At 59.2% G+C, this 56381-nt stretch carries 56 protein-coding genes (1 of these 56 only partly in view); 22 read left to right on the top strand and 34 right to left on the bottom strand.

The window, feature by feature from the left end; all coding sequences use genetic code 11:
• The first annotated feature begins 76 nt into the window (after positions 1 to 76).
• Positions 77 to 1123 carry a porin gene (locus tag J5276_RS09670; RefSeq protein WP_013635791.1) on the top strand — a complete coding sequence of 349 codons (1047 nt, stop codon included), beginning with the start codon at positions 77 to 79 and terminating at the stop codon, positions 1121 to 1123.
• Positions 1124 to 1268: 145 nt separating this feature from the next.
• On the opposite strand, the gene J5276_RS09665 is transcribed toward J5276_RS09670, so the two are convergent.
• The gene (locus J5276_RS09665; RefSeq protein WP_174005623.1) at positions 1269 to 3341 is read right to left on the bottom strand and encodes a lytic transglycosylase domain-containing protein; all 2073 of its coding nucleotides are present in this window, start codon (positions 3339 to 3341) and stop codon (positions 1269 to 1271) included.
• 387 nt (positions 3342 to 3728) lie between these two features.
• Between J5276_RS09665 and dapA the strand changes: the two genes are divergently transcribed.
• Together dapA and smpB are read left to right on the top strand one after the other, a co-directional pair.
• Positions 3729 to 4613: a 4-hydroxy-tetrahydrodipicolinate synthase gene (gene dapA, locus J5276_RS09660; protein WP_003512226.1), complete on the top strand. Its 885-nt coding sequence runs from the start codon at positions 3729 to 3731 to the stop codon at positions 4611 to 4613.
• 162 nt (positions 4614 to 4775) lie between these two features.
• Positions 4776 to 5258, top strand: coding sequence for an SsrA-binding protein SmpB (gene smpB, locus J5276_RS09655; RefSeq protein WP_003512228.1), 483 nt, complete (start codon positions 4776 to 4778; stop codon positions 5256 to 5258).
• A 159-nt stretch (positions 5259 to 5417) separates the two neighbouring features.
• On the opposite strand, the gene J5276_RS09650 is transcribed toward smpB, so the two are convergent.
• Positions 5418 to 6917: a globin-coupled sensor protein gene (locus J5276_RS09650; protein ID WP_112178797.1), complete on the bottom strand. Its 1500-nt coding sequence runs from the start codon at positions 6915 to 6917 to the stop codon at positions 5418 to 5420.
• 224 nt (positions 6918 to 7141) lie between these two features.
• Complete coding sequence (locus J5276_RS09645; protein ID WP_112155705.1) at positions 7142 to 7711, bottom strand: NYN domain-containing protein; 570 nt, start codon at positions 7709 to 7711, stop codon at positions 7142 to 7144.
• 391 nt (positions 7712 to 8102) lie between these two features.
• On the opposite strand from J5276_RS09645, the gene rpoZ reads away from it, so the two are divergent.
• From rpoZ to recO, 11 genes are all read left to right on the top strand, one after another.
• A complete protein-coding gene (gene rpoZ, locus J5276_RS09640; RefSeq protein ID WP_003512234.1) occupies positions 8103 to 8495 on the top strand; it encodes a DNA-directed RNA polymerase subunit omega in 393 nt (130 codons plus the stop codon).
• Positions 8496 to 8627: 132 nt separating this feature from the next.
• Complete coding sequence (locus J5276_RS09635) at positions 8628 to 10862, top strand: bifunctional (p)ppGpp synthetase/guanosine-3',5'-bis(diphosphate) 3'-pyrophosphohydrolase (protein ID WP_003512236.1); 2235 nt, start codon at positions 8628 to 8630, stop codon at positions 10860 to 10862.
• Positions 10863 to 11058: 196 nt separating this feature from the next.
• Positions 11059 to 11205 carry a hypothetical protein gene (locus J5276_RS09630; protein ID WP_003496944.1) on the top strand — a complete coding sequence of 49 codons (147 nt, stop codon included), beginning with the start codon at positions 11059 to 11061 and terminating at the stop codon, positions 11203 to 11205.
• Positions 11206 to 11651: 446 nt separating this feature from the next.
• Positions 11652 to 12230: a DUF2062 domain-containing protein gene (locus J5276_RS09625; RefSeq protein WP_003512239.1), complete on the top strand. Its 579-nt coding sequence runs from the start codon at positions 11652 to 11654 to the stop codon at positions 12228 to 12230.
• Positions 12227 to 12631, top strand: coding sequence for a holo-ACP synthase (acpS, locus tag J5276_RS09620; RefSeq protein WP_003512241.1), 405 nt, complete (start codon positions 12227 to 12229; stop codon positions 12629 to 12631). Before J5276_RS09625 ends, acpS begins: the two co-directional genes overlap by 4 nt.
• 211 nt (positions 12632 to 12842) lie before the next feature.
• Positions 12843 to 13589, top strand: coding sequence for a signal peptidase I (gene lepB, locus J5276_RS09615; protein ID WP_003512243.1), 747 nt, complete (start codon positions 12843 to 12845; stop codon positions 13587 to 13589).
• Complete coding sequence (rnc, locus tag J5276_RS09610) at positions 13586 to 14299, top strand: ribonuclease III (protein ID WP_003512245.1); 714 nt, start codon at positions 13586 to 13588, stop codon at positions 14297 to 14299. The genes lepB and rnc overlap by 4 nt, the downstream gene beginning before the upstream one ends.
• Before the next feature lie 83 nt (positions 14300 to 14382).
• A complete protein-coding gene (gene era / locus J5276_RS09605) occupies positions 14383 to 15333 on the top strand; it encodes a GTPase Era (protein ID WP_013635798.1) in 951 nt (316 codons plus the stop codon).
• Positions 15334 to 15515: 182 nt separating this feature from the next.
• Positions 15516 to 16268 carry a Crp/Fnr family transcriptional regulator gene (locus J5276_RS09600; protein WP_003512249.1) on the top strand — a complete coding sequence of 251 codons (753 nt, stop codon included), beginning with the start codon at positions 15516 to 15518 and terminating at the stop codon, positions 16266 to 16268.
• A 136-nt stretch (positions 16269 to 16404) separates the two neighbouring features.
• Positions 16405 to 16782 (top strand): response regulator, encoded by a 378-nt coding sequence (locus tag J5276_RS09595; protein WP_025592901.1) that lies wholly within the window; start codon positions 16405 to 16407, stop codon positions 16780 to 16782.
• A gap of 56 nt (positions 16783 to 16838) precedes the next feature.
• The gene (gene recO, locus J5276_RS09590; RefSeq protein ID WP_112155700.1) at positions 16839 to 17603 is read left to right on the top strand and encodes a DNA repair protein RecO; all 765 of its coding nucleotides are present in this window, start codon (positions 16839 to 16841) and stop codon (positions 17601 to 17603) included.
• A 2-nt stretch (positions 17604 to 17605) separates the two neighbouring features.
• On the opposite strand, the gene J5276_RS09585 is transcribed toward recO, so the two are convergent.
• Entirely contained in the window at positions 17606 to 18820 is a 1215-nt protein-coding gene (locus J5276_RS09585; RefSeq protein ID WP_112155699.1) for an MFS transporter, read from the bottom strand.
• Between the two features lie 176 nt (positions 18821 to 18996).
• Between J5276_RS09585 and J5276_RS09580 the strand changes: the two genes are divergently transcribed.
• Positions 18997 to 19731 (top strand): class I SAM-dependent methyltransferase, encoded by a 735-nt coding sequence (locus J5276_RS09580; protein ID WP_111803596.1) that lies wholly within the window; start codon positions 18997 to 18999, stop codon positions 19729 to 19731.
• Positions 19732 to 19762: 31 nt separating this feature from the next.
• Here the strand turns inward: J5276_RS09580 and J5276_RS09575 are convergent, their stop codons facing one another.
• From J5276_RS09575 to J5276_RS09560, 4 genes are all read right to left on the bottom strand, one after another.
• A complete protein-coding gene (locus tag J5276_RS09575; RefSeq protein WP_112178799.1) occupies positions 19763 to 20605 on the bottom strand; it encodes an MOSC domain-containing protein in 843 nt (280 codons plus the stop codon).
• A gap of 10 nt (positions 20606 to 20615) precedes the next feature.
• Positions 20616 to 21260 carry an HD domain-containing protein gene (locus J5276_RS09570; RefSeq protein ID WP_097102068.1) on the bottom strand — a complete coding sequence of 215 codons (645 nt, stop codon included), beginning with the start codon at positions 21258 to 21260 and terminating at the stop codon, positions 20616 to 20618.
• Positions 21257 to 24028 (bottom strand): DUF2339 domain-containing protein, encoded by a 2772-nt coding sequence (locus J5276_RS09565; RefSeq protein WP_112155697.1) that lies wholly within the window; start codon positions 24026 to 24028, stop codon positions 21257 to 21259. The genes J5276_RS09570 and J5276_RS09565 overlap by 4 nt, the downstream gene beginning before the upstream one ends.
• 241 nt (positions 24029 to 24269) lie before the next feature.
• A complete protein-coding gene (locus tag J5276_RS09560; protein WP_112178811.1) occupies positions 24270 to 25823 on the bottom strand; it encodes a VOC family protein in 1554 nt (517 codons plus the stop codon).
• A 292-nt stretch (positions 25824 to 26115) separates the two neighbouring features.
• Here J5276_RS09560 and J5276_RS09555 point away from each other — a divergent pair, with 292 nt between their 5' ends.
• The 3 genes from J5276_RS09555 to J5276_RS09545 all read left to right on the top strand — a co-directional run bounded on the left by J5276_RS09555 (position 26116) and on the right by J5276_RS09545 (position 28850).
• Positions 26116 to 27159 carry an ABC transporter substrate-binding protein gene (locus J5276_RS09555; RefSeq protein ID WP_065661179.1) on the top strand — a complete coding sequence of 348 codons (1044 nt, stop codon included), beginning with the start codon at positions 26116 to 26118 and terminating at the stop codon, positions 27157 to 27159.
• 87 nt (positions 27160 to 27246) lie between these two features.
• On the top strand, positions 27247 to 28035 hold the full coding sequence (locus tag J5276_RS09550; protein ID WP_003512279.1) for an ABC transporter ATP-binding protein: 789 nt from the start codon (positions 27247 to 27249) through the stop codon (positions 28033 to 28035).
• Positions 28032 to 28850: an ABC transporter permease gene (locus tag J5276_RS09545; RefSeq protein WP_003512280.1), complete on the top strand. Its 819-nt coding sequence runs from the start codon at positions 28032 to 28034 to the stop codon at positions 28848 to 28850. Before J5276_RS09550 ends, J5276_RS09545 begins: the two co-directional genes overlap by 4 nt.
• Positions 28851 to 28967: 117 nt before the next feature.
• Here J5276_RS09545 and J5276_RS09540 read toward each other — a convergent pair whose 3' ends face one another.
• The 9 genes from J5276_RS09540 to J5276_RS09500 form a co-directional block, all read right to left on the bottom strand.
• On the bottom strand, positions 28968 to 29651 hold the full coding sequence (locus tag J5276_RS09540) for a metal-binding protein ZinT (protein ID WP_112154976.1): 684 nt from the start codon (positions 29649 to 29651) through the stop codon (positions 28968 to 28970).
• A gap of 200 nt (positions 29652 to 29851) precedes the next feature.
• Positions 29852 to 30673 (bottom strand): mechanosensitive ion channel family protein, encoded by an 822-nt coding sequence (locus J5276_RS09535; RefSeq protein ID WP_025592915.1) that lies wholly within the window; start codon positions 30671 to 30673, stop codon positions 29852 to 29854.
• A gap of 79 nt (positions 30674 to 30752) precedes the next feature.
• On the bottom strand, positions 30753 to 31271 hold the full coding sequence (locus J5276_RS09530) for a tyrosine phosphatase family protein (RefSeq protein ID WP_019565367.1): 519 nt from the start codon (positions 31269 to 31271) through the stop codon (positions 30753 to 30755).
• Positions 31268 to 31903 carry a YfbR-like 5'-deoxynucleotidase gene (locus J5276_RS09525; protein ID WP_162632955.1) on the bottom strand — a complete coding sequence of 212 codons (636 nt, stop codon included), beginning with the start codon at positions 31901 to 31903 and terminating at the stop codon, positions 31268 to 31270. Before J5276_RS09525 ends, J5276_RS09530 begins: the two co-directional genes overlap by 4 nt.
• 2 nt (positions 31904 to 31905) lie before the next feature.
• The gene (locus J5276_RS09520; RefSeq protein WP_112154983.1) at positions 31906 to 32754 is read right to left on the bottom strand and encodes a folate-binding protein YgfZ; all 849 of its coding nucleotides are present in this window, start codon (positions 32752 to 32754) and stop codon (positions 31906 to 31908) included.
• Between the two features lie 190 nt (positions 32755 to 32944).
• Positions 32945 to 33712, bottom strand: coding sequence for a hypothetical protein (locus J5276_RS09515; protein ID WP_026330794.1), 768 nt, complete (start codon positions 33710 to 33712; stop codon positions 32945 to 32947).
• Between the two features lie 14 nt (positions 33713 to 33726).
• Positions 33727 to 33984, bottom strand: coding sequence for a hypothetical protein (locus tag J5276_RS09510; RefSeq protein ID WP_003496894.1), 258 nt, complete (start codon positions 33982 to 33984; stop codon positions 33727 to 33729).
• A 105-nt stretch (positions 33985 to 34089) separates the two neighbouring features.
• On the bottom strand, positions 34090 to 34530 hold the full coding sequence (locus J5276_RS09505; protein WP_112154975.1) for a TIGR02301 family protein: 441 nt from the start codon (positions 34528 to 34530) through the stop codon (positions 34090 to 34092).
• Positions 34531 to 34708: 178 nt separating this feature from the next.
• Entirely contained in the window at positions 34709 to 35125 is a 417-nt protein-coding gene (locus tag J5276_RS09500; protein WP_003512297.1) for an NUDIX hydrolase, read from the bottom strand.
• Positions 35126 to 35231: 106 nt separating this feature from the next.
• Between J5276_RS09500 and J5276_RS09495 the strand changes: the two genes are divergently transcribed.
• The gene (locus J5276_RS09495) at positions 35232 to 35555 is read left to right on the top strand and encodes a YnfA family protein (RefSeq protein ID WP_026330795.1); all 324 of its coding nucleotides are present in this window, start codon (positions 35232 to 35234) and stop codon (positions 35553 to 35555) included.
• 10 nt (positions 35556 to 35565) lie between these two features.
• The gene (locus J5276_RS09490; RefSeq protein WP_013635816.1) at positions 35566 to 36327 is read left to right on the top strand and encodes an SOS response-associated peptidase; all 762 of its coding nucleotides are present in this window, start codon (positions 35566 to 35568) and stop codon (positions 36325 to 36327) included.
• Between the two features lie 75 nt (positions 36328 to 36402).
• On the opposite strand, the gene J5276_RS09485 is transcribed toward J5276_RS09490, so the two are convergent.
• The 6 genes from J5276_RS09485 to J5276_RS09465 form a co-directional block, all read right to left on the bottom strand.
• A complete protein-coding gene (locus J5276_RS09485) occupies positions 36403 to 37695 on the bottom strand; it encodes a PleD family two-component system response regulator (RefSeq protein ID WP_174011307.1) in 1293 nt (430 codons plus the stop codon).
• A gap of 402 nt (positions 37696 to 38097) precedes the next feature.
• A complete protein-coding gene (locus J5276_RS30355; RefSeq protein WP_003496883.1) occupies positions 38098 to 38229 on the bottom strand; it encodes a hypothetical protein in 132 nt (43 codons plus the stop codon).
• Positions 38230 to 38401: 172 nt separating this feature from the next.
• Positions 38402 to 39271: a CDP-diacylglycerol--serine O-phosphatidyltransferase gene (gene pssA, locus J5276_RS09480; RefSeq protein WP_003512304.1), complete on the bottom strand. Its 870-nt coding sequence runs from the start codon at positions 39269 to 39271 to the stop codon at positions 38402 to 38404.
• Between the two features lie 23 nt (positions 39272 to 39294).
• Positions 39295 to 39993: a phosphatidylserine decarboxylase gene (locus J5276_RS09475; protein ID WP_003512305.1), complete on the bottom strand. Its 699-nt coding sequence runs from the start codon at positions 39991 to 39993 to the stop codon at positions 39295 to 39297.
• Positions 39994 to 40157: 164 nt separating this feature from the next.
• Complete coding sequence (locus J5276_RS09470) at positions 40158 to 42044, bottom strand: ABC transporter ATP-binding protein/permease (protein ID WP_112154974.1); 1887 nt, start codon at positions 42042 to 42044, stop codon at positions 40158 to 40160.
• 109 nt (positions 42045 to 42153) lie between these two features.
• Positions 42154 to 44157, bottom strand: a complete 2004-nt coding sequence (locus J5276_RS09465) for a LysM peptidoglycan-binding domain-containing protein (protein WP_111789335.1) — start codon at positions 44155 to 44157, stop codon at positions 42154 to 42156.
• Positions 44158 to 44313: 156 nt separating this feature from the next.
• On the opposite strand from J5276_RS09465, the gene J5276_RS09460 reads away from it, so the two are divergent.
• Both J5276_RS09460 and J5276_RS09455 read left to right on the top strand, forming a co-directional pair.
• Positions 44314 to 44934 (top strand): TIGR00730 family Rossman fold protein, encoded by a 621-nt coding sequence (locus J5276_RS09460; protein ID WP_065688176.1) that lies wholly within the window; start codon positions 44314 to 44316, stop codon positions 44932 to 44934.
• 194 nt (positions 44935 to 45128) lie between these two features.
• Positions 45129 to 46889, top strand: a complete 1761-nt coding sequence (locus J5276_RS09455; protein WP_112154973.1) for a penicillin-binding protein 2 — start codon at positions 45129 to 45131, stop codon at positions 46887 to 46889.
• Between the two features lie 57 nt (positions 46890 to 46946).
• Here the strand turns inward: J5276_RS09455 and rarD are convergent, their stop codons facing one another.
• The 11 genes from rarD to radA all read right to left on the bottom strand — a co-directional run.
• Positions 46947 to 47855, bottom strand: a complete 909-nt coding sequence (gene rarD, locus J5276_RS09450) for an EamA family transporter RarD (RefSeq protein WP_003512314.1) — start codon at positions 47853 to 47855, stop codon at positions 46947 to 46949.
• A gap of 215 nt (positions 47856 to 48070) precedes the next feature.
• Positions 48071 to 49027 (bottom strand): prolyl aminopeptidase, encoded by a 957-nt coding sequence (gene pip / locus J5276_RS09445; protein WP_065661173.1) that lies wholly within the window; start codon positions 49025 to 49027, stop codon positions 48071 to 48073.
• 3 nt (positions 49028 to 49030) lie between these two features.
• Positions 49031 to 49510 (bottom strand): GFA family protein, encoded by a 480-nt coding sequence (locus J5276_RS09440; RefSeq protein WP_112154971.1) that lies wholly within the window; start codon positions 49508 to 49510, stop codon positions 49031 to 49033.
• Positions 49507 to 49971: a GFA family protein gene (locus J5276_RS09435; protein WP_112154970.1), complete on the bottom strand. Its 465-nt coding sequence runs from the start codon at positions 49969 to 49971 to the stop codon at positions 49507 to 49509. The genes J5276_RS09440 and J5276_RS09435 overlap by 4 nt, the downstream gene beginning before the upstream one ends.
• Complete coding sequence (locus J5276_RS09430) at positions 49968 to 50444, bottom strand: GFA family protein (RefSeq protein ID WP_112154969.1); 477 nt, start codon at positions 50442 to 50444, stop codon at positions 49968 to 49970. Before J5276_RS09430 ends, J5276_RS09435 begins: the two co-directional genes overlap by 4 nt.
• Positions 50441 to 50749: an endonuclease domain-containing protein gene (locus J5276_RS09425; RefSeq protein WP_236761486.1), complete on the bottom strand. Its 309-nt coding sequence runs from the start codon at positions 50747 to 50749 to the stop codon at positions 50441 to 50443. Before J5276_RS09425 ends, J5276_RS09430 begins: the two co-directional genes overlap by 4 nt.
• A gap of 311 nt (positions 50750 to 51060) precedes the next feature.
• Positions 51061 to 52446: a cysteine--tRNA ligase gene (cysS, locus tag J5276_RS09420; RefSeq protein ID WP_013635827.1), complete on the bottom strand. Its 1386-nt coding sequence runs from the start codon at positions 52444 to 52446 to the stop codon at positions 51061 to 51063.
• A 225-nt stretch (positions 52447 to 52671) separates the two neighbouring features.
• The gene (locus tag J5276_RS09415) at positions 52672 to 53412 is read right to left on the bottom strand and encodes an SDR family NAD(P)-dependent oxidoreductase (RefSeq protein WP_019565381.1); all 741 of its coding nucleotides are present in this window, start codon (positions 53410 to 53412) and stop codon (positions 52672 to 52674) included.
• Between the two features lie 152 nt (positions 53413 to 53564).
• Positions 53565 to 55058 (bottom strand): amidophosphoribosyltransferase, encoded by a 1494-nt coding sequence (gene purF, locus J5276_RS09410; protein WP_003512343.1) that lies wholly within the window; start codon positions 55056 to 55058, stop codon positions 53565 to 53567.
• 138 nt (positions 55059 to 55196) lie between these two features.
• Positions 55197 to 55784: a CvpA family protein gene (locus J5276_RS09405; RefSeq protein ID WP_003512345.1), complete on the bottom strand. Its 588-nt coding sequence runs from the start codon at positions 55782 to 55784 to the stop codon at positions 55197 to 55199.
• 95 nt (positions 55785 to 55879) lie between these two features.
• Positions 55880 to 56381 carry the final stretch of a DNA repair protein RadA gene (gene radA / locus J5276_RS09400; protein ID WP_003512347.1) on the bottom strand. It continues 899 nt past the right edge of the window, so 502 of the gene's 1401 nt are visible here — the last part of the coding sequence; its start codon lies beyond the right edge, outside the window; its stop codon occupies positions 55880 to 55882.

Below are 56381 nucleotides of genomic sequence, written 5' to 3'. Positions count from 1 at the left end.
TCCATAAGCGGCACGCATTTAGTTGTGTTTCCCCACCCGCTGCTTAGAAATTTAAGCGTTTGACTGGAGGTCAACCATGAACATCAAGAGCCTTTTGATCGGCTCCGCTGCGGCTCTCGCAGCAGTATCCGGCGCTCACGCTGCCGACGCTATCGTCGCTGCTGAGCCTGAGCCCCTGGAATACGTTCGCGTTTGCGACGCTTTCGGCACGGGCTTCTTCTACATCCCCGGCACCGAAACCTGCCTGAAGTTCGACGGTTACATCCGTTTCCAGACGGACTTCGGTCGTAACCAGTCCGGTACGTCTGACTGGAACTCGTTCACGCGCGCCCAGTTCAACATCGACACCCGCACCGACACCGAACTCGGCGCTCTGCGTGGTTACATCGGTCTTCGTGGCCAGGCCAACAACGACAGCGACCGTGGCGTCAACGTCGACCAGGCTTTCATCGAACTCGGCGGCCTGAAGGTCGGTTACATGTACACCTGGTGGGATGACGATCTCTCCGGCGAGACCGATATCCTTTCTTCGAACTCCACCCGTAGCAACGCTCTGCGTTACACCTACGATGCTGGTTCGTTCTATGCTGGTATCAGCGTTGAAGAACTCGACTCGGTACGTGACGGCAACTCCAACCTCGGCGTTGCCAAGGGTGGCGTCTTTGAAGGCCCGAACAACGTCGGCGTCAGCGGCATCATCGGCGCGAAGTTCGGCGCAGTTTCTGCCAACCTGCTCGGCTCCTATGACACCGACCAGGAAAATGGTGCAATCCGCGCTATCCTGACGGCTGACATCGGTCCCGGCACCTTCGGTCTCTCTGGCGTTTGGGCTTCTGGCGCAAACTACTACTACGAAGAGTCCGAGTGGGCAGTTGCTGCTGAATACGCAATCAAGGCAACTGACAAGCTGACCATCACCCCCGGCGCTCAGTACCTCGGTACGATCGATATCGCTCCTGATGGTGACTTCACCGGCGACAACGATGCATGGCGCGCTGGCCTGACGGTTGATTACAAGATCACCCAGGGTCTCGATGCCAAGATCGCTGCAAACTACCAGGACGTCGATGGTCCGACCGGCGACAGCTGGACCGGCTTCGTTCGCCTTCAGCGCACGTTCTAATCTGATCTGACATTGTCAGTGATGGAAAGCCCGGCTCTCGAGCCGGGCTTTTTCGTTTGAGTGCGGTAAATCCTGAAAACAAAAAAAGCACCGGGCCTGCCGGTGCTTTGATATTTTGACAGTAGTCAACTGATGAACCGGTCTTCTATCCCGCCCGGCCATGACGCAGGTCATCGACGATATCGGCCTGTTGTCCAAGCCTCGTCTTGTAGACCTGATAATTCTCCATAACCCGCTGCACGTAATTGCGGGTTTCGGGGAAGGGGATGCGCTCGATCCAGTCCACGACATCGTCGATAGGCTTGCCTCGGGGGTCGCCATAGCGGGCGATCCATTCCGGCACACGTTTCGGGCCGGCATTATAGGCGATGAAGGTGAGGATGTAGGAGCCGCCGAAACTGTCGATCTGTTCGCCGAGATAATGTGCGCCGAGCGTGGCGTTATATCCGGCGTCGCTGGTCAGCATCGCCTGCGTGTAGGGCAGGCCGTGGCGCCCGGCCACGCCCTTGGCGGTTCCCGGCAATAATTGCAGTAGTCCGCGGGCATTGGCGGCGGAGACGGCGGCCGGGTTGAAGGCGCTTTCCTGCCGGGCGATGGCATAGGCAAGCGCCTTGCCGGAGCCGGCAATATTGGCACTGGCGGGAATGACACCGAGCGGATAGGCAAGGGCGGCCGCATCGATGCCGCGGCTGAAGGCCGTCTTGCCGATTTGCAGTGATACCTGATGGTTGCCGTTGCCCTCTGCCCTTGCTGCCAGAATGGCAAGCTCGCCCGGGCTGTCGAGCTGATCTGCCAATGACCTGTAGAGGCTGTCGGCCCGCCAGCCGTAGCCTGCGGCTTCCAGCCTGTCGATGGCTCGCACGGCTTCGCGGCCGGCAAATCGTTCACGGTCGGCGGCGCTCGGAGCAGGGTATGTGACGTTCAGCGTCTTTGCATCGATTCGTGCGGCAGCAAGCTGGCCGTAAAAGGTGCCGGAATGGGCAGCCGCCTTGGTGAAGAAATCGCGGGCATTGCCCGGCCCGCCCACTTCCGCCGCCCGCCCCAGCCAATAATAGGCCCGCGAGGCGGAAAGTGGCCGGTTCGAGGTCTGCAAAAGGGTGTTGAAGTGGCGTGAGGCCGTGGCGGGATCGCGCAGCGCCCGCAACGCATACCAGCCAGCATGGAATTCCGCATCGGCAACATCGACGGCTGATGTGGCCGAATGATTGGCAACGATGCGATAGGCTTCGGCAAAATCGCCGAGATCGGCGACGCCGCGCGCGATGATTCGCCGCTCGTTCCACCACTCGCCGGGATTGACGAGTTTTGCCGTGTCCTTCGGCGCCTGCTTTAAAAGTGCTGCGGCTTCCGGATATTTCTGCTGGTTGCGGAGATTTTCGATGCGCGCGAAGAGAAAAGCAGGGTCGCTGCGCAAGTTGGCGTCAACCTTGCCCAGCAGCGCCACGGCATTGCCTGAGAGCTGCAGCACGGCGGCCCAGGCATTGTAGAGCGACTGCGCCTTGCCGAGATCGCCGAAACGTTTCGCCTGGCCGATTCGGCTGCGATACATCAGATAATCCATCCGCGCCTTGTGGTCGGCGGGCGTCAGATAAGTGGGGAACTCGGCAAGAACATGGTCTTCCATGTCCTTGTCCATGCCTTCGCTCACCCAGAGCTGGCGAATGAGGCGTTGTGCTTCCAAAGCTTTGCCGGAAGAGGTGAGGGCCTTGGCCAGCACAACGGTGCCCTCGGCTGTTTCCGGCCGGCCGCTGCCAAAAGCGGCGAGCACCTGGGGTGCCGGTGGATTTTCGCGGTAAAGCGCCTTTTCGGAATTGGCGCGCAGCGTCGCCGCACCCGGCCACCCCGCCAGTTCGCTCTGGGCTGTAGTGATTTCGGCGGAAGGCACGTCCTTCTGCCCGGAAATGGCAATCGCCCAGGTAAGAATATGCCGGTCGAGACTGCCTGTCTGCATGGCGTTGCGAAGGGCGATGGCGCGTGTCGTGTCGCGGCTGGAAAGCGCATCCAGTCCGGCTTTAAGCTGGCTCGCATCGTCAGGCCGGTTAAGGCGTGGTATGGCGCCGGTAATTTCGGGCGAGGCCGGCATGAAGGCGGGAAGAGCAGGCGCATTCGGCTTCACATAGGGAAGCGGCACGGCAGCTTCCGGCACGGGGCCGGCCAGCGCGTTCCAAACGGTCGCGGCAAGACCTGCCGCCATCAATCCCCAAACTGTCTTTTTCATACCGCTCTTCATCACTGGACGGAAACAATCGACCTTCTTGTATTGACGTTTCATTGCAGCGGGATTGCGAAATGCGCCAGTGCGTTGCACCTATGAGTTTCGCCTCAGATCCCGCTCTGGAATCTACGGAGACTGTGCTTAACGAAACCTTACTTTCCGCTCGGCACTCCAATCAACTTTTATTCACCGGTCTGCGAGCGGCGTAAAATTCCACCGCCTCGTTTTTTGCCTGCCGCGTGAGCTTCCGCGACTGTCACACTTCCGACAATTTCGGACAAAATAGGCTGCCTTTGCGCTTGTCGGCGCCAAGGGCTGGCACTAATGTGTGCCGGTTTTAACCATCGAATGCGGCCGAAGCATGAACCGGCTCGGCGCCAGGAGCTTTGTATGTTCAAGGGATCAATTCCCGCCCTCATTACCCCGTTTACGGACAATGGTGCCGTGGACGAACAGGCATTTGCCGCCCATGTGGAATGGCAGATTGCCGAAGGCAGCAACGGACTTGTGCCTGTGGGCACGACGGGGGAGTCTCCAACCCTGTCCCACGACGAGCACAAACGTGTGGTCGAGCTGTGCATCGAGGTAGCGGCGAAACGGGTTCCGGTCATCGCGGGCGCTGGCTCCAACAATACCGATGAAGCGATCGAACTTGCCCTGCACGCGCAGGATGCCGGCGCGGATGCGCTGCTGGTGGTCACCCCCTATTACAACAAGCCGACGCAGAAGGGGCTTTTCGCCCATTTTTCCGCAGTTGCGGAAGCGGTGAAACTGCCGATCGTGATCTATAACATCCCGCCGCGCTCGGTGGTGGATATGTCGCCGGAAACCATGGGTGCGCTTGTAAAGGCGCACAAGAACATCGTCGGCGTCAAGGATGCGACGGGCAAGCTCGACCGCGTCTCCGAACAGCGGATTTCCTGCGGCAAGGATTTCATCCAGCTGTCCGGCGAAGATGGCACGGCGCTCGGCTTCAACGCCCATGGCGGCGTCGGCTGCATTTCGGTCAGCGCCAATGTTGCGCCACGCCTCTGTTCCGAATTCCAGGCGGCCATGCTTGCAGGCGACTACGCCAAGGCGCTGGAGTATCAGGACCGCCTGATGCCTCTGCACCGGGCCATCTTCATGGAACCTGGTGTGTGCGGCACAAAATATGCGCTTTCGAAGACCCGTGGCGGCAACCGCAAGGTCCGCTCGCCGTTGATGAGCACGCTGGAACCGGCAACGGAAGCGGCAATCGACGCGGCACTGAAGCATGCCGGCCTGATGAACTGACGGACACCTGAAACCCGAAAGGCGCGCAATGGGACTGCTTCGCGACAGAAGCCGGTTCGCGCGCCTTTTCTTTTCGTAACGACGATACTAAATAGAAACGTGAAAACCGCTCGTGGCGGACAAGCCGCAGGCGCAATAAGAAAAACAAGGGATTGAAATATTATGGCCCCCAAAGGCAGCCAGCGCGTGGTGAACAAGATCGTTGCGGAAAACCGCAAGGCTCGTTTCAACTACGAAATCATCGACACCTATGAGGCGGGTTTGGTGCTGACCGGCACCGAGGTCAAGGCGCTGCGCGAAGGCAAGGCTAATATCGCCGAGTCCTACGCATCGGACGAGGGCGATGAAATCTGGCTCATCAATTCCCACCTGCCGGAATATCTGCAGGCCAACCGCTTCAACCACGAGCCGCGCCGCCGTCGCAAGTTGCTGCTGAACAAGCGCGAGATCAACCGACTACGCGCCGGCATCAACCGTGAAGGCATGACGCTGGTGCCGCTGAAGGTCTATTTCAACGAAAAGGGCCGTGCGAAGCTGGAACTGGCACTGGCCAAGGGCAAGAAGCTGCACGACAAGCGCGAGACAGAGAAGGAACGCGACTGGAACCGGCAGAAGTCGCGGCTGCTGAAGGGCAACAACGCCTAGAGCTCATGCCTCATTCCTGCACTTGTCGCAGGAATCAAGCCGCCGCGCGTCTGCGCGGCGAGAGAGTTCTTTTCAGCCCAAGGATTTGGTCTGGCTAGATTGCTGTGACAAGCACAGAAATGAGAGTGGGGATGCTTTCGCCTCTTGAATAGACAGCTCTCACGCCGCCCTATAAGTCCGCTCCACATAGGACGTGGACCCCGAAACACTGAACCGGCTGACCAGTGCCGCCAGATTGGCGCTGACATCGCTCAGATTGTGCGTGGCCGCGTTGGTTTCTTCCACCATGGCCGCATTCTTCTGGGTCAGATTGTCCATGCTGTTGATGGCGGCGCTGATTTCCTGAATGCCGACGGACTGCTCCTGGGCCGCCTTGGTCAGCGACGTTATATGTTCCTGAATATGATCCACCTTGTTGCCGATCGTATTCAGCGATTGCCCGGTTTTATTGACCAGCGATACGCCCTGCATCACATCCTCCGAGGATTTGGTGATGAGGGTCTTGATCTCCTTCGCGGCGTTGGCTGAACGCTGTGCCAGCTCGCGCACTTCCTGGGCGACGACGGCAAAACCCTTGCCTGCTTCACCGGCACGCGCGGCTTCCACACCGGCATTCAGCGCCAGAAGGTTCGTCTGGAACGAAATCTCGTCGATGACGGAAATGATCTGGGTAATCTTCTGCGACGATTCCTCGATGGCGCCCATCGCTTTTACCGCTTCCGTCACCACATCCCGTGACCGCGCCGCTTCGGCGGCGGAGCTTTCGACGATGGCCTTGGCCTCTTCGGAGCGCTGTGCCGAAAGTTTGGAAATGGTGGTGATTTCCTCCACGGCGGCGGCGGTTTCCTCAAGGGCTGCTGCCTGCTGCTCCGTTCTGCGGGCCATGTCGTCGGTAGCCGATGTCAGTTCGCGCGTATTGCCTGATATCTTGTTGGCTTCCTCGACGATCTGCGAGAATGCACCCGCGAGATTGCCGACCGCAGCGTTGAAATTGGCAATCAGCCCCTCGAATTGCGGTGCAGTCTTTTCATTGATGCTGGAGGTGAGGTCGCCATTCGCCAGCTTGTTCAGGGCGTTGTTGAGCAGTTCGAGAACGTGCTCCTGCTCCTTCTTCATCTGCGCCTGTTGTTCCTCGACCTTCAGCCGCTCGGCGGCAAGCACGTCGAGGTATACGGAGATCGAATAGTCCATGTCGAGAAGGGCGGCCTTGATCGTTACCGTCAGGGCGTCGTTCAGCTTCTTGGCCTTCTTTTCCTGGAAAAGGCCCTTCAGTTCCGAATTGACGACGGCTTTGACGATGCCATCAAGCATCAGCGCGTAACCGCCAATATACCATCTCGGCTCCAGCCCCAGCCTTGCATGAGTACGGCCGATGGCCGTCACGGCATCGGTATAGTCCGAGTTGAAGGCGCCGGAGGCAATTCTTGCCCAGTGTTTCATCTGCATGCCTTTGGCATGCTGGACATGTGCTTCGCTTGCAAAGAACTTCGCCGTTTCCGGCACGGAGCGCGCCTTCGCATAAAAACGGTCGAGAGAGGCGTCGAGCGAGCCTGTAATGACGCCCTTCATGTCCGAAAGGTTTTGCCGTTGCTCCTGGCCAAGCCCCAGAAAATTAAGTCTTTCGTCGAGTTGTTGATTGGTTTTTACTTGGCCATGCATGTCTGAACATCCTGATTTGACACCGAAATCATGTCGTTGGTGCCGTTGGGTGATTTAGACACGTCTAAAATTAACCAAGATATAATTTTGACTGGCCGAATTTGATGTTTGTTAATTTTAAGAGGAATTTTCCGGCAGGAATACACGGTTGTGGAGCCAAACAAAAACGCGCCCGCCTTGCAGACGGACGCGTTCTCATTAGGTCGGCGGCTTAAAAACCGGGATCAGATCGTTTCGGGGTTTTCGACGTGCCGGGCAGGGCGCTCGTTCGGGTCACGCCCGATTTCGGCCTTCAAGGTCATGAGATCAATGAAGTGATCTGCCTGCCTGCGCAGATCGTCGGCGATCATTGCGGGCTGCGTTGCCATAGTGGACACCACGGAAACCTTGCGGCCCTTGCGCTGAAGCGCGTCCACCAGCTTGGTGAAATCGCCGTCACCGGAAAACAGAACCAGATGGTCGACGGTCTCTGACTGTTCCATGGCATCGACAGCAAGTTCGATATCCATGTTGCCTTTGATCTTGCGGCGACCGAGCGCGTCGGTGAATTCCTTCGCCGGCTTCGTCACGACCTTGTAGCCGTTATAATCCAGCCAGTCGATCAGAGGGCGGATCGAGGAATATTCCTGATCCTCGATCAATGCGGTGTAATAATAGGCGCGCAGCAGGTATCCGCGCTTCTGAAACGCCTTAAGAAGCTTGCGATAGTCGATATCGAACCCCAGGCTTTTAGATGCTGCATAAAGATTGGCTCCATCTATAAAGAGCGCAATTTTCTCCCGTGGATCGAACATTCCATCCCATTCCTTTTTTGGAAAGGCCATTATCTGGCTTTTATTTCCGGTCGCAAATGCGAAAAATCATGTCGTATCAACGAATTTTGCGTAGCGCCGTTGCGTTTTAAGTAAGGTAACTTCACCCGTATTCCAAGACAATTCTTCTAGACATTTTGTTCATCAGACGCCAAACAAGGGCAATAAGGTGCCAAAAGACGCCAAAGACAGGAAAAACTTGAATTCCGCGGCCAATGGCTGTATCGGAAGCTGGAAGGCTTCGTCGCGAGGAATCCAAAGCGTTTTTCGCAAGGCACGAAGCGCAGATTCAATAGGTTAGAGCATCCCTTGTGCATCCTCAAGAAAGCACGGCGCTCTGATCCACGACATTACGACTCGCAAAGGACAGGCAATGGCCCGCGTCACAGTTGAAGATTGCATTGATAAAGTAGACAACCGTTTCGAGCTGGTCCTTCTCGCCAGCCACCGTGCGCGCCAGATTTCCCAGGGCTCGTCCATCACGGTTGACCGCGATAACGACAAGAACCCGGTCGTCGCTCTGCGCGAAATCGCCGACGAGATGCTTTCGCCCGACGACCTCAAGGAAGACCTCATCCATTCGCTGCAGAAGCATGTGGAAGTGGACGAGCCCGAGCCCGATCCGGTTACGCTGGCAGCCTCCGCCACTGCCGATGGCGAAGAGGACGACCAGCCGGAAACCGTTACTTTCGACCAGATGTCGGAAGAAGAACTGCTGGCCGGTATCGAAGGCCTTGTGCCGCCGGAAAAAAATGACGACTATTGATCTGACTTTATGACGCCATTGGCAGGCGGTGGTTACCGTCTGTCAATATTTGCCGTCATAATCTGATCCCTATTGATGCAGCATTGTGCGCCGACCCCAAGGTTGGCGCGCTTTCTTTTTGTGGAATATCGCATGATGCGGCAATACGAACTCGTTGAGCGGGTTCAAAAATATAAACCGGATGCGAATGAGGCCCTGCTGAACAAGGCCTATGTTTATGCAATGCAGAAACATGGCCAGCAAAAGCGGGCCAATGGCGACCCCTATATCTCGCATCCGCTGGAAGTTGCCGCCATCCTGACGGAAATGCATCTCGACGAATCGACCATCGCGGTGGCGCTGCTTCACGATACGATCGAGGATACCACCGCTACCCGCGCTGAAATCGACGAGCTGTTCGGCGAGGATATCGGCAGACTGGTGGAGGGGCTGACCAAGCTCAAGAAACTCGATCTCGTCACGCGCAAGGCCAAGCAGGCCGAAAACCTGCGCAAGCTGCTGCTTGCCATTTCCGACGACGTGCGCGTTCTTCTGGTGAAGCTGGCCGACCGCCTGCACAACATGCGCACCATGGAATATATGCCGGCGGACAAACGCAGCCGCATTTCCGAAGAAACCATGGAAATCTATGCGCCGCTGGCCGGCCGCATGGGCATGCAGGACATGCGCGACGAGCTGGAGGACCTGTCCTTCCGTTACCTCAATCCGGAAGCCTATGAGACGGTGACCAACCGCCTTCAGGAACTGGAAACGCGCAACGAAGGGCTCATCAAGAAGATCGAGGACGAATTGCGCGAGCTACTCGTGGCGAATGGCCTTCTCGGCGCCAGCGTCAAGGGGCGTCAGAAGAAGCCCTATTCGGTGTTCCGCAAGATGCAGTCGAAATCGCTCTCTTTCGAGCAGTTGTCCGACGTCTACGGCTTCCGCATTCTGGTGGACGATATTCCTTCCTGCTACCGGGCGCTCGGCATTGTCCACACCCGCTGGCGCGTGGTACCCGGCCGCTTCAAGGACTATATCTCCACGCCGAAGCAGAACGACTATCGTTCCATCCACACCACGATCGTTGGCCCTTCGCGCCAGCGTATCGAGTTGCAGCTGCGCACCAAGCGCATGCACGAAATCGCCGAATTCGGCATTGCCGCCCATGCGCTTTATAAGGACGGCGAAAACGGGGAGGGCGATCTGCTCTCGCCGGAGAGCAACGCCTATTCCTGGCTGCGCCACACCATCGAATCGCTGGCAGAAGGCGACAGCCCGGAAGAATTCCTCGAACACACCAAGCTGGAACTGTTCCAGGACCAGGTGTTCTGCTTCACGCCCAAGGGCAAGCTGATTGCGCTGCCGCGTGGCGCGACGCCCATCGATTTCGCCTATGCGGTGCACACCAATATCGGCGACACCACAGTTGGCGCCAAGATCAACGGCCGGATCATGCCGCTTGTGACCCGGCTCAACAATGGCGACGAGGTGGAGATCATCCGCTCCGGCGTGCAGGTTCCGCCCGCCGCATGGGAAGAGGTGGTGGTGACGGGTAAAGCCCGCTCGGCCATCCGCCGCGCCACGCGCATGGCCATTCGCAAGCAATATTCGGGTCTCGGTTACCGTATTCTGGAGCGCACTTTCGAACGTGCCGGCAAGGCCTTCTCGCGTGACGCGCTAAAACCTGTGCTGCATCGTCTGGCGCAGAAGGATGTGGAAGACGCTATCGCCGCTGTCGGGCGCGGCGAGGTCTCCTCGCTCGACGTGCTGCGTGCAGTCTATCCGGATTATCAGGACGAGCGCGTGACGGTGAAGATGACCGGCGACGACGGCTGGTTCAACATGCGCAGCGCTTCCGGTATGGTCTTCAAGATCCCCGGAAAGTCGCGCTCCGTTCTGGAAGACGATGGCGCAGCCGAAATGCTCGATGGACCGGACCCGCTGCCCATCCGTGGCCTTTCCGGCAATGTCGATGTGCATTTCGGTGCCGCCGGCGCCGTTCCGGGCGATCGCATCGTCGGCATCATGGAAAAAGGCAAGGGCATCACCATCTATCCCATTCAGGCGCCGGCGCTGCAGCGTTTCGACGATGAGCCGGAGCGCTGGATTGATGTCCGCTGGGATCTTGATGAGGCGAACAAGTCGCGCTTCATGGCGCGGGTGATGATCAACGCGCTGAACGAACCCGGCACGCTCGCCTCCGTGGCGCAATCGATCGCGACGCTGGATGTCAACATACGCGCCCTGAATATGGTCCGCATCGGCACGGATTTCTCCGAACTGGCGCTGGATGTCGAAGTCTGGGATTTGCGGCAACTCAACCAGCTGCTGTCGCAGCTGAAAGACCTCGATTGCGTATCCACTGTCAAACGTGCCTTCGATTGAGGCATTTTTGATCATTCACACATTCCAAAAGGCCGCTGTTATGCATTGGATGCATGGCAGCGGCCTTTTACTGTCTCTGGTCGCGCATGTGGTTTGCGACTATCTTCCTTTCAGAAATTGAAAACGGAAAACGCGGCGTGCCGGTGGTCCTACCCCGATGAGAAACGCCATTTCCAAACTGAAAGGACATGAAATCATGTTTACTCCGCTTCGCAAGATCGCCCGTGCAGTTCGTGGCAAGACGACCCAGGAACGCGAATTCGAATATCTCAGCGGCTCCGTGTCTAATGTCGACCTCGAGTTCCGCCAGCGCGAAATCGACCGCGGCCTGTTCCGCCGGTAATGCACTCAGCGCATGGCAGCCGTTCGCCATGCGTATGGGACCTGGAAGGTGGGTGGCCGTTGTCGGTCAGCTCCTTCTCGTGTCTCGTAAGGCTTTGTGAATGCGCGCTACAAACGGGCGTTCACCGCTGTCCGGTCTAAATGATAGGACACGCTGCTTTTGAAACGAATTTGACGGCGAGAGGTGCTTGTTTCCTCGACGTCATCCTTGGCTCGTCCCAGGGAACTGATAACCTTGCATTCAATCAATCGTTTGCAAATCCTCGGGACAAGCCTGAGGATGAGGTCAGAGTGTTGGGCAAGGCTCGGATACTCGGTGATGCCACGCGGCGTGGGTGGAATTCCAGCTAAAGGCCGGAATGACGGGGAAAATATGCCTGCAAAAGAAATCCCCGTGTCGTATACGATGCTCTTGGCTCAGCCGGAGCGATGAAATAGACTGCCCTCATGCCGTTTCGCCGCCGTGAACCCGTTGGTTTTTCAGAGAAGATTCGTGACCTCTTTTGGCCGCGCACGGGTTTTACCCGTTCGCTGCGCTATATGAAGCTGCGTCTCCTGCGGTTGTCTGCGTCTCCGCATTCGATTGCCGCCGGTGTCGCGCTCGGTATCGGCGTGGCGTGGACACCGTTTCTCGGCGTGCATATCATTATCGCCATGGCGCTCGGTTTCCTCATGCGCGTCAATCTCGTCGCGGCAGCACTCGGCACCACCTTCGCCAATCCCCTGACATTTCCTTTCATCTGGGCGTCCACCTGGGAACTCGGGCATTTCCTGCTCGGACGACAGAAGGAGGCGGGGGTTGCGCATGTGGATTTCGTTGCGCTGTTCAGCCACCTCGAATTCCGGCAGATATGGAGGCCGGTGCTGGAACCCATGACCGTTGGTGCGCTTCTGCCCGCGGCCGTGAGCGCGGTCATCGCCTATATCACCGTCTACAGCCTTATCAGCGGTTTCCAGCGCCGCAAGATGGAAAATCTCGCGCATCGCGCCGCCAATAAAAACGCGTCTCTGGAGATGTTGAAATGATCCTTGGATTGGGCAGCGACCTGATCGATATCCGCCGCGTCGAACATTCGCTCACCCGTTTCGGTGAACGTTTCACGCACCGCTGTTTCACCGATATCGAGCGCGCCAAGTCCGATGGACGCAAGAACCGCGCGGCATCCTACGCCAAGCGTTTCGCCGCCAAGGAAGCCTGTTCAAAGGCGCTCGGAACCGGCCTTGCGAACGGCGTTTTCTGGAAGGACATGGGGGTCGTCAATCTGCCGGGCGGCAAGCCGACCATGGCGCTCACCAACGGTGCCGCAGAAAGGCTGGCGGCCATGCTGCCCGCCGGTCACCGCGCCAATATCCATCTGACCATCACGGACGATTACCCTTACGCTCAGGCATTTGTGATTATCGAGGCGCTTCCCGTGAGCGACTGAGACCGGCGGCTGCCGCATTGGCGGCCTATTTGCAGGCGTATGACAGAAGCGCTTCCCTTCCGGCTGGAAAGGTTCTAGAGAAGTCGCAGAAATATGAAAGCGTCGCTGGCTGCGTGAAAAATTGCTTCACCCCGCCGCAGTCGCGAGCAACAACGGCCCGGACGCCTCCGTCAAATCGCAGGAACCGGTAAACAATCAGGCAGGTCTTTAAGTGTCCGAAAAAGCTGAAAAGAAGCAGAACGCCCTCTGGGAAAACGTCAAGGTCATCATTCAGGCGCTGCTGCTGGCCATGGTCATCCGCACCGTGCTGTTTCAGCCCTTCACGATCCCTTCAGGTTCGATGATGCCGACGCTGCTGGTAGGCGACTATCTTTTCGTCAACAAGTTCTCCTACGGCTATTCGAAATATTCGCTGCCCTTTTCGCCGAACCTGTTTTCAGGCCGTATCCTCGAATTCAGCAAGCCCAAGCGTGGCGATGTCGTGGTCTTCCGCCTGCCGCCCAATCCTGAAGTTGATTACATCAAGCGTCTCGTCGGCTTGCCGGGTGACCGCATCCAGGTGACGAACGGCGTGCTGTTCATCAACGGCCAGCCGGTTCCGAAGCAGCCTGATGGCACCTTCACCTCCGATTACCGTGCCGATCCGGGCGCCAATGTACCGGTGTTCCGCGAAACGCTCGATAATGGCGTCACCTTCGACACGCTCGACCAGTCGCCCGATTCGCGCGGCGACAACACCCGCGAATTCCTGGTGCCGGAAGGCCATTATTTCATGATGGGCGATAATCGCGACAACTCGCTCGACAGCCGTTTCGATGTCGGTTTCGTGCCGGAAGAAAACCTGATCGGCCGCGCCAGTGTCATCTTCTTCTCGCTGGGCAATGACACGCCGTTCAGCCGCATTTGGGACTGGCCGTCCAACATGCGCTGGGACCGTCTCTTCAAGGTTGTGGGATGAGCAAGACCAAGCCGCTGTCGATTGCGGAGATTTCCCGTCTCGAGGCGTTGATCGGATATGAATTCAAGGAAAAGGCCCGGCTCGACCGGGCCTTGACCCATGCGAGTGCCCGTTCCGCTGCGGCGGGCAATTACGAGCGGCTGGAGTTTTTGGGCGACCGCGTTCTCGGCCTTTGTGTTGCCGAGCTGTTGTTCTCCACCTTCCGCAACGCCAGCGAAGGTGAGCTTTCGGTTCGCCTCAACCAGCTTGTCAGCGCCGAATCCTGCGCCGCTATCGGCGACGAAATGGGCCTGCATAATTTCATTCGCACCGGATCGGATGTGAAGAAGCTGACCGGCAAGGCGATGCTGAACGTGCGCGCCGATGTGGTCGAAAGCCTGATCGCCACTCTCTATCTGGATGGTGGTCTGGAAGCATCCCGCAAGTTCATTCTGAAATACTGGCAGGGCCGCGCAACGCGCGTGGATGCCGGACGGCGCGATGCCAAGACTGAATTGCAGGAATGGGCGCATGCCAGATTTGCGGTTACGCCCGCTTATCGGGTTGACGATCGCTCCGGACCGGATCACGATCCCAGCTTCACCGTGACGGTGGAAATTCCCGGCGTAAAGCCGGAAACCGGCGTCGAGCGTTCCAAGCGCGCAGCCGAACAGGTGGCAGCAACCAGATTGCTGGAACGCGAAGGCGTCTGGCAGAAAAGCTCCACCTAGAACTGAGCGCCCGAAAGATAGTGGCGCTAAAATCGAGCGCATGGCGAGCCTTTTGGCCGCATGTTGAATACCTCAGACCTTGAATGGATATCATGACTGATCACGAAAACCCCGCCGTTGCCGGCGAAGACATCGCCCTTCCGACCCGCTCCGGCTTCGTGGCCCTCATCGGCCCGACCAATGCCGGCAAGTCGACGCTGGTCAACAGGCTGGTGGGTGCAAAAGTTTCGATCGTCAGCCACAAGGTACAGACGACGCGCGCGGTGATGCGCGGCATCGCCATTCACAAAAATGCGCAGATTGTTTTTATGGACACGCCCGGCATCTTCAAGCCGCGCCGCAGGCTCGACCGCGCCATGGTCACTTCGGCCTGGGGCGGAGCGAAGGATGCGGATCTCATCCTGCTGCTGATCGACAGCGAACGCGGCCTGAAGGGTGACGCGGAAGCGATTCTCGAGGGGCTGAAGGATGTTCCGCAGAAGAAAATCCTCTGCCTCAACAAGATCGACCAGGTGAAGCGCGAAGACCTGCTGAAGCTTGCTGCCGCCGCCAATGAGCACGTGACCTTCGACCGGACCTTCATGATTTCGGCCACCAACGGCTCGGGCTGCGAAGACCTGATGGATTATCTGGTCGATACCCTGCCGGAAGGTCCGTGGTATTATCCGGAAGACCAGATTTCCGATCTTCCGATGCGCCAGCTTGCCGCCGAAATCACCCGCGAAAAGCTGTTCCTGCGTCTGCATCAGGAGCTTCCCTACGCCTCGCATGTCGAGACTGAGAAGTGGGAAGAACGCAAGGACGGCTCCGTGCGCATCGAGCAGGTGATCTATGTCGAGCGCGACAGCCAGAAGAAGATCGCTCTCGGCAAGAACGGCGACGCGATCAAGGCGATCTCCACCGCCTCGCGCAAGGAACTGTCTGAAATCCTCGAACAGCCGGTCCACCTCTTCCTGTTCGTCAAGGTTCGCGAAAACTGGGGCGACGACCCCGAACGTTTCCGCGAAATGGGCCTGGAATTTCCGCGGGGATAAGGCACATGCGGTTCCTCCCACATTCCTGTGACAGGTACAGGAATGTGGATGTGCCGGCCGGAAACGGAACGGCACACAACGAACATTCTGAATATCTTCAACCTTTTATCGGGAACCGAATGCATTCGGGTGGGTTGTTCCAAAACGATTGGGCGCAACCTTTTTTTCGATGATGGATATTCATGTCGCCAAAAAAACCGAACGGAATTTCCACCACCCCGTGTCAGCACTGTCCCTTGCGCGACCTCCCGCATTTCAGGGACTTTTCCTCTTCCGAACTGGATTTCGTCTCTCGTTTCAAGACAGGGGAACTGGCGGTCGAAAGCGGTTCCGTCATTTTGATGGAAGGGTCGCACAGCGCTCATCTCTACACTGTCCTTCAAGGCTGGGCTTTCCGTTATAAAACACTGGAAGACGGCAGGCGGCAGATCCTCAATTATGTCATGCCAGGCGATCTCGTCGGCCTGCAGGGCACGGTCATGGGGGAAATGCAGCATTCGGTGGAGGCGCTGTCGCCGGTGACGCTGTGTGTCTTCGAGCGCTCGCGACTCAACAACCTCTTCACCGATCATCCGACCCTTGCCTATGACCTGACGTGGATTGCAGCAAGCGAGGAGCGCATGCTCGACAACCACTTGCTCAGCATCGGTCGGCGCACAGCAATCGAGCGTGCTGCCTACCTCATCGCGTTCCTTTACAGCAAGGCAAAGGCGGTTAATCTCGTGCAGGGTGAAACGCCGATCCCGGTAACCCAGCAGCATGTTGCCGATACGCTTGGCCTCTCCATCGTCCACACCAACAAGACCTTGAGAAAGCTTGTCGATCGCGGTCTGATTCGCTGGACGGACAAGGGCTGTCTGGTGCTGGACGATGCCGGACTGAGCCACGTTGCCGGTTGGCAAAACGATGAAAAGCGGCCAAGACCCTTCATCTGATCTTTTTTCGACATGTCTTTTTTAAATGACGTTGGGTCCGTAATTTGCGAACTCTGTCGACATGGCGCTTGAAAATCACATTGGCGACAGCGGCGCAAATCCGTCTGGTTCCCTTCACGTTGAAAGAAGAAGAAACATGGTGCCACAACGCTGCATCATCGTTGAAGATGAATATCTGGTGGCGCTTGACGTCGAGGCGGTTCTCCAGTCCATCGGCGTTGAAACCATCACGATTGCGACGACACTTGCGCAGGCACAGGACGCATTAGGGCGGGATGGCGCCGATTGCGTGCTTCTCGATGTCAGCCTTTCCGACGGCAAGAGTTACGATTTTGCCCGCCACCTGCGCGATCACGGAATTCCCTTCGGTTTCGTCAGCGGTTATGGCGACACGAGTGGTTTTCCCGAAGATCTCGTGCATGCGCCCTTGCTGGGCAAGCCTTTCGGTGAAAACGAAATCGCCGATTTCGTGACAACGCTCGTTGCTGCGGCGCGTGACACCGTAAAAGAATAACGTTTCGCCGTCAGATCGGTTATGATCGGGCTTGAATCGGAATTCGGACAGATTTCATGCAGTGGCAGGACGAGGCAATCATTCTCGGCGTAAAGCGTCATGGCGAGACCAGCGTCATCGCCGAGGTGATGACCCGTTTGCGCGGCCGCCATCTGGGGATGGTGCGCGGCGGGCGCTCCCGCAGCATGCAGCCGGTGCTGCAGGCGGGAAACCGGGTGGATGTGATCTGGCGGGCGCGGCTTGACGACCATCTCGGCGAATTCCGCATTGAGCCTTTGCAGTTGCGGGCGGCGCAACTGATGGAAACGGCAACCGCGGTGTATGGTGTGCAGGCCATGGGCGCGTTGCTGCGCCTTTTGCCGGAGCGTGACCCGCATCCGCATCTCTATCAGGCGCTCGACGTCATTCTCGACAATCTCCATGATCCGGTCGATGCTGGCGAATTGTTCGTTCGTTTCGAGCTGGCGGTGCTGAACGATCTTGGTTTCGGTCTCGATCTCACGGAATGCGCGGCAACGGGCCTGCGCACCGATCTCATCTATGTATCGCCCAAAACGGGCAGGGCGGTCTGTAGTACGGCGGGGGCGCCCTATGCGGCGCGTATGCTCTCGCTTCCCGCTTTCCTGAGCGAAGGTCAGTCGAAGGCCGCCGATCGCGACAGCCTCTCGGCCGCCTTCCGTCTCACCGCCCATTTCCTCAACCGCCATGTTTATGATCCACGCGGCCTCAATGAAAACGCCGCCCGCGACGGTTTCGTGCAGGCGGCGTTGAAGGCACTGGAGCGTAAGGCGGTGCTGCCTGCGCTCGATAAGGCGGTATAGCCTCAGGCCATCGCTGGCCGAGGTGCGGGTCGTTCCTGAATAGGCCAATGCACGATGGCCGCAAAAATCCCCATGCCGACGCCGAGCCACCAGACGAGATCGTAGGAGCCGAGCTTGTCGTAAAGGAAGCCGCCGAGCCAGACACCGAGGAACGAGCCGATCTGATGCGACAGGAATACGACGCCACCCAGCATGCCGAGATGGCGCGTGCCGAACATGATCGCCACCAGCGCATTGGTCGGCGGCACGGTGGAAAGCCACAGGATGCCCATCACGGCCGCGAAGATGATGACTGAAAGCGGTGACTGCGGCAGAAGCAGGAAGGCGGTGACGGCGATTGAGCGGGCGATATAGATATAGGCCAGCAGATAGGGTTTCGAATAACGCTGGGCGATGACGCCGGCGGCCAGCGATCCGATGATGTTAAAGAAGCCGATCAGCGCCATGGCGATGACCGCATAGCGGGGTTCGATGCCGATATCGCCGAGATAGGCCGGAAAATGCGCGGTGATGAAGGCCACCTGAAAACCGCAGACGAAAAAGCCGGTGGTCAAAAGCAGATAGCTCTTGTGGCCCAGCGCTTCTCTTAGCGCCTCGCCTGCCGTCTGCTTGAATTGCGTCTGTGACTGGCTGCCGGACGAGGAATTGCCACGCATCGGATAGGCCAGCAGTGGCACCAGCATCATCATCACGGCAAGCCAGACGAGACTGTCCGACCAGCCATAGGTGGAAATCAGGCCCTGGCTGATTGGCGCAAACAGGAACATGCCCGCCGATCCCGCCGCGGTGCCGATGCCGAAGGCAAGCGAGCGTTGCTGCGGCGTAACATGCCGCGCGAAGGCCGAAAGAATGACGCTGAACGAACCAGCTGCAATGCCAAGCCCGACAAGCACGCCACCACCGAAATGCAGCCAGAAGGGCGAAGTGCCGAAGGACATGCAGATGAGGCCAGCCGCATAGAGAAAGCCGGAAAGCACGAGCACACGGCCGGTGCCGAATTTATCGGCGATGGCGCCGAAGAATGGCTGGCCTAGACCCCAGAACAGGTTCTGCAACGCCATGGCAAGTCCGAAGGTGGAGCGGTCCCAGCCGGTATCGGCCAGCATGGGTAGCTGGAAAAAGCCCATCGCCGAGCGTGGCCCGAAGGTCATGACCGCGATCAGCGACCCGGCGACGATGATCGCCCAGGGCATGGTTTGGCGTGTGGCTTGCGACATGAAACTCTCCCGATGCAGCGCCTCGCCTCGTGGGACGCTGTGCCGCAAAATTCCCCTTTGATGAGAGGAATATTATCTTTTGCAAGGCTGCCCCACTAGCAACTTTTCTTGACGGCACTATTCGTGCGATTGATGAGACACTCAGGTGAAATGCCATCGGGCAAGGTGAGGCAACGATGAAGCAGAATATTTACGACGACCCGCAGTTTTTCGAGCGCTACAGCGCCATGCCACGCTCTCTGGAGGGACTGCGTCAGGCGGGCGAATGGCATGAGCTGCGCGCCATGTTGCCAGCGCTGAAAGACAAGACAGTTCTTGATCTCGGTTGCGGTTTTGGCTGGCATTGCCGCCATGCCGTAGAGCAGGGCGCGGCGCATGTCGTCGGGGTCGATCTGTCGGAAAATATGCTGCGCCGCGCCGCTGAGATAAACGGCGGCCCCGGCATCGAATATCGCCGCGCCGCGATCGAGGACATCGATTTTGCGCCGGAAAGCTTCGATCTGGTACTGAGCTCACTCGCTCTGCACTACGTCCGCGACCTCGATGCGGCATTCGCGAGAGTTTTCTCCGTGTTGAAATCCGGCGGCGACTTTGTCTTTTCCATCGAGCATCCCGTGTTCACGGCGCTGGACAAACAGGACTGGTTCTACGGCGAAGATGGCGAAATACTGCACTGGCCGCTCGATAACTATCAGAACGAGGGCGTGCGCCATTCCAACTGGATGGCGGATGATGTCGTCAAATATCACCGCACGGTGTCAAGCATTCTCAACGCCCTGCTGACTTCAGGCTTTGCGATCACGCGGCTCGCGGAACCGAGGCCCGATCCCGCCCTGCTGGCGGAGCGGCCGGAGATGAAACACGAAGACCGCCGTCCGATTTTCCTGATCGTCGGTGCGAAGAAGCCTTGATACGAGATCGTGAGATGCATCGCCCAGCAGCTTAACGCCTCTTGATCGCCCAGCCGTCCGGCCGTTCCTCGACTACCTTTGCCGCATCCCCAACAGCTAGCCTGCCTTCGCCGCGCGGTGTGACATTCCAGCCGAAGAGCGGGCCGGGCACGCGCCGGTCGCCGGACATGCGGATGCGGCCCATGGCCTTCATGGGGGAGGGTACATCGCGGGAGCCGGTTATCTGGTCCTGTGTCGTCATGATGCAGCGGGCGCAGGGCTTGACGAGGTCGAAACGGATGCCGCCGATCTCGATCGCCGCCCAGCGATCCTCCGCCCACGGCTCGTCCGTTTCCAGCACGATATTGGGCCGGAACCGCTCCATGCCAACGGCGTCTTCGCCATTTGCACGCATATTGTCGTTAAGGGCTGCAAGTGAAGCGGTGGTGGTGACGAGGATCTGGTAACCGTCCGCAAAGGTGACGGGCGTTTCGTTGCCGGTCCATTCAAGGCTCGCGATGCGTTTTGCGATGTCATCGAAGAACACCAGCTTCACCTCGCGCCCAAGCCACTCAGACAGTGTATCGTTGGTTTCGCTATCGGCGATATTGGCGCTGACGATCGATTTCCACACGGCGACATCCATGCGCTGCCCGGAAGGCCTGGCGAAAATCTTGCCACCTGCTTCCCGCGAAAGCACCATGCCGCCATCCGCGTGCTGTGCCAGAACCGTGGCAATATCAGGCAATTCGCGCTGGGTAATGAAGTGGCCCGAAGGGTCGGTCAGCATGGCGCGCCGGTCGCCAGGCAGGCCTTCCGCCGAAACATCGCTTTTCGAGAGGACAATGCCGCGCGCGCTTTTCAGCGGGTAGATGTTGAGTTCGGTCACACGCATTCAGGTCTCCTCAGATTTCGTCGAGAAACAGGTCCAGCACCTGTTTCAGCCGCTCATGGCGGGCCTTTGCCAGTTCTCGCCCGGTTTCGGTGCGGAAACCATCCGCAAGCTTGAACAGCTTGGTTTCGAAATGGTCGATGGCGAAGGCGCGATCATCAAGCGGACGGTCCTTTGCCAGCGGATCGGCCGGGTCGTAGAGCGCCGAACCCATGCGTCCGGCAATATAAAAGCAACGCGCAGCACCCACCATGCCGATGGCGTCCAGCCGGTCGGCATCCTGAAGGATCTTTGCCTCCAGCGTCTGCGGCTCGATATTGGCGGAAAAACTATGTGTGGTGATGGCATGCGCGGCGGCGTCAATATCGGCCTGACGCCAGCCAAGCCCGGCCAGAATGCCGGAGGCCTTTTCCGCCGCCAGCCGTGAGGCCTGCGCGCGAAGCGGCGAGTTCTTCTCCACAGCTACGCAATCATGCAAGAGCACGCTCGCCGCCAGCACCGTACCATCGCCGCCTTCGCCCGCATGGATGCGCATGGCGTTGCGGAAGACGCGGTGGATATGGGCAAGATCGTGTGAGCCGTCGCCCGCATCGGCGGCATGCGGTATCAGGTCCTGCGCAAGCGCCGCATAGGGCGCAAAAGCCTCAGCCGGGATCATGTCTTCGGCTGCCGGGTGAGGATTTTCTGATAGAACAGACCGATGCCGATCAGCACGACGCCAAGCCCGATGAAGGACAGCGCCCGCAGCACGCCCTCAAGATTGCTCATGTCGATCAGGAATGCCTTGGCGACGGAGATCAGCACGAAGGCGGCGGATGCCAGACGCAGGCTGCGGGCATTGAAGCGCGAACCGACGATGAGCAGCAATACGCCGATCAACAGCCAGACCACCGAGTAGCTGTAGGTCTCGCCCTGCAGGAAGCCTTTCCAGTTGGCAATGTTTTCACCCTGCCAGAAACGGCGGACCGAAAGCGTGGCCCAGGCAAAGCCGAGTGCGGCACCCGCCACGGCCAGCAGGCTGACATAGGCTGCAGGCCGCTTGCCGCGTGCGTAATAGGCAAGGCCGCCATAGGCAAGCGCCGGCAGCAGGTAACCGATCAGCAGCAGGTTGAGGAACGGGATGCGGCCGGTATTTTCGCCGGTGAAATAGGGGTTCAGCGTGAAGAAATGCATCACCAGCACGTTGATGACGGCGATAACGCCTGCAATCATCGAGCCGTAACGGAAGACGGGGCTGGGGCTCTTCAAATCGAGCGTCATCAGTACGCCTGAAAAACCGATGGTCAGCAGCGTATAGATCGACTGTTCGCCAAGCGTCGGCACGCTTTCGTCCAGTGTGCCGCCATTCATCGCATGGCGGATGAGGATTGCGACCGCCAGCAGGCCCATCAGGCTGGCGATGGCCTGCAGGAAGTTCTTTGCCCGGAAGCCCGGCCAGTCGCGCAGCATCCAGGCGGAGACGATGGCGAGCAGCGCCGGAATGCCGTAACCCGGCAGAAGCGCGTTGAAGACCGGCGTGAGCCCAAGATTTTGCGGCCCGACGATGGTCGGCTCCCAGGCGATGCGGCCAAGAACGGCAACACTTGCCACCGCCATGACCCAGGGCAGCACATCCCAGTTGCGCTGGCGGGTTGCCAGCACATAACCGAAACCGATGACGGAAAGCAGTATGGTTGTCGTAAGCCCCTCAGTCAGCGTGTGCAGGCTTAGCGCGAATGCGGCAAAGGAGCCGAGCACGAGGATGTTGAGCGGCTTGCGATAGGCCTCGTTGTTTTGTCGGTGCAGCCATTCGGCAGCGGCGATCAGCAGGAAACCTAGGCCGAGGCCATAGGCTGCATGCAGCCAGTCACGACCGAGATTTCCATATTCGACGAAGCTCGCGGTTCCGAGCCAGACCGGGAAGAGAGCTGCAATCCCCGCCCAGAGCTGGGCGAAATCCGGATCGTCCGCGCCCTTGCGTTTAAGGAAGGAAAAACCGCAGAGCAAAAGAATGGCGCCAAGACCAAGCGCCATGGCGATTTCAGCCATGTAGCCGGTTCGCACCGGCGGCAGCGCAATCGAGGTATCGTTGATGATGCCGATGAAATCGAGCCCGGAGCGAGACATCACCGAGACCGCAGCCTGCGCGCCAAGTGCTGCGATAATGGCGGGCCAGACCGCGTTGCGGCGGGAAGCACCAAGGGCCGCCAGCCCTGCGATGAGCGCTGAGACAATCACGGCCGGATGAAGGTCGATGCCGGCGCCGATGACGAGAAAGCTGAATGCCGGCAGGATCACGGCCATTGAGACGGTGAGATTGATGGCAAGCGACGGGCGCAGCAAAAGCCGCATGGCGCGAACGGCGCGCCGCCCGGAAGTTACGGTTTCTCCCGTTTCGGCAGGTGCTGCGTCGAAATAGCGTCCGGGCCAGAGGAAGATCGTACCCGCAAGCATGACGAGCAGCGCAAGGACCGGAGGTGCGGCACTGATCGTGTCGGCGATGGCGATATAGCCGAGCGCCCAGAGGCCGAGACCGGCATTGGCAAGCGAGGGAGCCACGGTCCAGCGCTGCCTGCGCGCGGCAGCAGCTGTCGCGAGCCAGGAGATCGTCAGGAAGATGAACAGCGCCCATACATCAGGCGTTTCGGTGGCGATCAGCGCAGGCGTCAGCATAGAGCCCAAAAGGCCAAGACCGGCGAGCGCCTGCCCGTGCAGAAGTGAAAGGCCAATAGTGGCGAAGGCGACAAGCCCGAGCAGGATGAAAGCGGTGGTGGGGCTTATGTAGTCGTAAATGCCGTAGGCGGCATAGATAACGCCGAACAGCGTCAGTGCACCTGCTGCCGTCAGCACGCCAGGTATCATGGCGTTGGAATAGGTGGTGGCGATACCAGGTACGGCCCTGCGGCGGATCGCCTCGCCGGCAAGACCGAGACCGAGGCCGAAAATGGCGGCGAGCGAAAGCCGCACGGCCGGGCTCAGGAGCCCAGACTCGATCGAATATTTGATGAGGAAAATGCCGCCGAGCGCCAGCGCCAGCCCACCTGCCCACACTGCCCAGCGTGCGCCCAGCAGACTTTCGAAGCTTTCCTTCGGGGCTGACGCGGATGCGGCCTCAGTGGAAAGCGCACTTGTCTCTTCCGCGCTGGCAAGGTTCTCCGCCGGCGCCATGGCCGCGGCCACTTCGGTTTCGGACGGATATTCCGTTTCGACGAACTCGTCTTCCGGCAAAGCCCGATCTTCTTCTTCCGCCCTGAAATCCGGGTTTTCCGCGGCTGCATCCGCCTCCGTCTGTGCGGCAAGAGGAGAGGCCGCCCCGGTGGCCATCAGCCGCTTCAGGCCGTGAACCTCACGCTCCAGCGACTTGATGCGGCTTGAATTGCGAATGCTTGCGAGCAGCGTATAGATGAAGGCTGCGATGACGGCGAGGATGAGAAACGGGATTTCCAAACAGACTCTCCAATTACTAAGCTGTTTTTAAAGCCGTTTTGGCGAATTTATGCAAGGCTTGGTTGAGGGATGCGGGAGGTTGCCGTTTGTTTCTTCTGCCCGCCGGGGAGACGGTGGCCCGAAGGGTCGGATGAGGGGAAAACGTTGCCCAATCTCGCGGCCTTTGCCCCTTATACCGCTGCCGTGGCTTTCTGGCCGGCGGGGGAGACTAAACCACGAGGCAACGTACTATCGTCAGATGTCACGCCGCAAGCCAGTGCCGTGCCGCTTCGATATCGGCAAACCCAAGATCGTGACCGTCATCGATCATTTGCACTTCTGCCCGCGCGCCGCCGGCCACAAGCCTGCCTTGCACATCTGCCGCTCTGTCGCGATATTTGTCGCGTTCTCCGGCTACGAGCAGGAAGTTGCGTCCGGTAAGATCACTTTCCGGCCATCTATCGAGAATCGGCAACGGGCGATAAAGCAGCGCATCCCCGGCAAGCTCCGGGTAGAGTGCCGCAAAGGCCGCATAGAAATTTGCGCCGTTGGAATGGCCGATGAAGCGCAGCTTCGAACGATCCAGACCATAGGACCGAATGGCGCCGTCAATGAAGGCGGCAAAGGCTTCCGCTTCCGAGACGATATCCTTCTGGTCGAAGCTGAAATCGGGCAGACGCCGGAACCAGCGGGCGATGTCTTCCTCCGTGCTGCGGCCACGCACGCCGAGAAGCGTGGCGCCCGGAGCAGCCCGGTGCGCCAGCGGCATCAGGCTGGTTTCACTGCCGCCGGAACCGTGCAGCAGGATGATGGTGCTGCCATCCGGCTTTTCGGGCGTATAGAAGCGGTGCACGAAGGGCAGGTCGCGATAGACGATACGTTCTTCGCCCGGCATCGAAAATTGCGGCAGCGCAACGCGCACATCCGCTTCGTCCTTCATGAAGAGTGGCGGGATGAACAAATTTTCGCCGAGTGCCTCCAGCGGCTCGTCCACGGTCATGCCGGGAGCGTCGGTCGCCATTTCAATCAGCACGCCGCCCGGTTCGCGGACATAAAGCGAGTGGAAATACTTCCGGTCGTGGGCATTCGTGGTGCTGGAGTTCAGCGATTTCAGCTCGGCCAGAACCGCGTTCAACTCGTCCAGATCCTTCGCGCGGAAAGCGATGTGGTCAACAGTGCCGGTGCCCGGGGCGCTGGACCAGAAGCCGGTCGCGTCGCGCACGTCGATGATGTCGCTGCTTTGCGATATGAGCCGGCGGATCGCGCCTGTCTGGCTTTCCTGCCGGTATCCGAAATATCTTGTAAGGAACGCCACGGTTTCTTCCGGCACCTCGCTCAGCATCGTCGCGCCATAAATCCGGCGAATGGCGTCTTCTGCCGGGATGTCGTTTGTCACATGCGGCGTGGCATCGGCGAAGGCGTTCGTGCCGACCAGCTTGACGATCAGGCCGTCAGGGTCTTTCAACCGGATGACAGGGGTTCCGAATTCGTCGGATGGGCCCTCCGCGCGGATGCCGAATTTCAGCGCGCGCGTCAGCCAGAAACCAATGCTGGCAGGGTTGATCGCCAGTGAAACTTCCAGCGTCTGGCCATAACCCACGCGGCCCTGCCCACCGTCTTCCCAGACGAGGAAGGTCAAAAGCGAGCCGGGCGAGGCGTTTCCGTCGCCGTAAAGCAGGTGAAGCTGCATGGCATCTTCAAAACCGGCAGTGCGTTTGACGAGCCTTAAGCCGAGAAAGCCGGCGTAAAAATCGACATTCGCCTGCACCTTCCGGGTGATCATCGTGATGTGGTGTATGCCCAGTGCAGAATTCATCTTGCCGTCCCCGCCGTTTTGCCTGCTGTTTGTGGCCCTATTTGTCCCACGCTGCGCCTGATCCGCAACCCCGGCAAGTGAGAACGCTGTGTTCGCTGCGTGAACGATGTTGCTGTCGCTTCGTTGCATGCGGGATGGGCAAAAATCGGGCTTTTTGCCTGCCGGTTGACCATGAATGCCTTTAAAATAAGCATACAAAATAACGGCTATTTTGTATGCAATTTTATCTTGCCTTGATGGCTGGAATTGGGTCTTATGCAACCAATCCAACCATAACCATCAGGGGGAATAGATGATATTAACGCGTAGGTTGTTGTCGAGAGCTCTGGCCATTGCTGCAGTCGGTGCCGCTGCCGGGCTGTCGCTGCCGGTAACGAGCGCCCATGCCGAAACGCCGGTAAAATTCACGCTCGACTGGAAATTCGAGGGACCTGCAGCAGGTTTCCTGCTGGCGTTGGACAAGGGATACTTCAAGGCCGAAGGCCTCGACGTGACGATCGACAGCGGTAACGGCTCGGTGGAGGCCATTCCGCGCGTGGCAACCGGCGCTTACCAGATGGGTTTCGGCGACATCAATTCGGTGATCAAGTTCCTCGATGAGGATCCGAGCCAGAAAGTCAAGGCCGTTTACATGGTCTATGAACGCCCGACATTTGCTGTCGTGGGCCGCAAGTCGCTTGGTGTGACTGGCGACCCGAAGTCGCTGGAAGGCAAGAAGCTCGGCGCGCCGCCGCCGGATGGCGCTTTTGCGCAATGGCCAGCCTTCAAGCAGGTCGCGGGGCTGGACGACAGCAAGATCAAGATCGAATCGATCGGCTTTCCGGTGCGTGAGCCGATGCTCGCCAAGGGCGATGTCGACGGCGTCTTCGGTTTTGCCTTTTCGGTGATCCTCAACCTGAAAAAACAGGGCATTGCCGATGACGATATCTCGACCATCCTGATGGCCGAGCATGGCTTGAATCTTTATGGCAATGCTGTGCTGGTAAACACTGATTTTGCTGAGAAAAACCCTGATGCCGTCAAGGGTTTCCTCAAGGCGCTGGCCAAGGGCTTCGCCGATTCCGTCAAGGCCCCTGAAGAGGGTGTGGCGGCCGTGCTCAAGCGTAACGAGACGCTCGACAGCGCGATTGAGCTGGAACGCCTCAACATGGCCAACAGCATGAACATCAAGACGCCCTATGTGGTGGAAAATGGCATGGGCGGCGTCGATCCGGCCCGGCTTGCTGCCTCCCTCGAGACCCTGAAAGTTTCCATGGGTCTGAAGGGCAACGTCAAGGCAGAGCAGGTCTTCGACGCGGCTTACCTGCCGCCCAAGGAAGAGCGCATGCTTCCCTGATTGATGTCACGGCGACCGCCCGGATCGCTTGCCGGTCCGGGCGGTTTGCAATTTTAAATAGCATGGGGGGCTGAAAAGGGGACTGCGATGTCACATCTCGTGGAAATAGACAATGTCGACATGCGTTACGGCGGGGCAGCCGGAACGCTGGCTGTATCCGGCCTCAACCTGACGGTCGACAAGGGGGAATTCGCTGCTGTCGTCGGCCCGTCGGGCTGCGGCAAGTCGACCCTGATGAAGCTGGTAACGGGGCTGCACATTCCGCAAAAGGGCAATGTCATCGTGGCCGGACGGCAGGTCACGGAACCGGTGTCCATTGTCGGCATGGCGTTTCAGAACCCGACGATGCTGCCCTGGCGCACGACGCTCGAAAATATCCTGCTGCCGCTGGAGATCGTCGAGAAACACCGCCGGCGTCTGCGCGCGCATAAGGCCGAATATGTCGCCAAAGCCGAACGCCTGCTGGAAATCGTCGGCCTCAAAGGCTTCGGCTCGAAATTCCCCTGGCAGCTTTCCGGCGGCATGCAGCAACGCGCCAATCTCTGCCGCGCATTGATCCACGAGCCGGACCTTCTCATGCTGGATGAGCCCTTCGGCGCGCTCGACGCCTTCACCCGCGAGGAACTGTGGTGTGTCATCCGCGATCTGCATACGGCGCAGCGGGTTACCATCATTCTGGTGACGCATGACCTGCGCGAAGCGACCTTTCTCGCCGACAAGATTTTCGTGATGAGTGCAAGGCCGGGCCGCGTGCTGGCGGAACACCGCGTGCCTTTTGCGCGACCGCGCCAGCTGGATATCATGTATGACAAGGGTTTCAACGACATGGTGCAGGAACTGCATGGCGAGATAGCGCAGGCGAGGGTGGCGGCATGAGTGCGTTTGTGGAAAGCAGCATGGCAACCGCGCCGTCGAAACCGCTGATCGCCCGGGTCAACTGGGTGAAGGCCGCCCCCTGGCTCTATACGCTGGCGCTGTTTGCAATGTGGGAGCTGCTGGTCTACGCGTTGAAAATGCCGCCAACCATTCTGCCGTCGCCCGTGCGTGTGGGGCAGGCCATCGTGCAATATTGGTCGCCGATCTGGAAGAACTCACTGCAGACGCTCTATACCACCACGCTCGGTTTTGCGATCGCCGTCGCGGCGGGTCTCGCCATCGGCCTCTTTATCGGCTGGTCGAAAACCATCTATGCCGGGCTTTATCCGCTGATGATCGGTTTTAACGCCATCCCCAAAGTGGCGCTGGTGCCGATCCTCGTCATCTGGTTCGGCATCGGCACTGTTCCTGCGGTTCTGACTGCGTTCCTGATTTCCTTCTTCCCTATCGTCGTCAACGTCGCGACCGGTTTGGCCACCATCGAGCCGGAAACGGAGGACGTGCTGCGCGCACTTGGCGCCAGGAAGATGGATATCATGCTGAAGGTCGGCATTCCGCGCTCCATGCCTTACTTCTTCGGCTCGCTGAAAATCGCCATCACGCTCGCCTTCGTCGGCTCGGTCGTATCGGAAACCGTCGCCTCCAATTATGGCCTCGGTAATATGATGAGTTCGGCGCAAAGCCAGTTCAACGTCCCACTGGTCTTTGCCGGTCTGTTGATGCTCGCCGTGGAAGGTATCGTCATGTATGCGATCATGGCCTGGCTCGAAAAGCGCATGACCGGCTGGGCGCATCGCTCGACCATGGGGCAGTGAGCGGGGAAAGGGCCGCATCAACTCGCATTGGTTGCCTTCTCCCCACTGGGGGGAAGGCGAAATCGTGACAATTCAAGGTTTAACCACAGGCTGCGGAAAACCAGGAAGAGTGCGGTCTTAATGCGCCGCCATTTCCTCGACGATCTCAGGGCCATCCATCTGGAACGGATAATAGGTTGGCCAATTGGTCACCTCGTCCAGAAGCGCCCTGCGGTCATTGCCCCAGTAGAGGTGGTAATGGCCGGCTTTTTTAGGCGCGATGGTGTGATCGCTGAACTGAATGAATTGCGGTGCATCCGCATCGCCGCCGGTCTTTTTGAAGATGTACCGCACGCCGCGATTACCCTTCTTGTAGGTCAGGATTTCCTGGCCGTCGCTGACATAAGTGCCTTGCGTTGGTTTGCCTTCCTTATAAAACGCCACGTTGTCGCCCTTGATGGTGATGCGATTGACATCCGTTTTGTAGCCAATTTCGTAATAGGCACGATATTCGGCTGCTGTCTTGTCGCCGTGGGCTGCCTTCTCCGCCATGATCCCGTCGAGAGAACCGTTCAGCAGATAGGGATAGACTGACTGCCAGTCACCTTCCCAGTCTGAAAGCATGCGTGGCTTCACCTGCGCATCCTCGAAGTAACCCTTGTAGATCTGTTTCTCGGCTTCGGTCTGGCCATGGCTGTGATCGTGGCTGTGACTATGCGCGGTGGACGTCTTGTCTTTTCCGGCCGCCAGTGCCGGGGCTGTCATCAGCAGCATGGAACCGATTGCAAGCGCGCCGGTGACGCGGGTGATGGTTTTTTGCATTCTTCTGGCCCTTATGTGGTTATAAATCGAAGGGTAAGTTATGTAATAACATTACGCATAAGTCGTATAAACACGTCCTGCGCCAGACGCAAGAGCGCCTGCCGCCACCCTTGCGCGAAAAATGGTGAAAGCCGGCTCAGGGCCTGCTTTCATATGGGAAAAAGTTGCATGGAGAAGGGAGCGGCTGGGACGCTCTTAATTCACGCGGTTTGCCCGGTTAATTCCGACTTGCGCTCATCGAAAGCGAGCTTCATTGCCTTCGTCACGTCACGCGTGGTTGCGAAGTAATTGTCGCTACGCGCCCAGTAGCGCAATTTCACGGTGGCGCTGTCGGCGCTGACCGAATCGACGAAGGTAACGGGGGCGGGGTCCAGCAGTACCCGGCTTTCCGAGCGCACCACACGCATCAGCATGTCCTGTGCCGCAGCCAGATCCTCGTCGCTCTTAACCGTCAGGCTCAATTCGTGGCGGCGTGAGGGAAAGCGGCTATAATTGGTGATTGGTACGTTCCACAGGGTGGAATTTGGCGCAAGGCGGTAAAGCCCATCGCTGGTTTTAAGCTCGGTCGCAAACAGGCCGATTTCGATCACCGTGCCGCTCACGGCGCCAGTCTCGATATATTCGCCAACCCGGAAGGGACGCAGCACCAGAAGCATGATACCGGCGGCGATGTTCTGCAATGTGCCCTGAAGCGCCAGGCCGATGGCGAGGCCGGCAGCGCCGAGTGCCGCAAGAATGGAGGCCGTCTGTACACCAAACTGGCCAAGCACCATGACCAGCACCAGAATAAGCACCACGTAACGGATGGCACCCGCAAAGAAACCGGCAAGCGTCGCATCGAAGCCGCGGATGCGGGACAGACCCTGAAAAGCCCAGCGCTGCAGGAAAGTCGCGGCCAGCCAGCCGATGATCAGAAGCAGAAGCGCACCGATGATCGAAAAGGAATATTGCACCGCCAGCGTGCTCGCCTGCCGTACCGCTGCCTGCGATGCGACGATGATATCCGTTGCCTGTTGTTCCATGAATTATCCCGTGATTCTTATTGCTGTTCTACTTTGGTAACGACTGGATGCCGCAGGGGTTCCGCCAAAAACGGAGCCGTCAGTTGGAGAGAGGCAGCACGAAGGGTACGTTGCCGTCCGTATCCGCGCCCCTGCCGATCGTCTTGATTGCCGCCACCAGCCTGCCATCCCGCCCAAGCAACCGGTCCCCGATTGCGATGATGCGGGCATTGGGGGTGGCGTAAGGTGAGGCGGTGCGCAGGCTGAGCGCAAGCGCCATCTCGTCCTGATCCGGATAAAGGCTGAGTGCTGCAATGACGGCTGCGGCAGGAGAGCGCGACACGCCCATCCAGCAATGGATGAGAAGCGGTGCGGACTGGTCCCATTCGCGGGCGAAATCGATCAGCCGCAGCACATGCGCATCGTCTGGCGCGATGAGATCGCCGGTGCCCTTGAAGCTGATGTCGTTCATCGCAAGGGTCAGGTGCCTTTCGGCTGAGATCACCGCCGGGCGGTGAAAGGTCTGCTCCTTTGCGATCAGCGTCACCATTTCACGGGCTTTGTGCTTCACGGCCATTTCCGCGATCCGCGACAGCGGCGATACGACGATAGAAGTCATTTAACTCCTCCAGCCGCGTTGCCGGTTTTGACCACGCGCATCGCCTCGATCGCCTCGAAGCGTTCAACGAACCGCTTCTGCGCCTCGGTCGAGGGAAGCGGGATAATGTCGAACATATCGCGGGTGATGCCGCGCGGCAGGCCGAAGAATTTCTGTGCCTCGGCAATGGAAAAACCGGCAAGCTCCGTCGCCTCGAAAAAGGCGGCAACCGTATCGGCTTTCTTGATGCGGTCCTTCAGCTCGCGCGAGGCATGCGGCGGCAGGCCAAAGCGCAGATGCACGGCCGCTTCCAGCCTTTTCTCCACGGTTTTATAACCGCCGCCGACCACGGATTTGAACGGCGAGATCATGTCGCCGATGACATATTCCGGGGCGTCGTGCAAAAGCGCCATCTGCATATCGTCGGGCGTCGCATTCGCACATATGCGGCAGAAAATGTTCTCCACGATGAGGCTATGCTGGGCGACGGAGAAGGCGTGATCGCCGCGCGTCTGGCCGTTCCAGCGGGCGACGCGGGCAAGACCATGCGCGATATCGGCGATTTCTACGTCGAGCGGTGAGGGGTCGAGCAGGTCGAGCCGCCGTCCAGAAAGCATGCGCTGCCAGGCGCGCGGACTTTTAGCGGACGCCACGCCTATTCCTCCGCCTGTACCGCAGGATCGACGACGGGGAAGGAGATGCCGCTCCAGGCCGGCAAGGCCACAGTCACGGGAACATTCTCGGCAATGAGCGGCGTGGCGGAGGCGAGCGCATCGGCAACGCGGTCTGTCCGCACGATGGCAAGTCCCGTGTTGCCGCAAACGGTTCCAATCGCCCCGACCGGTTTTCCATTGGCGGTGATTTCGGTTCCGGTTGCGGGAAGCGCGCTTTCAGCCGAAACGGTGACGACCCGCCGTCTTGCCGTGCCGCGATGTTTCATGCGCGAGACGACTTCCTGACCGACGAAGCAACCCTTTTTGAACGAGACGCCGTCATTCACATCCATCAGCACATCATGCGGAAAAGCATCCTGCAACACGTAATCCCGGCCGGATTCGGCAATTCCGTACTCAATGCGCAGGGCATCATATGCCGTTATGTCGCCGGAGGCCGAAGCACCCGGCACGCGGAACAGATTGATGCCGGCCTTGCCGAAACGGCCGTCCTTCGCGCCCGCCTCCGGCACGCTTTCGCTCCAGAAAACGCTGACGCCTTCTATCGGTTCGGCCTTGAGATCGACGGGCGCGCGCAGCTTGTACATGGTCAGGCGGCGCAGCAACGCATCCTGTTCGGCAGCGCCCGACTCGATCAGATAATCCGGCCCATCGCGCGCGATCAGGAAATCGAACAGAATCTTGCCCTGCGGCGTCAGAAGTGCCGAGGCGCGCGCCTCGCCTTGCGGCAGGTTTTCAACATCGGCCGTGATCAGATTGTTCAGAAACTCTTCGGCACCCGTGCCGGAAACTCTGATCAGGCGGCGGTCGGCAAGAAAGGCGGAAGGCATGGCATCACCGTTCGGTTCATCGAAAGCATTTCCGGCCAGGGTTGCTGTGGGCTGCCCGAGGCAATCTGAAGAAATGCTCTCTTTTTGTTTTCGCGCAGTTCCATTTGCAGAACCGCGACGCGGTTCTGCTGAATTGCTCATGCCGCACAGTTAGGATTTTTGCAAAAGAACGGCAAGCACCGCCGCGCGATCAATCGCCGGCGGTGAAGAACTTCCACTTGCCATCGGGCGAAATGCCGATGCGGTAAAAGCTGTAATTACCGTATTCCTGCATATCAGCCAGATCGCCCGCCGTGATGATGCGCAGCAGCTCTACCTTTTCCGGCGCAGTCAGCGTATTGAGCGGCTTTCCGGAGAAATAGGGGAAAACATAGGCTTCATCCGGGGTGCCGGCGTCGACATGGGCATAACCCGTGGAAAGCAGATCGATGATGATCGCCAGCACTTCCAGACCGTCGGGGTCGCCAGAGTAGCTTTTCAGCGCTGCGATCGGGTCGTCGCTGTCATTGCCGTCGATACGGAACTGCTTGTCGCTGGCGGCGATGAAAGGCCGCAGTTTTTCGATATCGCCCGAAGAGGCGGCGTCGATGATCTGCTGGCGAAGCTTGCGCACAGCTTCCGGCGCCTTTGAAATATCATGCTCGATAACGACCGACATTTCCGGCGTGTTGCCCGGCTTGGCGGGTTGCTGGGTCGATTGACCGGCGGAACGGTCGACCAGAGGGTCGGGCAGTGGAATGCCGTCCGAATCACCTTCGATCTCGTCGGGCTCGGGAGCCTGGGGCCGTTGCGGCTGTTCGCCACTTTGGGCTTGCGGCTCGCCTTCGGTATTTTGTGCGGGTTTCAGCTCGGAAAGCGCAAAGGCGCGGCTGGGCAAGCCAATGGACCCGGCGGTCAAGGCAGCCAAGATGGACAGCATGGCGGAAGAGCGCAAAAGCCCCTTGCTCAGGCAAGACATGACAGACCCCGACTTTACTGTATCACGCGCTGCGGGGAAAATTCGCCTTCAAGCATGCGCTGGCGCAGCGATTCCAGCATTGCTTCAGCACCGGCTTCGCCGTGCATACGGATGGTTTCGCGCATGGCCAGAGCGATTGCGGCATCGGCGATGATCTCCGGCTCGATGCCGTCGGCCATGCCGTCAGCCCATGCCTCGTTCTGGTGTTCCAGAGCGACCTGCATCTTTTCATGCACGATCATGTCGTCGATTTCGTTACGGCTCGTCTGCATTTTTCATCCTCGACAGGGCGGGCAAGTCCTTACCACCCTGTTAACAACACTAGCAGCCTTTTATCAAAACGGCACGGGCTGCGGCGAAAAGAGGTTAACAATCCGCTAATTTCCGAACCTGGACGCAATTTCCTGGGCGAGTGTTGCCCCTTCGTTACGGTAGCCCTCTTCTGCCATGACGGCGGCGCGTGTGCAACTGCTGTGGATGGCCGCAAATGAACGATATCCACGGTTGAATGCAGCCGTCATGCGCTGGCGCCTTTCAGGTTCGTTGGCCGTATCGGCCGCCAGAAGATCGCTCATTGATTTGCGCCAGTCCTCCGGACCGGAGGAAGGGCACAGGGTTCTCAGATATTGCACCGCCCCCAATATCTCCGACAGCCGTGCCAGCCTGTCGTCATAGGGAGCGGGTTTGGGCGGTTGTACTTCCGGCGGGCGAACGTCACTGGAAGCAGCCTTCGAAGGCTGCGCATGAGCGACGCCGTCTTGCCCGGCGGGTGCAAGAATGGTCAGGAAAAAAGACAGGAAAATGGTTGGCCGTATCAAAATTTTATTCTGCCCCACACATACTCGTGAACACCCGGCGGGCGGATTGGTCCTAAAGCCATCGCGGTCTTTCAGACCGCCCCGTCAGCTTTAGGTCTATATCATGTCGTTATCGCAAAACTGCTGCACAGTGTTGCGCGACATCCTCTAGATAATAGCGATTCTGGCTGGCTGGCAATCACGCAAGCAGCCGCTCGGCGCATTCGACGACGCTTTCCGGTGCCGGCAACCGGCGGATTTCCGACAATGTGAACCAGCCTGCATCCGCCGCGTCGTCGGCCGCCGTCACCGCCGGGTCCGCGTCCGTTTCCACGGTAAAGACGGAGAGGAAATAGTGGCTCGTCAGCGCACCTTCGGGGTCGCGCGACGGCAGGTCATAGGTCGCAAACAGCTGCGGTTTACGCGCGACGATACCGGTTTCCTCCTGAAGTTCGCGCAGCGCCGTCTCGGCTGGCGTTTCACCCTCTTCGCCGCGCCCGCCCGGAAAGGCGAACATGTCTTTCGACGGCGGATTTATACGGCGCACGAGCAGCAGCCGATCTCCATTGCGGACGATGGCGGAGGAGGCGGGGCGGGGCTTGATACGAAGGGTCATGAATGGTTTCGCTTGTTTAAGCCGTCTTGGGCCTGTCTATATTGGTCAGGGAATACCGATAGTATATTCGGGAATCGCATCGATTGTGCACGCAGAAGACGGTGGAATGAAGGTCTATCTTATTTATGCCCTGGCCGCTGTTGCGGAAATCGCCGGTTGCTTTTCCTTCTGGGCCTGGCTGAAGCTTGGCAAGACGGGCTGGATATTGCTGCCAGGCATGCTGGCGCTCGCCGCTTTCGCCTGGGCTTTGACGCTGGTGCCGACCGAGACCGCGGGCAGGGCCTATGCCGCCTATGGCGGGATTTACATTGCCGCATCGCTTCTCTGGCTCTGGGGCGTTGAGGGGCAAGTACCGGATAGATGGGATATCGCTGGCGGTGCCGTCTGCCTCGCGGGCACGGCTATCATTTTATTCGGTCCCCGGGCCTGAGGAGCAGACGATGTGCGGACGTTTCGTACTCAAAGCGACACCGGAAGAGATTGCCGATTATCTTGACCTGATCGGCCTTGAAGATTTTCCTGCCCGTTTCAACATCGCGCCCACACAGCCGATCCTGATCGTGCTGGAGGGTGAACGGCAGGAGCGCGGCAGTAACCTGCCCAACCGGCGGGCCATGCTGGTGCGTTGGGGTTTTCTGCCCGGCTGGGTCAAGGACCCGAAGGATTTTCCCCTCCTCATCAATGCGCGTTCGGAAACGGCCATCGGCAAGGCATCCTTTCGAGCTGCCATGCGCCATCGCCGCGTGCTGGTGCCTGCCACCGGCTTTTACGAATGGCGGCGCCCGCCGAAGGAGGAGGGCGGCAAGCCGCAGCCCTATTTCATCCGCCCGAAGAACGGCGGCATCGTCGCCTTTGCCGGCCTCATGGAGACGTGGTCTTCCGCTGACGGGTCCGAGGTCGATACCGGCGCCATCCTAACCACCGCTGCCAACGCCGCAATCGGCCGCATTCACGACCGTATGCCGGTGGTAATCGCGCCGGAGGATTTCAGCCGCTGGCTGGATTGCAAGACGCAGGAGCCGCGCGAGGTGGCCGACCTGATGCGCTCGGTTCAGGATGATTTTTTCGAGATGATCCCGGTATCGGACAAGGTCAACAAGGTCGCCAATGTCGGCGCTGACCTTATCGAGCCGGTGCCGGAAAGCGCGCCGCTCGCGAAAATGAGGCTACCTAAGGATGATGGCCAGATGTCATTGTTCTGATGTGCTTGCTGGCATTCGAGGCTGGTCATCGCGGATCGACCCGGTCACTCCACAGTTGACCATCCTGCGCCCGTCTTACCCGTTCCGCCCGATTTTCTGCAGGCCTTCCTGGATCATGATGTCGGAATAGACGCGGTTGCGGCCGTTCGCCTTGGCGAGGTAGAGCAGTTGGTCTGCGGCATTGAGCTGATTGTCGAAGGGTTCGCCCTTTTCGATTTCCACGACGCCGAGCGAAATCGTCAGCGCCAGGCTGCTGCCGCTCAGCTGGCGGCCGTTCTTTTCGACGGCACCGCGCAGCTCTTCGCAGAATTGATAGGCGGCATGCGCATTGAGCCCACGCAGGAACACGGCGAATTCCTCGCCGCCAAGGCGCGCGGGAATGTGGCGCTGCTCATGGCACATGTCGTGCAGCAGTTCGGCAAGCTTCTTCAGCGCCCTGTCGCCGGCATCATGCCCCAGTGTGTCGTTGATCTTCTTGAAATGGTCGATGTCGAGAATGGCGACTGCGCCGTTCTCGTCATTGTCGTTGATGACGTCCATCAGTGCCCGCGTACGCTCGAAGAAGGAGCGGCGGTTCGGCAGACCGGTCAGATGATCCCGCTCTGCCAGTTCACGCAGCCGTTTCAGCTGTTTCAGCGTTTCGATATTGTTGTCGATGCGGCACTGCAATTCTTCCGGCACGAAGGGACGGTAGACGAAATCCGATGCTCCGGCCTTGAGGAAGCTTGCCGAAAGCAGCCGGTCCGTGGAGGACGAGATGCCGATGACCCGCAGGTCTTCCGAGGAACGGCTGTCGCGGATGCGGCGCGTCAGCTCGTAGCCGTCCATGTCAGGCATATGGTAATCGGTGATGACGAGCTGAATCGATGGGTCCTGCGACAGGATTTCCAGCGCCTGCTTGCCAGAATGGGCTTCGCTGACCCTGAAATTCTGCCGTTCGAGGATTTCCACGAGGCCGGAACGCGCTGTCCGCACGTCATCCACCACCAGCACGGAAAACAGTCTGTTGGTCAAAATCCGCTCGACCGTTTTCACCACGGCATCAACGGTGCGATGGCCATCCTTGACGATGTAGTCGATAATCTTCTTTTCGGCGTAGCGCTTGCGCGCCTCCTCATCCACCGTGGCGGTGAAGACGATCGCCGGCACCTTGTGGTCGGCAAGAAGTGCGAGAATTTCACCCTTCGGCGCATCGGGCAGATTGAGACCGGTGAGTGCCAGCGTGAAATCATGGGCGCGCAGCAGGATATCGGCCTGCGCCATGCTGTCACAATGGATCACTTCGGCTGCCGTTTCCTCCGAAAGCCGCGACTTCAGCAGCATGGAAAGAGCAACGGAATCTTCAATCAGAAGGATTTTATCCTGCATGCCGTATGAAGCCCCCCATGGCCCGTCTTCGTTGGTTTTCCCGCAACATCCGAATTGGTCCGATACCGCCTGTCAACGGCATCGAAAATCGGCCTTGTTCGCTGTAGCAGGAAGAATCGCTAAAGTAGAAATTTTTTTGATGCTCAGTAGTCGATGCGAGACTATCCGTACAGTCGTCCCGTGGAAGTCGAATACTTTACTTCGTTTTGGTTGCAGCTTCGTTACAGATCGGGAAGTTTTATAAAACAGGCCGGTTATGCGGTTCTCGATGGGGGCCGCACAAATGGAGACGGCGCTAATATTAGCGCCGCACATTTAACCGGATGTTTTTTCGGATTGACCGTTACCATCGCAAAGTCTGCGAGGCCTTGGATGCTATGCTTTTAAGAAAAGCGAATGTTTTCAAGCGGTTTTGGCGGCGGGCTTGCGCTTCAGCATCAGGGCTGCGGCCGCAACGGCCTTCAGTCCGAGCGGTCGGTAGTGGCTGTTGAGGTCGGGCTTCGCCTGCGGCTGTGCCTTCGTCTCGTTCGTCATTTCTCTTTCTCCACAATTCACGTAAATCGCCGTTTCGATGCGTGTGAGCTACTTCTTTCGTCGGTAATCTTGACGGATTCGAGGCGAAAGAAAGCGAAGCTCGCTTTTCGGGCTGCGACATTTTGTGTCACGTCAAACGACGGTTCGGGGGAGAAAAATAATACCTGCGGTTTCAAATACCGCGATCGAGGCCGTTGCCGCCATTGGCGTCGTCATGCGCGTCTTCCTCAATCGTCAGCGTGCCATAACGGCGGTGCCAGAGGCGGGCGCTGATGGGGATGAACACGAGATAGGCAGCAACCGTCAGAACCAGTACCTCCCAGGTGAAGCTCATCAGCATCGCGACGTAAAGAACGACGACGAGGATCATCGGCAACACCAGATCGCGGCGAATGCGGCTGGTACCTGACTTCCCCGACCAGACCGGCAGGCGGCTGATGAGAAGATAACCGATCAACACGGTGTAGGCGGCGGCGATATAGGCGAAGGGCTTGCCTGGCTCGACACCAAGGAAGCCGAGATAAACAGGCAGGAGCACCAGCATGGCGCCCATCGGCGCCGGAACGCCCACGAAAAATTCGTTCTGCCACGGCGCCTTCACCGGGCGCTCGATCATGACGTTGAAGCGCGCCAGACGAAGGCCTGCGGCAATCACGTAGATGAGGGCGGCGATCCAGCCTATCGAACGCGCCTGATCGAGCATATAGATATAGACGACGAGGGCAGGGGCGACGCCGAAATTGACGATGTCGGCCAGACTATCCATCTGTTCGCCGAATTTGGATGTCGCCTTCATCATCCGGGCGATGCGCCCGTCGATGCCGTCGAGGAAGGCGGCAAGCAGCACCATGCCCACGGCCAGCTCGAACCGGCCTTCAATGGCGAGGCGCACGCCGCTCAGGCCCGCGCAGATGGCCAGAACGGTGATGAGGTTGGGTATCACGAGGCGAAAGGGAATTTCCCTCAGGCGCGGCCCACGGCCGCTGTCGTTGCGGCCCTCATGTTTTCCGTTCTGTTGCGGCTCCGAGATCGGCGTTTCCATGGCGCATGCCCTTCCTGTTTTCGTCAGCCGCGACGGCTAAGGACCGGACCCTTGGCGGAGCCGAACTCGGCCAGAACCGTTTCGCCGGCAATTGCCGTCTGGCCCACCGAAACGCGCGGCTGAAAACCTTCGGGAAGGAAGATATCGAGGCGCGAACCGAAACGGATAAGACCGAAACGCTCGCCGGCATCAACTGGTTCATTCGGCTTGACCCAGCAGACGATACGGCGGGCGACCATGCCGGCAATCTGCACCACGCCAACCTTGCCATGCGCTGTCTCGATGACGAGGCCGTTGCGCTCATTGTCTTCGGAGGCCTTGTCCACTTCCGCATTGAGGAAGAGGCCGGGGCGGTAGGCGACATTGACGATACGGCCGCGCACGGGCGCGCGGTTCACATGGCAGTTGAACACGTTCATGAACACCGAAATGCGCACCATCGGCTCCTTGCCGAGTTCCAGCTCCAGCGGCGGAACGACGGTCTGGATGGCGGACACCTTGCCATCGGCAGGGCTGATGATCAGGTCGTCATCCTGCGGCGTCACGCGCTCGGGGTCGCGGAAGAAGTAGGCGCACCAGGCCGTCAGCACCAGACCGACCCAGAACAGCGGTTCGGATATCCAGCCGAGCACCAGCGATGCGACGAAGAAGGCGGCCACGAAGACGTAGCCTTCCTTGTGGATCGGTACGATGGTGTTGCGAATGGTGTCGAACAGATTCATAAGTTTCCTTGCTCCGGTTTCCGCCTGCCGCGTCTGTATATGGTCGTGATACGACATCATCCATACGGGCATGCGACAAAGTTCGCTTAGCTGGTTACAGCCAAACTCCCCGCCCGGCAATGGTCCGGTTGGTGTGCCGCCCTGTTGTCAGGGGTTTATGCCCGTCAATGCGCGGGTTCGCCGCGGTCCACAACGCCAAGATCGTCGGTTTCGCGAACATGGCGCAGCATTTCCTCTGCGCGAATGGCTTCGCGCTGGCGGCTCCACATCGAGGCATAAAGCCCGTTCTGTGCCATCAGCGAGGCGTGGGTTCCGCGCTCGGCGATTAAACCTTCCTTCAGCACGATGATTTCATCAGCGCCGATGACGGTGGAGAGGCGGTGGGCGATGACCAGCGTCGTGCGGTTTTTCGAAACGATATCAAGCGCGCTCTGGATTTCCTGTTCCGTATGGGTGTCCAGCGCAGAGGTTGCTTCATCGAGAATGAGGATCGGCGGCGCTTTCAGAATGGTTCGGGCAATCGCCACGCGCTGCTTTTCGCCGCCGGAAAGTTTTAAGCCCCGTTCGCCAACCATGGTGGCGTAACCCTCCGGCAGTTTGCTGATGAAGGCGCTGATCTGGGCCGCATCCGCCGCTGCCGTGACCTCCTCGGTCGTTGCCGAAGGGCGTCCGTAACGGATGTTGTAGGCGAGCGTATCGTTGAACAGCACGGTATCCTGCGGCACCATGCCGATCATCGAGCGCAGGCTCTTTTGCGTCACGTCGCGAATGTCCTGCCCGTCGATGGTGACGGCGCCTTCCTGAATATCGTAGAAACGATAAAGCAACCGCGAGATCGTCGATTTTCCGGCACCCGAAGGACCGACGATCGCCACCGTCTTGCCCGCAGGCACATCGAAGGAAATGCCCTTCAGGATCGGTCTTTCCGGATCGTAGGCGAAATGCACGTCGCGAAAGGAAATGGCACCCGGTCCGGCCACAAGCGGCTTCGCATCCGCCCTGTCGGTAACCTCAGCCTCGACTTCGAGAAGTTCGAACATCTGTTCGATGTCGGTCAATCCCTGGCGAATTTCACGATAGACGAAACCGATGAAGTTCAGCGGTACCGAAAGCTGCAGCAGGAGCGCGTTGATGAACACGAAATCGCCGATGGTCTGCTCGCCGCGTTGCACGGCCATCGCCGACATCACCATCATGACAGTGGAGCCGATGCCGAAGATCACGCCCTGGCCGAAGTTCAGCCAGCCGAGCGACGTCCATATCGAGATCGCCGATTTTTCGTAACGCTCCATGGCGACGTCAAAGCGCTTCGCCTCCATCTCCTCATTGCCGAAATATTTGACGGTTTCGAAGTTCAAAAGTGAATCGATCGCCTTGGTGTTGGCGTCGGTATCGCTGTCGTTCATGGCGCGGCGAATGGAGATGCGCCAGTTGCTGGCCCGCACGGTGAACCAGATATAGGCCCAGACGGTGACAACCGTGACCAGCACATAGGAAAAGCCGTAGGAGGTCCAGAAAATGATCGCCGTCAGCAGGAATTCGATGAAGGTCGGTGCGGTGTTGAGAATGGTGAAACGGACAATGGTTTCGATGCCCTTGGTCCCACGCTCGATAACCCGTGAAAGCCCGCCGGTCTTGCGCTCCAGATGGAAGCGCAGGGAAAGCCGGTGCATGTGCACGAAGGTTCTATAGGCGAGCTGGCGCACGGCATGCTGGCCGACGCTGGCAAACAGCGAATCGCGCAGCTGGTTGAGCCCGACCTGTATTAGCCGCGTCAGATTATAGGCGATGACAAGCGCGACAGCACCGAGCAGGAAGGCCGGAACCAGCCCGACCATGTCCAGCTTGCCGTTCAGCGCATCCGTTGCCCATTTGAAGAAATAGGGAACGAGGATCAGCACCAGCTTGGCGACAACGAGAAACGCCGTCGCCCAGATTACCCGCATTTTCAGGTCAAGGCGGCCTTCCGGCCACATGTAGGGCCAGAGGTTGATGAGGGTCTGCGTGGGATTGCTGGAATCCGCCGAAATGGTTTTTTTCTTGGTGGCCATCATTTGCTCCGGGCACTGCCGGAAGCCGACAGCAGGGCGGCGGCTCTGGAAAGCCGCCGTGCTTGTCACAGGTAGGGTTGTTGCGGGGTCACCGCAATGTCTTGAACGATCAGGAACCGCTCTTCAGACGCTTGCGATGAAGTTCTTCCGCATTCGGCAGTGCCTTCTCCGGCACACCGAAAATCTGGCCGGGCTCGATCAGGTCAGGATTTTTGATCTGATCCTCGTTGGCGAGGTAGATCGTGGTGTAACGCACGCCCTGTCCGTAAACGCGGCGGGAAATCTGCCACAGCGTATCGCCGCGGCGGATGATGACGCTGTTCTGGCTTTCGGCAAGCGGCGGCTGCTCGAAGGTCTGCGGACCGGCGGGCGCCTGCGGTGCAGGTGCGGGCGGCGCGATGATGTGGAGGTCGGCAAGGCGGCTTGCCAGCGTGGCGATGCCCTTGCCGATCCCGGCAACGTCGTTCGGCCATGCCTCTACCGATGTCAGCAGCTGACGTGCCTTGGCGGCGATATCGCCGGCAAAGGCGGTAAAGGACGGCTCGGTGCCTGCGGCAGTGCGGAACTCGGAGAGCGACTTGAGGCCGATCACCACGGCGGAGCGGCCGGCAATGGCCTGGTCGAGCGCCGGTGTGGCCTGATCCTTGTAGAGATTGGACAGAATGCCGAAGGCCTTGGCGACATCCGTGCGCAGCTTTTCGAAGGCAGCGCGGTCGCTTGCCGTGCTCTGGTTTTCAGAGGGCGCGGTCGTCGTGGCGGCGGATGGCGTTGCGGACGGTGCCTGCATGGCGACGGTTGCCTGGTCGGTCTGCGGGCGCTCGAATGGAACGCGCACGCGGACCTTCACCGTGCCGTCGGCATTCAGCTCTTCGACAGTGATGATATGGCTGCCGACGGAAAGATCGACATTGCCCTCGATGACGAAATGGCCGGAGGCCTCCGTGGTGCTTTTGCCGATTTCCTTGTCATCGACCAGCGCGCGCACGCTCGAAGCGGCAGGCGCGGAACCCGCAACGAAAATCTTCGAGCCTTCGAATTCGACGGCGGTTACCTGAACTGTCGAAGTCAACGGAGCGGCGGCAGCGGACGGGGCCGGGGTACCAGCGGCAGGCGCGGGCGTCGTGGTGGCGGCAGCTGTTGCCGACTGACCCGGTTGCGCGGCTTGCGGGGGCTGGAGTGCTGAAGGTGCCGCCTCCGGCATTGCTAGCACGCGGCTTGCTTCACCGGGCTTGGACACCATCGCCAAGAGTTCGCCCGCCTTGCCGTTGGGCACGGAAACGGTTGCGACTTCTTCGGATTGCGTTGCCTTGCCGCTGGCGTCGGTCGAGCGCAGCACCAGCTCATGGTCGCCCGGTGGCAGGGGATTGTCAAAAACGGCGGCGAAATCGCCCGATCCGTCGATGGTCGTCTGCGCGATCACCTTGCCGTTGCTGAGAATTTCAAGCTTGGAGCCGGGCTGTGCCTTGCCTGCGACAACAGCCGAACCATCGGGCTCGACGCGGAGCACGTCGAAGGTCGGTGCGCCAGATGTGGACTGCGCTGCATCGGCGGCAGGAGCGGCGGGTTGGGGCTGCTGTGCAGCGCCATCGTCGGTGCCGGTGAAGACACCCGCCAGACGGCGAACCTGTGCTGCCGCCGCCGCTGCACTATCCGGCAGACCGCGCAGGAAAGCGGTGGTGCGTTCGGCCGCGGTGCGCGCCGTGGTGATGAGGCGCGACGTCGTTTCATCGAGCGTCTCGGGAATTTCGATATTGGTCAGTTCCTTGAGCGATGCCTCGACCTTCTTGCGTGCTGCCGCAAAGTCGGCGTCGGACGGAACCTTGCTATCGGCGAAAAGCGTGGTCAGATCCTTGATCGACTGGGTTGCGGAAGCCGCGAGGCGCCCGACCTTGTCGGCGATATTGGCGGTCTCCTGAGCGGCGTCGGACAGGATGTCTCCCGCCTTGTCGCTGCCCATTTCAACGCTGTTCTTCACCGCGTTGCCCGCTTCGTTGATGGCATCGCCGATGGGTTTGCCGTCATTGGAAATTCTAGGCAGGACGAAAAAGATCATGAGCAGGGACGCGATGCCCAGCACGATCAGTGCCAGCAAACCGGCTTTATTGTTTTTCATCCTGGAATCTCCGGGTATTGTAAGCTTTTTACACGAGTTGAGATTGCTAGCGTCTTACCTTGCCCCAGACAAGCGGCGTGGCCGTAAAAGGCCATATTTGCAAGGGATTTCCCAAATTTTCTTGACGTGTCGCATCCGGCATAGTTCCTTCCCATCATGACGGACAAAAATACAGCGATTCGATCCATCTGCGTTTATTGCGGCTCCCAGCCCGGACGTGACCCGGCTCACATGGAAGCAGGCCGCGCGCTTGGGAAATCCATTGCCGAAAACGGCATTCGCCTGGTCTATGGCGGTGGCACCAAGGGCATCATGGGCGCGGTCGCCAGCGGCGTTCTTTCCAACGGCGGCGAAGTAACGGGTATCATACCGGAATTTCTGGTCGATATGGAGGCTACACGCCATTCTCTCGGACAATTGAACGAGCTTATCGTCACCAAGGACATGCATGAGCGCAAACATATGATGTTTGAGCGCTCGGATGCTTTCGTAACGCTGCCGGGGGGCGTCGGCACGCTGGAAGAGATCGTCGAAATCATGACCTGGGCGCAGCTCGGTCGTCACGCCAAGCCGATTGTCTTCGCCAATATCAACGGCTTCTGGAACCCGATGCTGGAACTTGTGCAGCATATGCGCGATCAGGGTTTCATCCATCGCGCCCATCTTCTGAACCCGCTGGTCATCGATGAGGTCAAGGACATCGTGCCCGCCATCATCGACCGGGCGCTTGCGCAGCAGAACCCGGACGGCGACCCTTCGGTAATTTCCCGTCTCTAGGCATCGAATAAATGTTAACGAGCCGCCTCGCGGTTCGTTACAATTTTAAGTGTATATTAATAGAGATTTGACTGCGGCATCGCACCGCCCGCTGTTTTCATGGCTCCGCGCCCGATCCTGTGCCAGCGTCTACAAGGCGTAGGCTGAGCGCGGAATTTGATTTTCGCCGCCATGATAGCGGGGCTCATTGGGGAATGATTGCTTTTTTGGTGCGGCTGAAAAGCCGGACGCATTTTATTATTCAGAGAAGTCCGTTTCAGGGCAGGGATGCTATCCTCGGTTCCGCTGCCCGCCGCCGGGTGGACGCGAAAAAGCGGCTCGGAATATTGATCGCCGTCTTTGTCGTTATCTATGGCGTCGTTGCGGCGCGACTGGTCCAATACGGCCTTGCCGAACCCATTGCGACCGCATGGATCAATACCGGCGCTACAGCAGTCGCCTCCCGTCCCGATATCCTCGACCGCAACGGCACGCTGCTCGCGACCGATCTCAACATGGTGTCGCTTTATGCGGATCCGCGCCGGGTCGTGGACGCGGATGAGGTTGTCGAGAAGCTCGCAACCGTCATCCCCAATCTCGACTGGCGCGAGACGCACCGCAGATTGCGCTCGGACACCGGCTTTCAATGGCTGCGGCGCCAGCTGACGCCGCGCCAGCAGGCCGATATTCTCAACCTCGGCATCCCCGGCATCGGTTTCCGGCCGGAGAAACGGCGCTTTTATCCGGGTGGCCCCGCAGCCTCCCATATCATCGGCCACGTCAATGTCGACAATCAGGGCCTTGCGGGTATGGAACGTTATCTCGACCAGCAGGGCCTGGCCGACTTGCGCGCGACCGGCCTTGCCAGCGGTGCACCGCTGGAGCCGGTGAGGTTGTCGATCGATCTGCGGGTGCAGAACATCGTGCGTGAGGTCGTACTGAAGGCGAAAACCGCCTATCAGGCGGAGGCTGCCGGTTCAGTGATACTGGATGTGGAGACGGGCGAGGTGCTGGCCATGGCGTCGGTGCCGGATTACGACCCGAACGAGCCTTCCCGCACCCTTGCCGATGGCAGCATCGACAGGGAGTATGAAAAGGGCTGGTTCAACCGCATGAGCAATGCGACCTTCGAGATGGGATCCACCTTCAAGAGCTTCACACTTGCCATGGGACTGGATGCAGGTGCCATAACGCTCAACTCGGTGGTTGACGCGTCGCGACCCATCCGCATGGGTGGCTTCACCATCAAGGATTTCAAGGGCCGGAACCGCCCGCTGTCGATCCCGGAAGTGTTTCAATATTCATCGAATATCGGCACGGCGGCTGTTGCCGACAAGGTCGGGGTCGAAGGCCACCAGCAGTTCCTAACGAAACTGGGACTTCTCTCCAGAATGGATACGGAAATGCCTGGCGTTGCCACGCCAACCCAGCCGAGAACATGGAAGAAGATCAATTCCGTCACAATTTCCTTCGGCCATGGCGTTGCCACTACGCCTTTGCAGACGGCGGTGGCAGCAGCTGCGCTTATCAATGGCGGCAGCCTTATTTCGCCGACCTTCCTGCCGCGTTCCCGAGAGGATGCGGCAGTGCTTTCCCGCACCGTCATCAACGAAAAGACGAGCGCCGATATGCGTTACCTTTTCAACTGGAACGGCATCAAAGGGTCGGGCAGGGGTGCGCAGGTGGAAGGATTTCACGTTGGCGGCAAGACAGGAACCGCCGACAAGGTCATCAATGGCCGTTATGCCAAGGATATCAATTTCAACGCCTTCGTTGCCGGTTTTCCGATGCACAAGCCGAAATATGTCGTGCTGACGATGATCGACGCCCCCAGGACCGGCGTGAACGGAGGACGCACGGCTGCCTCGACGGCCGCACCCATGACCCGTGAAATCATCACCCAGACGGCAGGACTTCTCGGCGTAAAGCCGCGCTTCGGTTATGACGCGACACCGCAATTGCTGGTCGATTATTGAAGTCCCGCATTCCCGTTACAGATACGGGAATGTGGAGAGCTGGCATGACGCGGAAGGTTATCGCTTCAGCCGCATCAGGCTCGATGCGGTATAGATCGCCAGCGCCACCCAGATCATTGCAAAGGCCGCCATCCGCACCATGTCGAACGGTTCCTTGAAGATGAAGATGGCGATGAGGAAGATCATCGTCGGAGCGATATATTGCATGATGCCGATGGTCGACAGCCGCAGAAGCTTTGCACCATTGCCGTAAAGAATAAGCGGAACGGCGGTGACGATGCCGCTGGCCGCAAGCAGCCAGGTGTCGGTCGCATTGCCGGCCATGAAATGCGCCTGTCCGCTAATGGCAAGCCAGGCTAGCACCAGCACGGCCGGAACGGAAAGAAGCATGACTTCAAGCAGGAAGCCCTGTGTGGCGCCGATTGGCAGCGTCTTGCGGAAGAAGGCGTAGAAACCCCAGGACACGGTGAGCGCAATGGAAACCCATGGCAGGCTGCCCGCATGCCAGGTGAGGATCGCAACGGCCAGCCCCACGAGGCCGATGGCGGCGATCTGCGCCGGATAAAGCTTTTCCTTGAGCAGTACCGCGCCGAGGAAGATGCTGAACAGCGGATTGATAAAATAGCCGAGCGCGGCATCGAGTGCGCGGCCCGCGCCGATCGCCCAGATATAGATGCCCCAGTTGATGCTGATGAGCGCGGCCGTGAGGCTTGCCATGGCGAGCATTTTAGGGGTTTTCAGCGCAGTGCGGATTTCCGCCGTGCGACCGAGAGCGATAAGGACGGCGGCGCCGATCGGCACCGACCAGATGACGCGGTGCACGATGACCTCTATCGGCGAAATATGCGCAACCGCCTTCATGTAGATGGGAAGGAATCCCCACAGCAGATATGCGGAGAGCGCGAAAGCAAAACCGCGTGCGCTATCGCCGCCCTCTTGGGCCGGAAGCGTTTTATCGAGTGCCATGGGAGTACCGCCAATTATTAGGGATGGCCCTTCATAACGGATCGGCGTAGCGCGGGCCAATTCATTTCCGTGAAGCGTTCATGAGAAAAACTGCATGAATAAAAGGCGATTTGCTCTTGAAACAGGCGACTTTGCGACCAAACGGATGATCCACGCACAAAAATCTGCGTGAATCATTGTCTCATCAGGCCGCTTCAAGCATATGAAAGGCCTGCCTATTTCCCCCCGAAACGATCGGTTGCGCGGATCAGCTGGTCAAGAATACCGGGTTCGCTCAGGGCATGCCCGGCTGCCTCGACAATATGGAAATCCGCCTTCGGCCAGGCCTTGGCAAGCTGCCAGGCATATTTCAGCGGGCAGGGCATATCGTAACGCCCGTGCACGATGACGCCCGGAATATCGCGAAGCTTGCCGGCATCGCGCAGCAATTGCCCTTCCTCCAGCCAGCCGCCATTGACGAAGAAGTGGTTCTCGATGCGTGCGAAGGCGATGGCGTATTTATCCTCGCCGAAATCCTCGACGCGCGCCGGATCGGTAACAAGGGCGATGGTTGCGCCTTCCCACTGGCTCCATGCTCGCGCGCATTCGAGTTTCTTGGCTTCGTCCGTACCGGTGAGATAGCGATTATAGGCCTGCATCATCTCGCCGCGCTCGGCTTCAGGAATTGGCGCTATGAAGTTTTCCCAGCGATCGGGATACATTTCAGAAACGCCGAACTGGTAATACCAGTCCAGTTCCGGCCTGGTGACCGTGTAGATGCCGCGCAGCACCAGTTCGCTCACGCGTTCGGGATGAGTCTCGGCATAGGCGAGTGCCAGCGTCGAGCCCCAGGAGCCGCCGAAAACCAGCCATTTTTCAAAGCCGCACAGCGCACGGAGCCTTTCAATGTCGGCAACCAGATGCCAGGTGGTGTTGGCTTCCAGTTCCGCATGCGGCGTGGAGCGACCGCAGCCGCGCTGATCGAACAGGATGACGTCGTAAAGTGCCGGGTCGAAAACGCGGCGATGCGTGGGGTTTACCCCGCCGCCCGGACCGCCATGCAGGAAAACCGCCGGTTTCGCACCGCGTGTACCAACCCGCTCCCAATAGATCGTGTGCCCATCGCCGACATCGAGCATGCCGCTCTCGAAGGGTTCGATCTCGGGATAGAAGCTGCGCAATTCTTCGGTCATGTCTTACTTTCCTTCAGGTGGCCATTCGGCCGTGTCACGATCCGGGTGTTGCCGGTTGTTGACCGGTAGCCGGTTTTCGTCCGACGCAGCTTCCGGCTCGACCGGCAAGCCGTCAAGGTCACCGAACCAATGCATTTTGCTGTCGAGATTTGATTGCGCCTCGGGCTTTATCAGCTCCGGCTCGTCCAGCGAACCAAGCGTGATGTTGATGAAATCGGCGTCCGGCATGTCATAGAAAAGCGGCGTGCCGCACCGTGCGCAAAAACCGCGCCGCACGTGATCGGACGACTGGAACCACGAAGCCTCGCCACGGGTCATTTCAAACTTCGCGCGGGTACTTGCTGCAAGCGGCATGAAATAGTTGCCCGATGCCTTCTGGCACATGCGGCAATGACACAGATGCGGATAGCGTAACCCGCCATCGATCCGGTAACGCATGGCGCCACACTGGCATCCGCCGCTGAAGCTTTCTGAACCGTTCATGCGCGGTCGTCTTCCGGCGGCCAGACCTTGGCGTCGTGGTCCGGGTGTTGGAAGGAGGTGATATCAGCCTCATCGACGCTCTGCTCGATTGCAGGTTTTGAAAACAGCTGCTCGATCCAGGGCATGCGCTTGTGGATATTGACCTGCACCTGCGGTTCGATCCGCTCCGGATTATCGAAAGCGCCGATCGCGATCTCTACGCCGCCAGGATAATGATAGGTCAGCGGCGTGCCGCATTTGTTGCAGAAGCCGCGATGGATTTTCGCAGATGAACGGAAGAGGGAAGGCTGGCCGCGCGTCCATGTCAGATGCGCCTGATCGGCGGTGACGAGTGCACCGAAGAAATTGCCGAAATGCTTCTGGCACATGCGGCAATGGCAAATGGAGGGGCGACTGATCTTGCCCGCATGAAACCGCACGGCGCCGCACTGGCAGCCGCCGGAAAAGCCTGTTTCGCTCATCGTTTATTCTCCGGGGTCCAGCTCTCGGTGTCATGGTCGGGGTGCTGGTAGGAAACGAGGTTGGTCAGATAGTCGACCGAGGTCAGATCGTCTTCCGTTGGGACGGCAGGTAGCGTGTGGATGCTGTCGACGAAATCGATCTTGCGTTCCACGCCCCACTGAATGGTGGGCGGCAAGGCGGCGGGATCGTCGAAAGCACCGGCCGCAACCGCCATGCCATCCGGCGCCTCATAGGTCAGCGGCGTACCGCATTCGGGGCAGAAGCCGCGCTTGACGACGCTGGAGGACTGGAAGCGCTTGGGTTCGCCACGCGTCCATTCGAATTCGACCTCACGCACCGAAACCAGCGGCGCATAATAGGCCCCAAAAGCCTTCTGGCACATGCGGCAATGACAGATGGAACTGTCCTTGAGATCGCCGGTCGCGCGGAAGCGGATCGCGCCGCACTGGCATCCGCCGGTGTAGGTGGTCATGGTTGGCTCTCCTTCACCGTTCGGATCATGTGGAGACAGACATTGTCGATGTCTTTCACAACATCTTCGTTCCAGAAACGCAGAACCCGCCAGCCACACTGCTCCAGCGTCTCCGTTCGTTGCCGATCGTAGTCTGCCGCAGCATCTTCCGCATGCTGAAACCCGTCTAACTCGACAATGATCTTATGCGACGGGCAGGCGAAATCAACGATGTATCCTGCGACAGGCAGCTGGCGTCTGAAAGACAGGCCTGCAAGACGATGGGCACGGACGGCGTTCCAGAACTTGAGTTCGGCGCCTGTCATGGCCTTGCGCATCTGCCGAGCATGTTCCCGATGTCGGGGTCTGACCTTGGCATTGGGATGCTCGCGACTTGAACGGTTGCCGCGAGATTGTAGCATGGTGTGGACGAAATCAAGGGCCTGTCTTGGGGCATCACCCCCCTCTGCCCTGCCGGGCATCTCCCCCTCAAGGGGTGAGATCGACAAGCGGCTAGCACCCTGCCTATGGAATGCGCGGGGACTTATCGCACTAGCGCGCGGCATCTGATCTCCCCCTTGAGGGGGGAGATGCCCGGCAGGGCAGAGGGGGGTAAGTCCCAAGCCGCAGCAGCAAATTACCGCTTCAACTCCCAGGTCGTTGTCCGTTCCCCGGTTTCCTTATCCTTGCCATCCTTCAACTGAATGCCCTTTTCAGAAAGCTCGTCGCGCAAACGATCCGCCTCTGCAAAGTTTTTCGCCTTCAGCATTTCCAGACGCAGTTGCACTAGGGCATCGACTGCCGAAACGATAGCCTCGTCCACTTCCGCTTTCTTCGGCAATACGCCGAGCAGGGCGGCGCTGGCCGCAAAGGCGGGCAGGCGGGCAGGATCGGTGTTGGCGGCATGTGCCAGCGCGTGAAGCGCCTGCACGGCGGCAACCGTGTTCAGGTCGTCGGCAAGCGCATCAAGCACGGTTTCATCCGGTGCCGCGTCGGAGGCTTCGGCCGCCGGCCACTTGGCGAGAAGACGTTCGGCCTCTTCGAGACGCTTTACCGAAAAATCGATTGGCTCGCGGTAATGCGTCATCAGCATGGCAAGGCGAAGAACCTCGCCCGGCCATTGGCGGCCGCCGAATTTTTCGGTGTGCAGCAATTCATAGATGGTCACGAAGTTGCCCTCGGACTTCGACATCTTGCGGCCTTCCACCTGCACGAAGCCATTATGCATCCACACATTAGCCATCACCTGCGTGCCGTGGGCGCAGCGGGATTGCGCGATTTCGTTCTCGTGATGCGGGAAAATGAGATCGAGCCCGCCGCCGTGAATGTCGAACACTTCGCCGAGGTAGCGACCGGCCATGGCCGAGCATTCGATGTGCCAGCCCGGACGGCCGCGGCCCCAGGGGCTTTCCCAGCCGGGCTCATTATCAGAGGAAAGTTTCCACAGCACGAAATCGCCGGGGGTCTTCTTGTGGGCTTCCACCGCCACGCGCGCGCCGGCCTGCTGTTCGTCCAGCGGGCGTTTGGACAGCTGGCCGTAATCGGCCATCGAGCGGGTGTCGAACAGCACTTCGCCGCCCGCCGCATAGGCATGGCCGCGCGCGATCAGCTTCTCGATGATGTCGATCATCTCGGCGATGTAGTCGGTGGCGCGCGGTTCAACGGTCGGCTGCAGGCAGCCGAGTGCTGCCACATCCTCATGGAACTGGTCGGCGGTCTTTTTCGTCACCGCGTGGATGGCGTCATTCAGCGGCAGATGCGGATAGTCGCGCAGCGCCCTTGCGTTGATCTTGTCGTCGAGATCGGTGATGTTGCGGGCATAGGTCACATGGCTTTCGCCATAGACGTGGCGCAGCAGCCGGTAAAGAACATCGAAAACGATGACCGGGCGCGCATTGCCGATATGGGCGAAATCGTAAACCGTTGGTCCGCAGACATACATGCGCACATTGTCGGCGTCGATCGGCGCAAATTCCGTCTTTTCGCGTGTCAGGGTGTTGTGGAGTTTCAGGCGCAAGGACATGCGGGCGTTCCCTAAAGGCAGTCAATTGTCCTGGCCGGACCGTTTGTCTGTTGGACCTTGCGGGGAGACGAAAACGATCTGGCCGGTGGTGAACCAGCAAAAATTATTCAGCAGCAGGTGCAGATCGTTGTTTTCATGCCTTGCCTTATGGCGTGCCGGTGTTTCGCGGTCAAGCGTTTCTCGCAGGCGCCAGAAGTACCTTAAGAGACCGCCTTGACCAAAAGCCTATTCCGGCTGGCGGTAATCCAGGAATTTGCCTTCACGCACCACGAAGAGCTTGCCGGTTTCGGTAAGCTCAGGCGAGGCGAGTTGAACAATGGCGGCGGCAACTTCAGAAGGGTGTGGCACGTCTGCGGGGTCTTCGCCGGGCATTGCCTGGGCGCGCATGGCGGTGCGTGTCGCGCCGGGATTGATGCTGTTGATGCGCAGCGCGGTTTTATCGGTTTCCGCAGCCCAGGTCCGGGCAAGTGCCTCAACGGCCGCCTTGGAGGTGGAATAGACGCCCCAGAAGGGACGACAGCTATGGGCAGCACCCGAAGACAGGATCAACGCGCGCCCGGCATCCGATCGCAGGAGCAACGGTTCGACCGAGCGGATCAGCCGCCATGTAGCAGTGACATTGATGGTCATGACCCTTTCGAAGACTTTCGCCTCGATATGGCCGACCGGCGAGATGACGCCGAGAACACCGGCATTCGCGACCAGAATATCGAGCTTGCCCCAGCGCTCAAAGATATTGGCGCCCAACGCATCGATGGCGTTCATATCGGCGAGATCGAAGGGAACCAGCGTCGCGGTGCCGCCGACGGCCTTGATGGCGTCGTCCAGATCCTCGAGGCCGCCGACCGTGCGGGCGCAGGCAATGACATGCGCACCGGCCTTGGCAAGTTCCAGCGCCGTGAAATAGCCGATACCGCGCGACGCGCCGGTGACGAGCGCGATCCTGCCCTTGAGATTGATGGTCATTTTTGCCCCCTCCGAAATTCATTCCGCTTGTTTTATGAAGCCCCTGACGCCAACCGCAAGCGATCAAAACACCGCAGCGGGCACTGTTTCAATCGCCCGCCACAAAAAAAGCGGCCACCGGAAGCCGGTGGCCGCTTGTTATTTCGAGATTATCAGCCGTTGCTGGCCAGCACGGAAATCTTGCTGCCCATCGCCTCGCCGTTCTGGTCGAGAAGGCGCGTAGGGTAGTCGCCGGTAAAATAATGGTCCGTGAATTGCGGACGCGCATTGTTGCGGTTCTCGCCACCGACCGCGCGGTAAAGACCGTCGATCGACAGGAAGGCAAGCGAATCGGCGCCAATGAATTTCGCCATGGCGTCCACATCGGCATATTGGTTGGCGAGCAGCTTGTCGGCATCAGGCGTGTCGATGCCGTAGAAATCCGGATGGAAGATCATCGGGCTGGCAACGCGGATATGCACTTCTTTCGCGCCAGCTTCGCGGATCATCTGCACGATCTTCAATGAAGTCGTGCCGCGCACGATCGAATCATCCACCAGCACCACGCGCTTGCCTTCAATCATCGCCCGGTTGGCGGAGTGCTTGAGCTTGACGCCAAAAGCGCGAATCTGCTGCGTCGGCTCGATGAAGGTACGGCCGACATAGTGGTTGCGGATGATTCCATATTCGAACGGAATACCGCTTTCCTGCGCAAAACCGAGCGCTGCCGGCGTGCCGCCATCGGGAACCGGAACGACAACGTCAGCTTCCAGCGGCGCTTCCTTGGCAAGGTTCATGCCCATGTTCTTGCGCGTCGTATAGACGTTGCGGCCGCCGACGACGGAATCGGGGCGGGCGAAATAAACATATTCGAACAGGCAGAGACGTTCCGGCTGCGGCTTCGAAGGCTTGCGTGCATCGATGGTGATCGAACCATCAGGCTGAATTTCGCAGATGATGACTTCGCCGTTTTCGACGTCACGCACGAATTTCGCGCCGATGATATCGAGAGCGCAGGTCTCCGAGCAGAAGATCGGCTTGCCGTCCAGCTCACCCATGACGAGCGGGCGGATGCCGATCGGGTCGCGGGCTGCGATCAGCTTGGTGCGGGTCATCGCCAGCATCGAATAGCCGCCTTCCATCTGGCGGATGGCGTCGATGAAACGGTCGGCAGTGGAGCTGTGACGCGAACGGGCGATGAGGTGCAGCACGACTTCGGTATCCGATGTCGACTGACAGATGGCGCCGGTGGCGATGATCTGTCGGCGAAGCGTCAGGCCATTGGTGAAATTGCCGTTATGGGCAATCGAAATGCCGCCTTCTTCCAGCTCGGCAAACAGTGGCTGCACGTTGCGCATCGCCACTTCGCCTGTCGTGGAGTAGCGGGTATGGCCAATAGCGATGGAGCCGGGCAGGCGGGCAAGGGTTGCCGGATCGGTATAATGATCGCCGACGAGGCCCATATGGCGTTCCTGATGGAAGCGCTTGCCATCGAAGGAGACGATGCCTGCTGCCTCCTGGCCGCGATGCTGAAGCGCATGCAGGCCGAGTGCAGTCAGGGCGGAGGCATCGGCGTGGCCGAGAATGCCGAACACGCCGCACTCTTCGTGCAGCGTGTCGCCGTCGATCTCTTCATTGAAAGTGGAATGCGAAAGCGGCTCAATCATCCGGCTTGCCCTTGCTCTCTACCGAGAAAAACGAAAGACCTCTCCGGTGAGCTTGTCTCCCGGTCGGCCAGTCTGTGTCGTGCTTGATATTTAGCACAAATAGCGCGCCTTGCATGCATTGCAAGGCGCGACACTGTGTCAATTATTCGTTGCCGGCGGATTTGTCGCCGGTACATCTTCCGCAGGCGTCTGCGCGGCTGCCGGTTCCTGCGGTTTTCCGAGGATACGGGCGCGGATCTGCGGCTCTATATCGTCAGGCAGAACCGCTTCCAGCTTGCCCACCAGCCCGTCGAGGAAAGGCTTGGACTTGGCCTGGGTTACCCATTGCGGCTGCGTCTTCACATCCACCAGCCAGTTCCAGAAGGCAACCGCGACGACCAGCAAGAGAATGCCGCGCGCTGCGCCGAACAGGAAACCCAGCGTGCGATCCAGCGCACCGATGCGGCTGTCGATGATGAAATCGGCAATGCGCGAGGTGATGAAGGAAATGACGACGAGGGAGATGAGGAAGACGACGCCTGCCGAACCGGCGATGGCGATCTTGTCGTCATCGGTATAGTTGCGTGCATAGGGCAGCAGGATCGGGAAAAGATAATAGGCGGCGGCGACCGAACCGGCCCAGCTCGCGATGGACAGAATCTCGCGGGAAAAACCGCGCACCATCGCGAGAATGGCGGAGAAAAGAACAACGGCGATGACGATGCCGTCGAAAATTGTAATGGGCATATACCAACTCCGGAGGTGCGACGCCCTGTCAGGCGCTGCCTTGCCAATTGTGCGATCCTCTTACACCACTGTTTCCCTTGGCGAAAGGATCAATCTTAGTCGTCCTCAACCTGTTTGAACCGGTTGCCGGAACCGGCGATGCGCGCCACGAGGTCCGGCAGGCTTTCTATTTCCGTCCAGCGCCCCTTGCCCGCTTTCGGCAATTCAGCCGAAGCAGACGGCAGAAGTGCGGCGGAGAAACCGAGTTTTTCAGCTTCTTTCAAACGCTGGCCCGTATGCGAGACGGGCCGTACCGCGCCCGACAGGCTGATCTCGCCGAAATAGACGCAATCGGCGGGCAGGGCAAGACCGGCAAGCGAGGAAACCAGCGCAGAAGCTATCGCCATATCCGCAGCCGGTTCGGAAATGCGGTATCCGCCGGCGACGTTCAGATAAACGTCGTGCTGACCGAGCTTCACGCCGCAATGGGCTTCCAGCACGGCAAGGATCATGGCGAGCCGCGAACTGTCCCAGCCGACCACGGCGCGGCGCGGCGTGCCGAGCGAGGTGGCCGCGACCAGCGCCTGCACCTCGACCAGAATGGGACGGGTGCCCTCC

The organism is Agrobacterium sp. S7/73, assembly GCF_019355535.1.
Classification (GTDB): domain Bacteria; phylum Pseudomonadota; class Alphaproteobacteria; order Rhizobiales; family Rhizobiaceae; genus Agrobacterium; species Agrobacterium tumefaciens.
The sequence above is the reverse complement of the archived record's forward strand: the minus strand, read 5'-3'. Positions and strand labels throughout refer to the sequence as shown.

What these genes read in the sequence shown, in the direction of transcription:
- J5276_RS09670 (WP_013635791.1), top strand. Translation starts at nt 77, where the DNA reads ATGAACATCAAGAGCCTTTTGATCGGCTCCGCTGCGGCTCTCGCAGCA.
- J5276_RS09665 (WP_174005623.1), bottom strand. Translation starts at nt 3,341, where the DNA reads ATGAAAAAGACAGTTTGGGGATTGATGGCGGCAGGTCTTGCCGCGACC.
- dapA (WP_003512226.1), top strand. Translation starts at nt 3,729, where the DNA reads ATGTTCAAGGGATCAATTCCCGCCCTCATTACCCCGTTTACGGACAAT.
- smpB (WP_003512228.1), top strand. Translation starts at nt 4,776, where the DNA reads ATGGCCCCCAAAGGCAGCCAGCGCGTGGTGAACAAGATCGTTGCGGAA.
- J5276_RS09650 (WP_112178797.1), bottom strand. Translation starts at nt 6,917, where the DNA reads ATGCATGGCCAAGTAAAAACCAATCAACAACTCGACGAAAGACTTAAT.
- J5276_RS09645 (WP_112155705.1), bottom strand. Translation starts at nt 7,711, where the DNA reads ATGTTCGATCCACGGGAGAAAATTGCGCTCTTTATAGATGGAGCCAAT.
- rpoZ (WP_003512234.1), top strand. Translation starts at nt 8,103, where the DNA reads ATGGCCCGCGTCACAGTTGAAGATTGCATTGATAAAGTAGACAACCGT.
- J5276_RS09635 (WP_003512236.1), top strand. Translation starts at nt 8,628, where the DNA reads ATGATGCGGCAATACGAACTCGTTGAGCGGGTTCAAAAATATAAACCG.
- J5276_RS09630 (WP_003496944.1), top strand. Translation starts at nt 11,059, where the DNA reads ATGTTTACTCCGCTTCGCAAGATCGCCCGTGCAGTTCGTGGCAAGACG.
- J5276_RS09625 (WP_003512239.1), top strand. Translation starts at nt 11,652, where the DNA reads ATGCCGTTTCGCCGCCGTGAACCCGTTGGTTTTTCAGAGAAGATTCGT.
- acpS (WP_003512241.1), top strand. Translation starts at nt 12,227, where the DNA reads ATGATCCTTGGATTGGGCAGCGACCTGATCGATATCCGCCGCGTCGAA.
- rnc (WP_003512245.1), top strand. Translation starts at nt 13,586, where the DNA reads ATGAGCAAGACCAAGCCGCTGTCGATTGCGGAGATTTCCCGTCTCGAG.
- era (WP_013635798.1), top strand. Translation starts at nt 14,383, where the DNA reads ATGGATATCATGACTGATCACGAAAACCCCGCCGTTGCCGGCGAAGAC.
- J5276_RS09600 (WP_003512249.1), top strand. Translation starts at nt 15,516, where the DNA reads ATGTCGCCAAAAAAACCGAACGGAATTTCCACCACCCCGTGTCAGCAC.
- J5276_RS09595 (WP_025592901.1), top strand. Translation starts at nt 16,405, where the DNA reads ATGGTGCCACAACGCTGCATCATCGTTGAAGATGAATATCTGGTGGCG.
- recO (WP_112155700.1), top strand. Translation starts at nt 16,839, where the DNA reads ATGCAGTGGCAGGACGAGGCAATCATTCTCGGCGTAAAGCGTCATGGC.
- J5276_RS09585 (WP_112155699.1), bottom strand. Translation starts at nt 18,820, where the DNA reads ATGTCGCAAGCCACACGCCAAACCATGCCCTGGGCGATCATCGTCGCC.
- J5276_RS09580 (WP_111803596.1), top strand. Translation starts at nt 18,997, where the DNA reads ATGAAGCAGAATATTTACGACGACCCGCAGTTTTTCGAGCGCTACAGC.
- J5276_RS09575 (WP_112178799.1), bottom strand. Translation starts at nt 20,605, where the DNA reads ATGCGTGTGACCGAACTCAACATCTACCCGCTGAAAAGCGCGCGCGGC.
- J5276_RS09570 (WP_097102068.1), bottom strand. Translation starts at nt 21,260, where the DNA reads ATGATCCCGGCTGAGGCTTTTGCGCCCTATGCGGCGCTTGCGCAGGAC.
- J5276_RS09560 (WP_112178811.1), bottom strand. Translation starts at nt 25,823, where the DNA reads ATGAATTCTGCACTGGGCATACACCACATCACGATGATCACCCGGAAG.
- J5276_RS09555 (WP_065661179.1), top strand. Translation starts at nt 26,116, where the DNA reads ATGATATTAACGCGTAGGTTGTTGTCGAGAGCTCTGGCCATTGCTGCA.
- J5276_RS09550 (WP_003512279.1), top strand. Translation starts at nt 27,247, where the DNA reads ATGTCACATCTCGTGGAAATAGACAATGTCGACATGCGTTACGGCGGG.
- J5276_RS09545 (WP_003512280.1), top strand. Translation starts at nt 28,032, where the DNA reads ATGAGTGCGTTTGTGGAAAGCAGCATGGCAACCGCGCCGTCGAAACCG.
- J5276_RS09540 (WP_112154976.1), bottom strand. Translation starts at nt 29,651, where the DNA reads ATGCAAAAAACCATCACCCGCGTCACCGGCGCGCTTGCAATCGGTTCC.
- J5276_RS09535 (WP_025592915.1), bottom strand. Translation starts at nt 30,673, where the DNA reads ATGGAACAACAGGCAACGGATATCATCGTCGCATCGCAGGCAGCGGTA.
- J5276_RS09530 (WP_019565367.1), bottom strand. Translation starts at nt 31,271, where the DNA reads ATGACTTCTATCGTCGTATCGCCGCTGTCGCGGATCGCGGAAATGGCC.
- J5276_RS09520 (WP_112154983.1), bottom strand. Translation starts at nt 32,754, where the DNA reads ATGCCTTCCGCCTTTCTTGCCGACCGCCGCCTGATCAGAGTTTCCGGC.
- J5276_RS09515 (WP_026330794.1), bottom strand. Translation starts at nt 33,712, where the DNA reads ATGTCTTGCCTGAGCAAGGGGCTTTTGCGCTCTTCCGCCATGCTGTCC.
- J5276_RS09510 (WP_003496894.1), bottom strand. Translation starts at nt 33,984, where the DNA reads ATGCAGACGAGCCGTAACGAAATCGACGACATGATCGTGCATGAAAAG.
- J5276_RS09500 (WP_003512297.1), bottom strand. Translation starts at nt 35,125, where the DNA reads ATGACCCTTCGTATCAAGCCCCGCCCCGCCTCCTCCGCCATCGTCCGC.
- J5276_RS09495 (WP_026330795.1), top strand. Translation starts at nt 35,232, where the DNA reads ATGAAGGTCTATCTTATTTATGCCCTGGCCGCTGTTGCGGAAATCGCC.
- J5276_RS09490 (WP_013635816.1), top strand. Translation starts at nt 35,566, where the DNA reads ATGTGCGGACGTTTCGTACTCAAAGCGACACCGGAAGAGATTGCCGAT.
- J5276_RS09485 (WP_174011307.1), bottom strand. Translation starts at nt 37,695, where the DNA reads ATGCAGGATAAAATCCTTCTGATTGAAGATTCCGTTGCTCTTTCCATG.
- J5276_RS30355 (WP_003496883.1), bottom strand. Translation starts at nt 38,229, where the DNA reads ATGACGAACGAGACGAAGGCACAGCCGCAGGCGAAGCCCGACCTCAAC.
- pssA (WP_003512304.1), bottom strand. Translation starts at nt 39,271, where the DNA reads ATGGAAACGCCGATCTCGGAGCCGCAACAGAACGGAAAACATGAGGGC.
- J5276_RS09475 (WP_003512305.1), bottom strand. Translation starts at nt 39,993, where the DNA reads ATGAATCTGTTCGACACCATTCGCAACACCATCGTACCGATCCACAAG.
- J5276_RS09470 (WP_112154974.1), bottom strand. Translation starts at nt 42,044, where the DNA reads ATGGCCACCAAGAAAAAAACCATTTCGGCGGATTCCAGCAATCCCACG.
- J5276_RS09465 (WP_111789335.1), bottom strand. Translation starts at nt 44,157, where the DNA reads ATGAAAAACAATAAAGCCGGTTTGCTGGCACTGATCGTGCTGGGCATC.
- J5276_RS09460 (WP_065688176.1), top strand. Translation starts at nt 44,314, where the DNA reads ATGACGGACAAAAATACAGCGATTCGATCCATCTGCGTTTATTGCGGC.
- J5276_RS09455 (WP_112154973.1), top strand. Translation starts at nt 45,129, where the DNA reads ATGATTGCTTTTTTGGTGCGGCTGAAAAGCCGGACGCATTTTATTATT.
- rarD (WP_003512314.1), bottom strand. Translation starts at nt 47,855, where the DNA reads ATGGCACTCGATAAAACGCTTCCGGCCCAAGAGGGCGGCGATAGCGCA.
- pip (WP_065661173.1), bottom strand. Translation starts at nt 49,027, where the DNA reads ATGACCGAAGAATTGCGCAGCTTCTATCCCGAGATCGAACCCTTCGAG.
- J5276_RS09440 (WP_112154971.1), bottom strand. Translation starts at nt 49,510, where the DNA reads ATGAACGGTTCAGAAAGCTTCAGCGGCGGATGCCAGTGTGGCGCCATG.
- J5276_RS09435 (WP_112154970.1), bottom strand. Translation starts at nt 49,971, where the DNA reads ATGAGCGAAACAGGCTTTTCCGGCGGCTGCCAGTGCGGCGCCGTGCGG.
- J5276_RS09430 (WP_112154969.1), bottom strand. Translation starts at nt 50,444, where the DNA reads ATGACCACCTACACCGGCGGATGCCAGTGCGGCGCGATCCGCTTCCGC.
- J5276_RS09425 (WP_236761486.1), bottom strand. Translation starts at nt 50,749, where the DNA reads ATGACAGGCGCCGAACTCAAGTTCTGGAACGCCGTCCGTGCCCATCGT.
- cysS (WP_013635827.1), bottom strand. Translation starts at nt 52,446, where the DNA reads ATGTCCTTGCGCCTGAAACTCCACAACACCCTGACACGCGAAAAGACG.
- J5276_RS09415 (WP_019565381.1), bottom strand. Translation starts at nt 53,412, where the DNA reads ATGACCATCAATCTCAAGGGCAGGATCGCGCTCGTCACCGGCGCGTCG.
- purF (WP_003512343.1), bottom strand. Translation starts at nt 55,058, where the DNA reads ATGATTGAGCCGCTTTCGCATTCCACTTTCAATGAAGAGATCGACGGC.
- J5276_RS09405 (WP_003512345.1), bottom strand. Translation starts at nt 55,784, where the DNA reads ATGCCCATTACAATTTTCGACGGCATCGTCATCGCCGTTGTTCTTTTC.